The following is a 57671-nucleotide window of genomic DNA, read 5'->3' as shown; positions in this document are numbered from 1 at the left end:
TTGCAGGATATCGCCGAGTTCGGGCGCGAGCGCGGTGAGCAGCGGGCGGGCCACCAGCTGGGTGATGCGGCCACCGCCGTCCACATCACCGGTCGGATCCAGTTCCAGCGGGCGGCGGTAGTAGCCCTTCACCAATTCGACGCCCTCACCCAGCAGCAGCGGTGCGAGCAGTGCGGGCACGAAGCGCGGACTCGGTTCGAGCAGATCCGAATCCACGAAGACGATCAGATCACCGGTGGTCACCGCGAGCGATCGCCACAGCACCTCCCCCTTGCCGGGGCGGGTGGGCAGATCGGGCAGCGCCTCCTCACGCGTGAATACCGCTGTGGCCCCGGCGGATCGGGCGATGCGCACGGTGTCGTCCTCGGAACCGGAGTCGATGACCACGAGTTCGTCCACGAGTGTGCCCACCAGCTGCCGGATCGACGCCAGTACGCCCGCGATGGTCGCCTGCTCGTTCAATGCGGGCAGTACGACCGAGACGGTGCGACCGCCCTTGTGCTCCAATAGCTCCGGTAGCGACCACTCCCGGTGAAACCAGGTGATGTCGGCCAAACCCTTCCAGTGGATCATCATGTTGTCCCTTCGCCCGAATCGAGTGCGGTGGTGTGCCATACCGGCCAGATCTGTTGCCATGGCCGGTTCGGATGGTCGCAGCGCCACAGCACGACATGTCTGGTGATGCCCGGAAATCCGAGCGGGGCATCGAGCCGCGACAGCGGCTGCACCTCCGAAAACGCGTCGCGCAGTGTGGATTCCGCCGAATCCGCGCCGATATAGAGCACGGTGGTCGCGGTCGGCGGTGGCATTCCGAAGTACGCGAACCCTCGATTCGGGCTGTACACCGGCGGCAGCTCCGCGCCGAGCTGATCGAGCGCCGCTGCCTGCCAATAATTCTGGGTGATCAGCACGGTATTCGCACGTTCGCGCGGAGCCAGCCGCCGGACCTGATAGTCCACGGTGGCAACGAGTTCCGACCAGCCGTCGACGCCGTACAGGCGCATGCGGGCGGACAGCGCGCGCTGGGTATCGGTCGGATCGTCCAGCCGGAAGGCCGACAGCGGAAGTATCAGGACCACGGCCAGCGCGATACCGGCCGATACGGCCGCCGTCACGCGGATCGCGCGCCACCATCTCCGGTGTTCGTACCGCTCCCACCACATCGCGCCCGCCGCCAGCAGCACCGGGAACAATCCGGCCAGATAATAGGGCCGCGATACCGTGACCAGCACGAACAGCGCCTGCACCAGTACGGCCACACCGGCGAATCGGTAGGCGCGCAGCGCGGGCATTCGGAACAGCGCCCACGCACCGGCGATGGCCAGCGGCGTGCCAAGTACACCGAGCAATAGCGCCACCTGAATCGGCAATCCGGCGAGTCCGCCCGTCGCCGCGCGCTGCTCATCCGCGATGACGGACCCCATCGCCAATTGCGGCCAGCCGTGGCCCGCCTGCCAGCACAGGCTCGGCACGACGGACAGCGCGACCACCACCAGCGCCGCCCACAGCGCCGCCCGCCGGAACAGCGGTCGCGGCCCGAAAACCACTACGCCAACCGCGATTCCGGCAACGAGCACCGGTAACAGGGGCTTCACCTGAAGAGCCAGCACTGCCACGGCCGCAGCGGCCGGAAACAGCCGATCATCGCGAGTTCGGCACCAGCGCAACACTATCCAGAGCAGCACCGCCGACAGTGTGGCATCGATGGCGAAGGTGGACAGACTCGCGGCGGCGGTGATCAGAAACGGACTCGTGGCCCACCCCAGTGCCGCCAGCCGCTGCGCCCGACGCCCACCCCCGAACTCCCGCGCCACCCCCGCACACACCCAGATCGCCGCCACCCCGCACGCGATAGCGGGCAACCGCAGCACCGTAACCGATCCGGGCGCAACCCAATCCGCCGCCCGCGCCAGCAGCGGCAACACCGGCCCCTGATCCGCATACCCGGCCGCGACCCGCCGCCCCGCCGCCAGAAAATACAGCTCATCACCGAAATACCCGTACCGCCCCGCCCGCAACCACAGCAGCAACGCCGCAACCCCCGAAATCACCACCGCGCCGCGAATATCCCACGGCAACAGCTCATCTCGCCGCCCGCCCCGCTGTTCACCCGGTACGGCAGGCGGCGGCACACGCCCCGCATCGGTCCCCGCCGCCGACGGAATCCTGGCAACCGAAGATGAATGCGGCGGTGAGGACTCGACGGGCCCGAGGGAATCCGCCGATGTCTCGGATTCGGGACGCGTATCCGCGGCCGCATCGCGACCGTGCGGCGAATTCCCCGCCGCCGTATCGGACCGCGCCGCGCTCCTCTTCGCCATTTCCGGCGTGGAACAAGGTTCGGCGTCGGCCGCCCCGGTGCCGGGCGCGGCGATGTTGTCCGCGAGATTCCCTGCGCGGCGGGCGATCACGGGTGCCGCCGAGGCAGTGCGAGTGTGAATACCGCCAATAGCGCGGCCAGTCCCGCCATGATCCAGAGCACCGTGGTGATCGCCGCGAGATAGGTCCCTGCCGCGGCTCGGGTGAAGAACACCGTGCCCAGCACCGCGACCCCCAGTGCGCTGCCGATCTGCTGCACCGTGGGCACGATTCCCGAGGCCGATCCGGTAGCGCGATCGACCACCCGGGCCAGCATTACCGCGGGCAGGGGTGCGGCGAACCAGCCCATACCGGCTCCGGCCGCCAGCACCGGTCCCGCCAGTTCGCGAATATCCAGCGCGGGCCCGGCGGCGTGCACGGTGCTCGCGATCGCCCCCAGCGCGACCGCGAATACCGTCACCCCCACCGTGAGTGCCCGAGTTCCCCACAGCGCCATCAGAATCGGCGAGGACAGCGCACCAGCCACGGCTCCGACCGCGAAGGGCAGCATGACCAGGCCCGCCCGCGAGGCCGACCACCCCAGGCCGGACTGCACCGCGACCGAGACGGTGAACAGCAGCGCCGTGAACACCCCGTAGAACATCGCGGTGAGCACCGACCCCACGGCGAACCCGCGATCGCCGAACAGCTCCAGCCGTACCAGCGGCTCGACGCCTCGTGCGGCACGGCGATACTGTCCCCATCCGAAGAACGCCAGCACGGGTATCGAAAGCCCCAGCAGCACAAGGGTTATCGGCGGCCAGCCCAGTGCCCGGCCGAAGGTGAGCGGATACACCAGCAACCCGAGTCCCACCGCGGAAAGCACCGCACCCCCGATATCAAGCTGCTGAAGCACCAGCACCCAGCGTTCGCCCCGGCGGCGCGCTGACCGGCGCGGACGAGTGTCCGGCGCGTCCGCGACGATATCGAGGTGCCGGTGGGCCAGCGCCATCGCGATTCCGGCCAGCGGGATATTGATGAGGAATACTGTGCGCCAGCTCAATCCGAACGCGTCGGCATCCACCAGCGCACCACCGAGCAGCGGCCCGGCCATACCCGCCAATCCGGCGATCGCACCGTAGATACCGAAGACGGTGGCGTGCAGCCGCTCCGGGAATTCCCCGGTGATGATCGCGATGGTCTGCGCGGAGACCAGCGCCGCCGCGATCCCCGCCGATCCCCGGGCGAGCGCTAATTCCGTTGCACTGGAAGCCGTTCCACACCAGACCGATGCCGCAGCGAACGCCGACAGCGCGGTCGTGAACACCGCGTGCCGCCCCAGCAAATCACCGAGGCGGGCCGCCGTGGGCAGCGTGCACGCGAAAGTCAGCCCGTACACGCTCACGATGAGCAGTTCGGCGGGTCCGTCCGCGCGCAGATCCAGCGCCACCGCGGGCATGGCGGTATGCACGATGGTCAGGTCCAGCATCTGCATGAACACCGCTAGCAGGCACGCGGCCAGGGCGATCCACGCGCCCGGGCGGAGCGCCGATTCCGCGGCGCGGCCGGTGATCCCGGCCGTCATGACAGCGCCGGGACCCGCACCGCGTAATCCCCGTCGGCGACCACCGCGCTGATGATCGCGGTCAGCGTCCGCACATAACGCACCACCGAGGCGTGCGCCTGCACGGTATCGGGGAACAGCAGTGTCAGCGTGGTCACATCGTGAAACCTGTTGACCCACAGGAACACTTCGCCCGCACTGGCCTCGCTGCCGAACAGTCCGCCCTTGATGGCGTCGAACAGATCCGCCCCCGCCATCTTGCGGACGTCGACATAGGACACCATCGGCGCGGTGAAGCCCGGCGTGACCCGGATGCCGAGATCCGGCGTCACCAATTCCAGTACCCGGTGCAGGGATACATCGGTGAGGTCCTTGGCCCGTTCGGTCGCCCGCTGCGCCGTCCCCACGAGGGAGGTGAAACTGTCCTCCGCCCGCACCGGAATCTCCACCGGGATGAGGTTGGTGTACCAGCCCACCGATGCCGACTCACCGGGCAGGGAACGGGTATTGGCCGGGGAGAAGCCGAAATATGTTTCCCGGCCCGCCAATTCGAACTCCGCCAGCGCGGCCGCGGCGAACAGTCCGCCCAGGAACCGCCCGCCGTGCTCGGCGCATACCTGCTCGAATCGCAGCATGTCGGATTCGCGCAGCAGCGGCAGCGTCTGCTGTGCGCCCCGGGCGTATCCGCCGCCACCCAATTCGAGCGGGAAGCGCGGGACGTCACCGCCGTTGTGCCGCAGCAGATCCAGCCACTGCCAGACCTCGGGCGACTCCAGGCTGAGCCGCTCGTTGATGCGCCGCTCCCGCGCGCAATAGTCGATGTGACCGCTCACCGGTGGCAGTTCGGCGGGGTCACCGGACAGTTCGGCGAAATACAGCAACAGCAGATCCACGCACGAAAGCGCCTGCGCCACACCGTCGGTGTGCAGGTGGTCCACCGCCGCGTACAGCGTGAACGACTCGGATCGCTCGATGACGCCGAACGAGAAGCAATCCCATTCGAAAGGTCCCGGCGTTTCGGCCTGCACCCGTTCGCGCAACTCCACGAGATCGGTGAACTCGCCGTGGTCGGTGGCGGCGAGCTCGATCATCTCCGGTTCGCCGACATGCCGCACGATCCGCCCGTCCGGCTCCAGTTCGAACCAGCTGCTGAAGGTGTCGTGCCTGCGCAGGAAGGCGGTCAGCGCGGCGTTCAGCGCTCGCGCGTCCGGCTGTCCGGGGAGATCGAACGAGATCATGCACAATCGCGAAACCCGCAGTCCCACCCGGGAATTGCGATGCGTCGCGCGCAGATAGGTCTGCTGCTGATACGACGGTCCGACCTCGTGCGCGGGCGCCCGCCGCATCGCGGCCCGGGCGGCGGGCGACGCCGTCCAGGTGGTGAGCCGCCCGAGACCGGGCTGCCAGTCGCCGAAGAGTCCGAACGCGACCATGAATGACCTCGATTCCACTTCCCTGATGAATCAGGTTTTCGAGTGAACGCCACCCGCCCACGCCCTGACCAGCACCGCAGCCAAAGTCTGTGACCATTCCCAAGCCGAGTCCGCCACGCCCGGATGGTCTCCCAAAGTTTGCCGATCCGCGTTGTCCGGGAATCGGATTCGACCTAACGTCACCAGCCGTCCGTCCCCATACGCGGCAATCGGAGGTCCAGGGTGCATTCGGCAGGCCCGCTCACCGCGCTCGTTCTGGCCATGGCTATCCCCTGGCTGGGTGCCGGGGTCCCCGCACACGCGGAACCGAGCACACCCGCCGCGGCACTGGAATCCGCGCGGCCCGCACCCGACGGTTCCAGTCTGCTCACGGCGGCCGAGAGTCCGGACGGCCTGCTCGACCTGCGCGTGCACTCCACCGCCATGAACACCGATATCGCACTGAAAGTGCTTCGCGCACCCGATGATTCGACCCCGGCCCCGGTGCTCTATCTACTCAACGGAGCGGGCGGCGGCTCCGATGCCAGCAGTTGGCCCGAACAGACCGATATCGTCGACTTCTTCCGCGGCAAACAGGTCACCGTGGTCACCCCGCTGGGCGGCAACGGCAGCTACTTCACCGACTGGCAGGCCGACGATCCGCTACTGGGCCGCATGCGCTGGAGTACCTTCCTCACCCGGGAATTGCCGCCCATCATCGATTCCGCGCTGCACGGCAGCGGCGCGAACGCCATCGCGGGCATCTCCATGGCCGGAACCTCGGTCTTCCAGCTCGCCTTGGACGCGCCCGGCCTGTACCGGGCCATCGGCGCGTACAGCGGCTGCGCCCGCACCAGCGATCCGATCGGCCGCCTGTTCGTGGACGCGGTGGTGGTGCGCTGGCACGGCAATCCGGTCAATATGTGGGGTCCACCGGACGATCCCGCCTGGCTCGCCAACGACCCGTACCTGCACGCCGAACAGTTGCGCGGCACCGCCATCTACGTCTCGACCGGCACCGGGCTGGCCGGACCCCTGGACACCCTCGACGCACCCGGCATTCGCGGCAACGCGCCGAAACTGCTCGCCCAGCTCACCAGCGGCGGCTTCCTCGAAGCCATTACCGCGCAATGCGCGCAGGCCCTGCGCGACCGCCTGGACAACCTCGGCATCCCGGCCACCTTCAACCTGCGCCCGGTCGGCACGCACTCCTGGGGCTACTGGCAGCAGGATCTGCACGACTCCTGGCCGATGATCGAACGGGCGCTGCGGAATTGATCGCCGCGCCACCCGCCCGGCTCGGCCCGGAAAGCCCGTGCGCGGAGCCGCCGACTCGAGGCAGGCTGGGGGCATGATCTCACTCGACACTGCCATCACCGCGGTCACCGTCTATCCCGATCGGGCGCGGGTGACGCGATCCGGCAAGGTGGAGGTGCCCGCGGGCGAACACCGGATACGGGTCGCGCCGCTACCGCAGGATCTGCTGCGGGATTCGATTCGGGTGGCGGGCCAGGGCGAGGTGGTGGTGCTCGGGGTCGACATCACGACCGAGCGGCAGATCGCGGTGACCGATGAGCAGGTCGCGGCACTGGAGGAACGCATACGCGAACTCGAGGTGGCGATCGGCGCGCTCGGCGACTCCGATCGCGCGGCCGATGCGCGAATCGTCTTCCTGGACAGGCTCGCCCGGCGCTCGGCGGAATCACTCGCCGCGGCGGACAGCGGACGGGTCAGCGCGTTCGTCGACGATCTCGAAGCGCAGTACGAGACCGTCAATACCGCGCGTCGTGAGCGAGATAAGTTGCGGCAGCGGCATATTCGCGAACAGCAGGCGGTACAGCGGCAGCTCGGCGATCTGCGCGGTAAGAATCGCACCGATACCGAGGTCGCGATCATCACCGTCGAAGCGGCACAGGCCGTGACCGTGGATCTGGATATCTCCTACGTCGTGCTCGGCGCGAGCTGGAGCTCGAGCTACGACCTGCGCCTCACCGATGCGGGCCTGACGCTGCGCTGGTTCGGCCTGGTGGAACAGCGCACCGGCGAGGATTGGCCGGAATGCCGTCTGCAACTGTCCACGGCCCGGCCCGCCCAAGCGCTCGACGTGCCCGAACTCGATCCCTGGTTCATCGGCGTGGAGATACCGCGGCCGGTGATGCGGTCCATGGTGGCGGGCGGCGCGTCGATGGACGCGGTGCCGGTCGGCTACGGCGCGCCCGCACCGGCGGCGGCGCCACCGGCCATGGCGCGCAAGGCGGCTCCGATTCGCGAATCCGTGGCCGAGGTCGAACACGGCGTCACCGCCGCGACCTACACGCCACAGCGGGCAGTCGCGGTGGCCTCGGACGGCACCGACCACCGCACGGTCATCACCGCGCTCGACCTCGAGGCCGAGCTGGACCATGTGACGGCCCCGGTGCAGGCCCTGGAAGCGGTGCTGCGCGCCACCGCACGCAATACCTCCGAGCACACCCTGCCGTCCGGCCGGGCCGCGCTGTTCCACGAATCCGAATTCGTCGGGGCCACCCACCTCGACACCTGGGCTCCCGGCGAAGAGCGCGAACTGGCCCTCGGCGTGGACGACCGCATTCGGGTCGAACGAGAACTGGTGCGCCGCAACGCTTCCAAGGCCACCCTCGGCTCGGCGCGGCGGATCGAAACCGAGTACGCGATCACCGTGAGCAACCACACCGGCCGCACCGCGAACGTCACGGTGCTCGATCGCCTCCCGGTGGCCCGCGACGCCGCCATCACCGTCCGCGAGACCACCGCCAAACCGCAACCGGCCGAACGCGGCGATCTCGGCATCCTCACCTGGAAACTCGAGCTCGAACCGCAAGCCCAGTCGACCGTCACCTTCGGCTATCGCGTGGAAGCCGGGAAGGGTGTGGTCATCGACGGCCTGCACGACTGACAGACGGGGCCCGTCACCCGGGTTCGGCTGCGCTCAAATCGGCCGAACCCGGCTGGGTCATATCAGCCGAACTCGGCTGGGTTCATGTCAACCGAACCCGGCCGGGTTCATATCAGCCGAACCCGGCTGGGCCACACCGTAACCGGGCTCGGCGACGCGTCAGCCCAGTTCTGCCAGCAGCGCCGCGACCAGTCGCTCCGGCGTACCGACGCTGGAATAGCCTGCGGCATAACGATGTCCGCCACCGCCGAGCGCGGTCGCGACCTTGGAGACATCCACACCGAGACCGCCATCGGCCGCATCATGCGAACGCAGTGAGACGGTCCAGTGCTCGGATTCGCCCCGGCATTCCTTGAACACCGCCGCGACCTGCGCCTCCGCTGTCGTGCGCACCAGATCGACAATGCTCTCGACCTCTTCCGAGCGCACCCCGACGGTGTCCTCCCGGCGCACGAAGACATAGACCAGCCCCGCGCCCCCGGCCGCCGCACGATCGAGCTGCGCGGAGCCGAGCACCCGGGACAGCATGGGCAGCCACTGGAAGGGGTGGGTATCCATGAGCGTGCGGGTGATGCCCGCACCGTCGATACCCGTCGCCAGCAGCCGCTCGGCCAGCGCATGCGAGCCGGGCCGGGCCCATTTGAAGGACCCGGTATCGGTGACCAGCCCGGCGTAAAGACAGTGCGCCACATCGCGATCGATGGGTTCGCCCCAGGCATCGAGCACCCGGGCGATCAATCCCGCTGTGGATTCGGCATTCTCGTCGATGACATTGACCGCACCGAACCGGGTATTGGACCGATGATGATCCAGCACCAGCGTGATGCGCGCACCGTCCAGCCGATCCTTGAGCGCACCGAGCCGACCCGCGCTACCGCAGTCGACCGCGACCAGCACGTCGACCTCACGCGGAACCTGTTCCGGCGCAACCAATAGGTCGGTACCGGGCAGCGACCGCATGGACACCGGTAGTTCGGCGGGTTCGGCGAAGGACACCCGCACCGGCACACCGCGCCGGCGCAGCACCAGACCCAGGGCGAGTCCGCTGCCGATGGTGTCGGCATCGGGCTGTACATGGCACAGCACCGTCACCGATCGGGCGGTGTCGAGAATCGACACCGCCTCGGACAGGTCGACCGGTTCGGTCACCGGCGTCTCCTCCCGGTCCGGAGACCGCAGGTCAGTCTTCGTCGTCCGTATCGTCGTCGTTCTTGTACGGATCGACATCACCCGCATAGTTGGCGTTCACCGCGACCTGGGCGACCCGAGCGTCGGCGGCGCGGGCGCGGGCCAGCAGCTCCTCCATCTCCTTCGCGGCGGTCGGAACGGTGTCGAGCTGGAACGACAGGATCGGGGTGAACTTCACCCCGGTACCCGCGCCGACCTTGGAACGGAGAATGCCCTTGGCCTTCTCCAGCCCCGCGGCCGCTTCGGTGTAATCGGGTTCGGTGTCGAGGGTTTCCCCCATCACCGTGTAGTAGACGGTGGCTTCTCGCAGATCACCGGTCATCTTGGTATCGGTGATGGTGACGAAACGCAGCCGCGGATCCTTGATCTCGTACTCGATGGCCGTAGCCACGATCGAGGAGATCCGCTTGGCGAGTCGGCGTGCCCTGGCTTGATCCACCATGGCCGTGCCCTCCTCACTGGATAGATTCAGTCTTCGGGTCCGAAGACGCGGCGGCGTACCGCCAGCAACTGTAACTCCGGACGATTGGCGACATGCCGTTCACACTTGTCCAGCACTTCGGTCAGGTGATTCATGCCGTAGCTGGCCATGGCCACACCTACCAGTGTCCGGCGATACCGGTCATGATCTCCGCCCTCGGTGACGCTGACCTCGAACCTGCGCAGGTCGGCGATGATCGGGCGAAGGACGGAGCGCTTCTCCTTCAGTGAATGCACATCACCGAGCAAGATATCGAACTCGAGCGCTCCGAAAAACAGCTTTTCAGTCATATGAACGCGCCCCGGGAAATGCGCGTGTGTTACCCGGATGGGAAAGGGGCACAACCCCGCCGGACCCTAGGGGCCCGGCGGGATCGTGTACTGCTCCTAGTCGCGCGGCTTTTCCCGCAGCTCGTAGGCCTCGACGATGTCACCTTCGCGAATGTCGTTGTAGGTCAACGTCATACCGCATTCGTAGCCTTCACGAACCTCGGTGGCGTCATCCTTCTCACGACGGAGCGACGCGATGGTCACCGTCTCCGCGACCACTACGTTGTCACGCAGCAGACGTGCCTTGGCATTGCGCTTGACCGAACCGCTGGTAACCCAGCAACCGGCGATATTGCCGAACTTGGAGGAGCGGAAGATCTGGCGGATTTCCGCCCGACCCAGCTCGACCTCTTCGTAGATCGGCTTGAGCAGACCCTTGAGGGCCTTCTCGATCTCGTCGATCGCCTGGTAGATGACCGAGTAGTAGCGAATATCCACGCCTTCGCGGTTCGCCAGCTCGGTCGCCTTGCCCTCGGCACGGACGTTGAACCCGATGATGATCGCGTTCGAGGCCGACGCCAGGTTGACGTTGGTCTCGGTGACGCCACCGACACCGCGGTCGATGACGCGCAGACGCACCTCGTCGCCCACATCGATACCGAGCAGCGCCTCTTCGAGGGCCTCGACGGTACCGGAGTTGTCGCCCTTGAGGATCAGGTTCAGCTCCGAAGTCTCCTTCAGAGCGGCATCCAGATCTTCCAGGGAGATCCGCTTGCGACTGCGCGCTGCCAGGGCGTTGCGCTTGCGAGCGTTGCGGCGATCGGCGATCTGACGCGCGATCCGGTCTTCCTCGACCACGAGCAGGTTGTCGCCTGCACCGGGGACCGAGGTGAAACCGATGACCTGGACGGGACGCGACGGCAGTGCCGCCACGACGTCGTCGCCGTGCTCGTCGACCATGCGGCGCACACGACCGTAGGCATCGCCCGCCACGATCGAGTCACCCACGCGCAGCGTGCCGCGCTGGATGAGGACGGTGGCGACCGGGCCGCGACCGCGGTCCAGGTGGGCTTCGATGGCCACACCCTGCGCGTCCATGTCCGGGTTCGCCCGCAGATCCAGGGTGGCATCCGCGGTCAGCACGACGGCCTCGAGCAGGGAGTCGATATTGGTGCCCTGCTTGGCCGAGATGTCGACGAACATGGTCTCGCCGCCGTACTCCTCGGCGACCAGACCGTATTCGGTCAGCTGCTGGCGAATCTTCTGCGGATTCGCGCCTTCCTTATCGATCTTGTTGACCGCCACCACGATCGGCACATCAGCGGCCTGCGCGTGGTTGATGGCCTCCACCGTCTGCGGCATGACGCCGTCATCGGCCGCGACCACGAGGATCGCGATATCGGTGGCCTTGGCACCACGGGCACGCATGGCGGTGAATGCCTCGTGACCCGGGGTATCGATGAAGGTGATGAGCCGGTCGAGGCCGTTGACCTCGGACAGCACCTGGTAGGCGCCGATGTGCTGGGTGATACCGCCGGCTTCGCCCTCACGGACGTTCGCCTTACGGATGGTGTCCAGCAGTCGGGTCTTACCGTGGTCGACGTGACCCATGACGGTCACCACCGGCGGACGGATCTGCAGATCGTCCTCGTCGCCCTCGTCCTCGCCGTAGGTGAGGTCGAAGTTGGCGAGCAGCTCGCGGTCCTCGTCCTCCGGGGAGACCACGTGAACCACGTAGTTCATCTCCGAACCCAGCAGCTCGAGGGTCTCCTCGTTCACCGACTGGGTAGCGGTGACCATCTCACCGAGGTTGAACAGCGCCTGTACCAGCGAGGCCGGGTTGGCGCCGATCTTCTCGGCGAAATCGGACAGCGACGCGCCACGGGCGAGACGGATGATCTCGCCGTTGCCGCGGGGCAGACGCACGCCACCGACGGCGGGAGCCTGCATGCTCTCGTACTCGGCGCGCTTCGCCCGCTTCGACTTACGACCCTTGCGGGGCGCGCCACCCGGACGACCGAAGGCACCCGCGGCACCGCCGCGACCACCACCGGAACCGGGACGGCCACCGCCGCCACCGCCGGGACGACCGCGGAAACCACCCGCGGCAGCGCCACCGGCACCCGGAGCACCACCGGTACCCGGGGCACCGCCCTGGCCACCGCGGTACGGACCACCGGCACCGGCCGGACGACCTGCGCCGCCACCGGGACGCGGACCACCCTGACCCGGACCACCGGGACGACCGCCACCGGGAGCCGGACGCGCGGCACGCGACGGCATCGCACCCGGGTTCGGGCGAGGCGGCATCGAGCCGGGGCTCGGACGCGGGCCACCGGGACGGGGACCGCCCTGACCGGCGGCCGGACGCGGACCACCCTGACCGGGAGCCGGACGACCGGCGCCACCGGGGCGCGGACCACCCTGACCCGGACCGCTCTGACCCTGACCCGGGCGCGGGCCCTGGCCGGGACCCGGACGCGGGCCACCCTGGCCCGGAGCCGGGCGGGGACCGCCCTGACCGGGAGCCGGACGCGGTGCGGGACGCTCGGGAGCGGAGGAGAAGGGGTTGTTACCGACGCGCGGGGCCTTGGGACCCGGCTTCGGACCCGCGGGACGCGGAGCGCCCGGAGTCGGAGCCTGGCCACCGGCCTGCTGCGCCGGACGCGGCGCGGGCTGCGCCGGACGGGGAGCACCCGGGGTGGGGCGCTGACCCTGTTGCTGCGGGGCGGGAGCCGGGGCCGGAGCCGCGGAAGCCGCTGGGGCAGCGGGGGTTTCGGGCACCGGCGGCTTGGGGGCCGGACCGGGCTTGATGGACGGACCCGGGCGCACGGCCGGAGCCGGAGCGGCGGCCGCGGGGGCGGCCTGCTCGGGCTGGGCGACGGGCTTCGGGGCGGCCGGAGCCGGGGTCTGGGCCTGAACCGGCGCGGGCGCCGGAGCCGGAGCGGACGGACGGGGTGCGCCGGGACGCGGTCCCGAGCTCGCACCCGGGTTCGGCTTGGCAGCCGGACGCGGCGACTGACCGCCGGGGGTGCCGGATGCCGGCTTCGCGGTGCCATTCGCCGGGGTGCTCTTGGGCGTCATGGACTCACGCAGGCGACGTGCGACGGGGGCCTCCACCGTCGACGACGCCGATTTCACGAACTCGCCCTGCTCCTTGAGCCTTGCGAGTAGTTCCTTGCTAGTGACACCGAGTTCTTTCGCCAACTCGTGCACGCGGGCCTTGCCTGCCACTGCTCTCCTCACTGAGAGGTCGAGCGCGGCAACCCTTTTGGGGATGGCCCGCACGACCTCAGATTATTTCCGATGGCCGATCATCGTTGGTGCTTCACGGTGTGCTCATGAGTGCTCGTGCCTGTTCTCTACGTAATGCTCCAGGGCTGAGATATCCAGATGTCCGGACACTCGTAGTGCTCTGCCGAATGCTCGGCGCCGAACCGCATTGCTCAGACAAGACGAAACGGGGTGCAACCAGGCACCCCTTCCGGGCAGTCTGTGCCGCGGATCGGGAATCACCGCGGTTTCCCGGGCGACGATCCGCAACAGTTCGACGGTCAGCTCTCGCCTGCGGCATCCGATGCAGGTCCGCATGGGTTCTGATCTTGATTTCACCCGTGCAGCGCGCAAAGAAGCCGAAGACTCGCGCTGAGCCTGCGTCCACTCTACCGCTGTCATGTCCCGATCTCCGCATCCGTACCCCCTGGAAGTTACCAAGCTGTCATCCAGGGGGTCTGTTTACCAAATCTCGGGACCGACCGGGCCGGAGCACTCCGGCAAGATCAACCCCTACTCAGCTCCGGTGCGCCTCGGTGCGCACCGAACCGGCCACATCGGGGGCCGCATCACTGCGAATGTCGATTCGCCAGCCCGTGAGACGGGCGGCGAGACGAGCATTCTGACCTTCCTTGCCGATCGCCAGCGAGAGCTGGAAGTCCGGCACCACGACCCGCGCCGCACGGGCGTCGGGGTCGACGATCGTGACGGATACAACTTTCGACGGGGACAGCGCATTCCCGACGAAGGCGGCCGGATCCTCGGCGTAATCGATGATGTCGATCTTCTCGCCGGCGAGCTCGCTCATCACATTGCGCACGCGCTGACCCATCGGGCCGATGCACGCGCCCTTGGCGTTCACACCCTGCACGGTGGAGCGGACCGCGATCTTGGAGCGGTGCCCGGCCTCGCGGGCCACGGCCACGATCTCGACCGAACCGTCCGCGATCTCCGGGACCTCGAGTGCGAACAGGCGGCGCACCAGGTTGGGGTGCGTGCGCGAGAGGGTGATCTGCGGGCCGCGCGGACCGCGCGAGACGCCGACCACGTAGCACTTGATGCGATCGCCGTGCTCATAGGTTTCGCCCGGCACCTGCTCGGCGGGCGGGATGACGCCTTCGGCGCCGTGCGCCTCGCTGCCGATGCGGACCACGATGGTGCCGCGGGCGTTCATGCGGGCGTCGCGCTGGACGACGCCGCCGACGATATCGCCCTCATGAGTGGCGAAGTCGCCGAACGATTTCTCGTTCTCCGCGTCGCGCAGTCGCTGGAGCACGACCTGGCGGGCGGTGGTTGCCGCAATGCGGCCGAAACCCTCTGGGGTGTCGTCCCATTCGGAGATCATGTTGCCGTCGGCATCGACCTCGCGGGCCATCACGCGCACCACACCGGTCTTCTGGTTGATGTCGATGCGAGCGTTGGGCTGATGGCCCTCGGTGTGCCGGTAGGCGGTGAGCAACGCGGACTCGATCGCGGAGATCACGGTCTCCATCGAGATCCCCTTGTCGGCGACTATCGCGCGCAGGGCTTCGATTTCGATGTTCATTCCACGATCCCTTCGGTCGGTGAATCGGATACTGCTTCTTCTGTTGCTTCGTCGTCATCGTCTTCATCGGGTGGCGCACCCGTGTCGACGGCCTCCGCACCGGGCTGGGGACGGCCCGGCGCGACTCCCCCAGCCAGTTCCAGTTCGGCGGCTCCGGGTGGTGAGAACTCCACCTGGACCACGGCGAACTCGATATCGGCCAGCGGCACCGTCACCCGGTGCGGATTCCGCTTGCCGCCGAGGACCAGCGCCACCTGCTCTGCGGTGGCGGCGCCGACGCGTGCCTCGAAACGCGGTTTGCCCTTCTCCTCCGGGGACTGCACGCCCGTGCGGAGCGTGACCTTCACCTTGCGGCCCTGTGCGCGCCGCCAGTGGCGTAGCTCGGTCAGGGGTCGATCGATGCCGGGGGTGGTGACCTCCAGCAGATACGGGGTCTCGCCGAAGTCGCCTGCCTCGTCGAGGATTTCCGAGATTTCCGAACTCAGTTTCGCGACGGCGTCCAGTGGGGCCGCCTCATCGCTGTCGACCGTCACCTTCACCTTGGCATGCGCTGTACCGGCAGCCGAAATCGAAACGCCTTCGAGATCGAATCCCCGGCGTTCGACGAGCTCAGCAACTAGCTGGCTCACCCTTTCCTCGGTCGGCATCGGCATGTGGGGCGGCTCCTGGTTCAGTTGTGACGGATTGAGTTGTCGGTTGTGGCGGTGCGAGTTTCCGGTGAATTTGCGCACCGGGAGGTCTAGCGTAACGCGCGGAAAGAGTGTAAAGGACCAGCCGAGGTTCACGACTTCGGCATGGTCGGCGCTACCGGGCGACGGCGTGTTGGCTGCCGACTCGCCCATCGCGGCACCGTATCGATCGAGATCACAGCCTATCCGACGGCCCTGACGACGGGGGTGCGCCGCGATGGCTGGCACCATGTACGGGTGCCCAGCAGTCTGAGCGGCCCTATGGCCGGTGTCACGCAATTGCCCGAGCCCCCCGGATCCGCTATGGACCGCCGTGCCGTGCTGCGCCTCGCCGGTGGTGGCGCGCTCGCCGTCGCCGCCGTCGGCGCGTTGACGGCGTGCACCACCGAAGCGGCTCCGGAACTGCCGGATCCGCTTCTGGCACAGGAGGAGTCGGCGCGCTCGGATGCCGCGTCCGCGCAGGCGGCCATCGCCACCAACCCGGACAAGGCCGTCGCATTGCAGACCATCGCGACGCAGCGCGGTGCGCACGCCGATGCGTTGCGGGCCGAAATCGACCGCGCCATAGGCGTTTACGGTGACGGCACCACACCCTCCAAGCGCGTCGCACCGCCCACCCCCGTGGTGCCCGTGCCGCCGCCCGCGGTCAGTCAGCTCAAAGCCGGTCTGAGCCAGGCGCAGCGCTCGGCCGCCGATCTCTCGATCCAGCTCTCCGGTTACCGAGCGGGCCTGCTCGGTTCGATCAGCGCCGCGTGCGCCACCCAGGCGGGAGTCCTGCTCGCATGACCCTCCCCGATCAGCAGGCACTCACCGATGCGCTGAGTGCCGAGTACGCCGCCGTCTACGCCTACGGCGTCATCGCCGCCTACGCCAATAACGACCGCGACAAGTACGTCTCCGAATGCACCGCGGCCCATCGCGCCCGGCGCGACGCGACCATCGACACCTTGAAGGCGCTCGGCGCGACCGTCCCCGCTCCGGCCGCCGCCTACACGGTCCCCTTCACCGTCGACGATCCCATCCCGGCGGCCAAGCTCGCCGTCACCGTCGAAGCCGATACCGCCGCCGCGTGGCACTCCGCCCTGGAACGCGCGGACACCCCGGAAATCCGCCGCACCGCACTGGACGCGCTCACCGAATCCGCTCTCCGCGAAGCCACTTGGAACACCATTCTCGGGAACAATCCCGCCACCAACGCTTTTCCGGGGCAGTCCTGAGGCTGGGAATACCGGTAGGGTTGTCCGGACGCGGTTGGGCGTAATCTTTTTGCCGCGCAATTCAATTCCGGTGTGAGTCGAGGAGTGGCTGTGGCGGTTGATGCTGCCCGGGAAGAAAAAGCACTGCGTGAGGTTACGAATCGCCTGGTAGAGCGGTATGGCGAGGAGTATTCGGCGGAGCGGGTCGAGGCTGCGGTCGGTGCGGTCCGGCAGCGGTTCGACGGTCATAAGGTGCGCGATTTCGTTCCCATTCTGATCGAGCGGATTGTGCGGCGCGAGCTCACAGCGGTCGAAGTGGAAAATAGTGCCGAACAATCGAATTCGAGTAATTCGGAAGCAATTCCATTGGGGGACAATTCGAATTCGGCCAGTAGTCATCTGTTCGACACCTTGGACCGGTTGGGGGTGAAGCGGCGGACCGTGCTGGTGGGTGCGGCGGCGGCCGTGGTCGCGGTGGTCGGGGTGGTGACCGTGATCGCCGTGCAGGGGCCGGATTCGGAGCCTGTCGCCGCGGCACCGGCCGGGCTCACCACGGTGCGCGGGGTGGTCGGGTCGGAGAAGATGGCGTTCTTCTCCGATCAGCGGGTGGTGGACGCGCTGGCCAAGCAGGGGGTCAAGGTCGAGGTGGACCCGGCCGGATCGCGGCAGATCGCGACGTCGGTGGACCTGGGCAGATACGATTTCGCGTTCCCGTCCAGTTCGGCAGCGGCGGAACGGATTCAGCGGCTGAAGAACGTGAGCGGCAAGTACACGCCGTTCTCCTCGCCGATGGCGATCGCCACCTTCAAGCCGATCGTGGATCTGCTGACTGCCGCCGGGGTCGTACAGCCCGGTCCGACACCGGCTTTCGATGTCGAGAAGTACCTCGCGCTCGCCGAGAAGGGGGTGCAGTGGGATCAACTGGAGGGCAATACGACCTATCCGGTGCGCAAGAACGTACTGGTGGGGACCACCGATCCGCGCACGTCCAACTCCGCTGCCATGTACCTCGCCGTGACCGCCTATGTCGCCAATGACAACACCATCGTGCGCGGCGGCAAGGCGGAAGACTATGCGGTATCCCGTATTTCGCGCCTGTTCACGCGTCAGGGCTACACCGAGAACAGCACCGACGGGCCGTTCAAGGAGTATCTCGCCAATGGCATGGGTCCGACGCCCATGGTCTGGATCTACGAGGCCCAGTACGTGGACGCGGCCGTGCACAATCAGCTGAAGCCGGACATGGTGCTCATGTACCCGTCCCCCACGGTCATGTCCCAGCACACCGTGGTGCCCCTGAATGACAAGGGCGACACCATCGGCAAGCTGCTCTCCACCGATCCCGAGCTACAGCGCCTGGCCGCCGAGCACGGCTTCCGGCCCGCCGATGCATCGCTGTTCACCAAGGTCACCACCGAGCACCAGGTTCCGGTGGTGCCCAACCTCATCGATGTGGTGGATCCGCCCAACTACGACACCCTCGAGCATCTGCTGGACGGTGTCGCGAAGGCGTTCAACTAGCGACCGAGCCAGAAATCGCCGAGCCGCGCACCCGAAGGTGCGCGGCTCGATTCGCGTTGTGTGCCGGGGTGATTCGCCGATCAGCCGCGCACGCGGGCGATGATGCTCGCCACGGCAGTCTCGGCCGGGAACTCTTCGCTCTCGCCGGTGAAGCGGTCGCGCAGTTCCAGCTTGCCCTCGGACCAGCCGCGGCCGATGACCACGACCAGGGGCATGCCCAGGAGTTCGGCATCCTTGAACTTGACGCCCGGGGACGCCTTGCGGTCGTCGAAGAGCACGTCCAGACCGGCCGAGTTGAGTTCGGCGACAACCTGTTCCGCACCTTCGCGGGCGGCGTCGTCCTTGTTCGCGATGACGACGTGCACGTCGTACGGGGCCACGGACCGGGGCCAGCGCAGGCCCTTGTCATCGTGCATCTGCTCGGCGATGACGGCGACCATGCGGGAGACGCCGACGCCGTAGGAGCCCATGGTGAGGCGGACCGGCTTACCGTTCTCGCCGAGCACATCGACCTCGAAGGAGTCGGTGTACTTCTGGCCGAGCTGGAAGATGTGGCCGATCTCGATACCGCGCGCGGACTCCAGGACGCCGCGGCCGTCGGGCGAGGGATCGCCGTCGCGGACTTCGGCGGCCTCGATGGTGCCGTCGGGGGTGAAGTCGCGGCCCGCGACCAGACCGACGTAATGCTTGCCCGACTCGTCCGCGCCGGTGATCCAGGCGGTGCCGGAGACCACGCGCGGATCGACCAGGTAGCGAACACCGTTGGCCAGCAGTGCCTTCGGGCCGATGTAGCCCTTCACCAGGAAGGGGTTGGCCTTGAAGTCGGCATCGTCGAGGAGTTCGACCTCGGCGGGCTCGACGGACGCGCCGAGGCGCTTCTCGTCGATCTCGCGGTCGCCGGGGACGCCGACGCCGACGATCTCGGTCTTGCCGTCCGGGTAGCGCAGCTTCACAAGCACGTTCTTTAGCGTGTCCGCGGCGGTGACGGGGCGGCCGAACTGTTCGGCGATGCCCGCGCCATTGGCCCAGTCGACCAGGGTGGCGATGGTGGGGGTGCCGGGGGTCTCGTGCGCGACGGCCTCGGCCAGACCCTCGAGAGCGATCTCCGGCGGTGCGGCGGTGATCACGGCTTCCACGTTTGCGGCATAACCGGATTCGCGGCAGATCACGTAGGTGTCCTCGCCGACGGGGCTGTCGGCCAGGAATTCCTCGGACGCGGAACCGCCCATGGCGCCGGAGGTGGCGGCCACGATCACGTACGACACGCCCAAGCGCTCGAAGATTTTCTGGTACGCCTCGCGGTGCGCGTTGTAGCTGTTCTTGAGCCCGTCCTCGTCGAGGTCGAACGAGTACGAATCCTTCATGATGAATTCGCGGCCGCGCAGGATGCCCGCGCGCGGACGGCCTTCATCGCGGTACTTGTTCTGGATCTGGTACAGCGTGACCGGCAGATCCTTGTACGAGTTGTATTCACCCTTCACGGTGAGCGCGAACAGCTCTTCGTGGGTGGGTCCGAGCAGGTAGTCCTGCCCCTTGCGGTCCTTGAGCCGGAACAGCGCGTCGCCGTATTCGGTCCACCGGTTGGTGGCTTCGTACGGTTCGCGCGGCAGCAGCGCCGGCAGTGAGATCTCCTGGGCGCCGATGGCGTCCATCTCCTCGCGAACGACATTCTCGATCTTGCGCAGCGTGCGCAGCCCGAGCGGCAGCCACGAGTACACACCCGGGGCAATGCGCCGCACATATCCGGCACGGACCAGCAGCTTATGGCTGGGCACCTCGGCGTCGGCGGGATCGTCGCGCAGGGTGCGCAGGAAGAGGTGGGAGAGGCGGGTGATCACGGCTCCACAGACTAGCCGCTGCGTACGAGATGCTCACAAGGCATTACCGTGTTGGCTCGTGCTGGTGCTGCTGCCTCCCTCAGAAACCAAGTCCGACGGTGGTTCGGGCGGTCCCCTGGACCTGGATGCCCTTGCGATGCCGCAGCTCACGGCGGTGCGCGATAAGTTGGTGACCGAGCTGAGTCAGTTGGCCGGGGATCCGGATGCCTCGCGCAGTGCGCTCGGGCTGGGTAAGGGGGCTGACGCGGAAATCGCGCGCAATGCCGCCCTGCGCAGCTCCCCCACCCGTGCGGCGCTGGATCGGTACACGGGCGTGCTCTATGACGCCCTGGACGCGCCGGGGTTCACCAAGGCACAGCGGGCCAAGGCGGATGCTCGGCTGGCGATCGGGTCGGCGTTGTTCGGGGTGATTCGGGCGGGGGATCCGATTCCGGCGTATCGGCTTTCGGGTGGGTCGAAGTTGCCGGGGTTGCCTACGCTGCAATCGCTGTGGAAGCAGGTGCTGCCGGAGGCTTTGCGCGAGGAGGCGGGTGGGCAGTTGACGGTGGATCTGCGCTCGGGGACATATCAGAACCTGGGGCGCGTCCACGGTGCGGTCACCGCGACGGTCCTCACCGAGCGGCCCGATGGCAGTCGAACCGTGGTGAGCCACTTCAACAAACATCACAAGGGGCTGCTCGCGCGGGCGCTGGTGCTCTCGCGCGCCGAGCCGACCGATATCAACGGGCTGGCGCGCGTGGCAGAGAAGTTCGGCCTGCGATGCGAAATCGCCTCACCCACCGAACTTCTCGTGCTGACCTAGCCCGCGGTCGATCAGCCGCGCGGACCGAGGAACAGGGTTTGCGTACCGCGACCGACCGGACCCTTTTCGTCGAACATGCGCGACTCGGCGAGGCCGACGCCGGTGCGCTCGGGATAGGTGACCGCGTCCAGGCAGACCCATTCGCCGACCGGTTCCCGATGCAGCGTCACCGTCAGATCGGTGTTGATGAAAAGGTAACGGTCCCAGTCCAATACGGCACTGACACCATTGCCGGAATCGGCGGCGGCAAGGGCGCGCTCGAGTGGGCTGGGCACGGTGCCCGCAACGATGGGGTGGCGCAGTCGAATCCAGCAAACGGCAGGCCCGGGTTCGGTGAAACTGCCTGATACGAAACGATATTCAATGGCGCGATGAAATCCGACCGGCTGATCCGACGGGAATCGCACACTCCGCCCGGCAGTCTCGGGTCCGGGCCTGGTTCCAGTCGGCAGCACCTCAGCCGGGAAACCCAACTCCGGCTCCGCCGCCCGCAGCCGCCACGCATTGGCCCGCAACACCGGCCCCTGCTCCGAACTCAGTGTGGCCTCGATCAATTCGACACTCCGCCCGGCCCGCACCACCCGCGCCCGCGCGATCAGCGGCACAATCGGCACCGGCCCGAGAATCTCCACAGCAACCCGCCCAACCCGAAACCCCTGCCGCGGCTCGCACCGCTCGATCACATGCCCGAGCAATGCCGACGGCGGCCCGGCATGCTGCGCCTCCGGCGACCACGGCCCACGCGTGTGATCGGTGGAGTGAAAGACGTCAGGCTGCTCCGCATCGGGAAGATAGAAGGCGTCCATAGTGATCCGAGCGTACGACGAGCCCGGCCCACACAAGGCAGCGGCCGGACACTACTCGAAGTTGCCCGCAGCTCATGACACACCAGCCCCCGTCATCCCGGCATGTTTTTGGCCGGGATCCACACTTGTCAGTACTGCCCGTCACGCTGACATACATGCGTAGTCGGCAACCGTGTGTCTACATACTCGCCAGCGGGCGATTCGGCACGCTGTATACCGGAGTTACAAGCGATCTAGCCGGACGCGTGTGGCAGCACCGGAACGACGAGACCGACGGCTTCTGCCACGAGTACAGCGTGCACGACCTCGTCTGGTTCGAGACGCATGAATGCATGAGGTCTGCGATTGTTCGCGAGAAGCGAGTGAAGCGATGGCGGCGGGCTTGGAAGATTCGGCTGATCGAGGAGATGAATCCGGGGTGGGTGGATCTGTATCAGTCGGTGTTGTAGCGGGTGTGGATCCCGGCCAAAAGCATGCCGGGATGACGAAAGGGCCTGCCGGGATGACGAGTAGCGGCTGGCTGCACAATGCTTCGGCGATGTGCGTATGACCGAGGGCAGACGATGATCGGCGGGAGCCCGGAGGATCAGCGGCCGTGGATCGACAAGTGGTGCAACGGCGATCGCGGCCGGATTCGGCTTGCCGCGGACTGTTTGATCGAGCGGGAGTCGGTGGCCGAGGCCATCGGAGAGCTCGAACAGTCGGTGATATTGATTCGCGGGGAGCACGACCAGGCCGAGAGTCATGACGATATGGCAAGGCTGGCAGGGCAATTCGGGCGTGCGGCGAAGTTCCATACGATCGCGGGTGCTACGCACGGGGTGAATATCACGCATGCCGCGGAGGTGAACGCGCTGCTGCGGGGCTATCTCTCCGGTCTCGGGTGAACCGGAAGGTGTTGTCCGCCAACCTCGGACAACACCCGGCGGTGATTACTTTCCGGCGGCGTGGCTCGGGAGGACGCAGACGGCGTCCAGGCCGAGGACGTGGTTCAGGCGGCCGAAGGCTAGCCAGGAACCGAGGCACATGGAGAGTTCTACTACTTCGGCTTGGGAGTAATGGGCGAACATGCGCTGCCAGAATTCGTCGTCGAGGCTGTGGTGGTCCTCGGCGTAGCGTTCGGCGTATTCGGCGGCCAGGCGGGTGCGGTCGTCGAAGTTTTCCGTTGTGCGCCAGTTGGTTACGTCTTCTTCGAAGGACTCTTCGACCTTTTCGCCATTGCGGTCGGTGCGCCAGTCCAGGCAGAAGAGGCAGCCGTTGATCTGCGCGATGCGCAGGCGGGCGGCTTCGAATTCACGCAGGCCGAGCGTGGTGTGCTCGTAGACCGCGAGGGAGAAGGCCGCGGCGGCGACGCCGATGCCGGGGACCATTTCGCCCCATACGTAGCCGATGGGGTCTTTGCCTTCGGGAATGTCGATGATCATGGTTGGTTCCTTCCGAGGGTGCCGGGGCGGAGGGGGATGTCGAGGGCGTCGTAGAGCCCGGGTTCGGCGGTGACGAGCCAGTCGATGGCGTGCACCAATCTGCCTACGGCGGTGGCGTTTCCGCCCGCCGAGTGATTGCCGCCCTCATCGGTGGCCTGAATGGTGACCTCGATATTCGGGCGGCCTTCGATGATGACGCGGTGTGCGCCGGCTCCGCTGTGCGGCGCGGGCCAGTCGGTGGCGCAGGAGGCGTGGATGCGGGTGACGTGTTCGATGACGATGCGGGGCTCGCCGTCGACGATGCCCTGCACCTCGAAGCGGATCGCGCCCTGGGTACCCGCCTCGAAATCACCCATCAGTTCGGTGCTGACGGTGCTCTCGAGTGCGCGGCGGTGCACCACCTCGCGGATTTCCTCGATCTCGACGCCGAGTCCGCGCGCGATGAGCCGAATCTGCCCGCCCCACACCATGGAAGGCACGGTGGCCATCAGCATGGGCGGGTCGTAGTCCATGGGCTGGCCCATGCCGACCAGGTAGCGAACCGAATCGGGTTGGTCGTAGGTGGTGTAGTCGAAGATCTCCTGGCAGCGCACCACGTCGACGGTGTGGCCGAGGCCGCTGATCAGCAGGGGCAGCACATCGTTGCCCCAGCCCGGGTCGACACCGGAGACGAACAGCGAACCGCCGCCTTCCGCAATGGCTTTCAGTACGGGTTCGCGCATTTCAGCAGGCGCGTTCTGCTGGTCGTAGAGGGCATACAGCGCGGGGGTGACCACGACGGCTCCGGCGCGAATGGCCTGCACGATATCGGCGAGTGCGTCATCGGGCCGGATTTCGCCGGAGGCGGCGTACACGACCGCGCCGGGGCCGGTGGCGAGTGCGGCGGCGATGTCGTCGGTGGCCGCCACCCCCAGCTCGGTGTCGAGTCCCGCTAGTTCGCCCGCGTCCCGGCCTACTTTGTCCGGGTTGTGCACCAGCACTCCGGTGAGTTTCAGCGCGGGATGCGCGGCGACAGCGCGTATCGCGGCCCGGCCGACATTGCCGGTGCCCCAGACCAGGGTGGAAATCATGCGGCGAGCCTAGCAACCGCTTGGTAGGTAGGGAGGCGGTTTGAAGCAAGCAGTTTCCCGATCACCGGGACAGGTGTTTGTTCCAGCGCATCGACCGATGCGAGATCGGTTGCGCTGTGTTCAAATTCATCATGGATTCGATTGCAATGGAGCAGATCCGGGCGCTCAAGCACCGCTACCTTCGGACGCTGGATCTCAAGCTCTGGGATGATTTCGCCGACACCCTGAGCAAGGACATCGTGGCCTCGTACGGCTCACCCTCGGGCGGTCAGCCGCTCGAATTCACCGGTCGAGACGCGGTTGTCGACTACATGCGGGGCGCGCTGAGCGGCAATATCATCACCGTGCACGTGGCCACCCACCCGGAGATCACGGTGGACGGCGAGACCGCCTCCGGCAGTTGGCTTCTGGAGGATACGGTGATAGCGCCGGAGTATAACTTCCTGATTCGCGGCGCCGCGTACTACACCGACACCTACCGCCTCGAAGACGGCGTATGGCGCATCTCGGGCACCGGATACAAGCGCATCTTCGAGGCCAAGATGGCACCCGAGGCGCTGCCCGGATTCGAGATCACGGCCAATGCCTGGGCCCCCACCACCGCCTGACGGCGACATTCACCGCTCGGCGGCGTCGACCGCCTTGCGGACCGTCTCGGCATCGGCCGGGGCGGCCTCGCTCTCCCAGAACGGCTCGGATGCCGAGTAGGGAGCGCCGTACACCGGGGTATCGGGCTGGGTGCGCCAGCTGTCGCTCGCACCGCCGATATCGAGGGTGTCGAACCCGAGCGCGCTGATCAGTTGCGTCGCAGCGGCTTTCGCCTCGGAGTCGTCACCCGCGATGGGCAGCGTGGTGCGATCGGGGGCATCGGCCGGGCGGCCGAGTACGGCCAGGTGCTTGAAGTAGATGTTGTTGAACGCCTTGACCACTCGCGAGCGCGGCAGATGCCGTTGCAGCAGTTCACTGCTGGTGGCGACGCCCGCCGCCAGGTCCGGGAATTCGCCGTCGCGGTCCGGGTAATAGTTATTGGTGTCGATGACGACCTTGCCCACCAGCGGATCGGACGGCACCTCGCGATACGCCTTGAGCGGTACCGTCACCACGACGATATCCCCGGCCGCCGCGGCCTCCTCGGGCGTTCCGGCCTTGGCCCGCTCGCCCAGTTCGGCGACCAGGTCGGCCAAGGTCTCGGGCCCCCGGGAATTGCTCAGCACCACGTCTATTCCGGCGGCCACGGCCAGTCGGGCCAGTGTGCCGCCGATATTGCCGCTCCCGATAAGTCCCAGCGTCGTCATGTCTGTGGCCAACCCCCACGGCTGGGAAGATGTTCCCGCCCCGGGCGGTGGAGGATTCGCCCCCACGGCCGCCGCCGGACGACGGCCGTGGGAACTCGCCGGAAAGTCTCAGCCGAGGGAGATGGCGTCGAGTCGGGTGCGCAGGAATTCCGCGGACACCACCGGTTCGAGTCCGCCGATGCGGCCGATCGGGGGTGCCAGGGGCGTGACGCGCGCATCGTGGTCGAGCTCGTAGAAGTAGATGAGCGAGACCAGATCCTCATCGGGCGCGGTGGCCTGCGGGGGCAGGACGCGATGCCGACCGGCGGGCCAGCGCTGACCGCTCCAATGTGCCAGCAGGTCACCGATATTCACGGTGAGGGCGTCCGGATCGAAAGGCGCGTCGGCCCAGCCACCTTCATCGGTGTAGACCTGAAGTCCGCCCGCACCGGGTTCACGGTCGAGCACGGTGACGGTGCCGAAATCGGTGTGCGGGCCGATGCGGAACTGCCCGGGTTCGGGAGCGCCGACGTGGGTCAGCGGCGGATACCAGTTGATATTGCAGGTCCAGGTGGGCAGGCTCGCCAAGCCTTGAAAAGGGTTGTGCGGCAGGTCGAGTGCGGCGGCGAAGAGCGCGAGCAGCTCATCCGAGAGCACGCGCATGGCATCGGTGTAGGTGGTGAACAGCTCGCGCAGTTCGGTGATCTCGGCGGGCCAGACATTGTCGAGGAACCAGACCGAATCGACCGCCGCGTCGCCGGTGCGGGTGTCCGCGCCGATGGCGAAGGTCTCCTTGAGATCGGGCGGGGTCTCGGTGCCCTCGGCATAGCCGTTGGCCTCCATACCGGGGCCGATCCAGCCGCGCCCGCCGACGGCAGTGGCGTAGCCCTGCTTCACCTCGGCCGGGAGTGCGAAGAAGCGGCGCGCGGCGGCCCGAAGTTCACCCGGAAGTCCTTGCCGCACACCGTGTCCGCGCACCAGCAGGAATCCGGCGCGCTGCATGCCCTCGTCGACCTCGCGCAGCACTTGGGCGGCATCCGCGCCACCGCGTCGCCAGCGATCCAGGTCGACTGTGGCGATGGCGTTCACTCGGCCACTCCGATGTCCTCGTTCCACAGTTCGGGCCGGTCCCTGATGAACTTCTCCATCATGTCCACGCAGTCCGGATCATCGAGCACGGTGATCGAAACACCGTGCTCCGCAAGCCATTCGTGGCCGCCGTTGAAGGTGCGGGCTTCCCCGACGATAACCGCACCGATATTGAACTGGCGCACCAGACCGCTGCAATACCAGCACGGCGACAGCGTGGTGACCATGATGGTGTCGCGGTAGTCGCGACGGCGACCGGCATTGCGGAAGGCGTCGGTTTCGGCGTGCAGGCTGGGGTCACCGGCTTGCACGCGCCGGTTATGGCCCCGGCCGAGCAGATTGCCGTCGGAGTCGAACAGTGCCGCGCCGATCGGAATACCGCCCTCGGCCAGCCCAAGTCGCGCCTCGTCGACAGCCGCGATCAGCAGCTCCTTTGCGTTGATCATGCCGATCATGCTGCCACCGGAGTCTGAGAAATCCTGGAGCGCCCGAACAGCAGATAGGCGCCGCCGGAGATCAGGAATCCGATGAAGAAGGTGATATCCCCCAGCTCGGGCACCTGCCGCACCACATAGCCGACGAATTTGGCCTGATTGGAGAACAGCAGCACCGAGACGACCAGACCGGCCAGGAAGGCGGCCACACCGGGCCAATTCGTATAGGCGCGGTCGTAGAGCAGATGGTCGATGCGCTGACCGCGGCGCAAATATTCATCAGCGAAGACGATGCCCAGCCACGGGCCGATCCAGTACGCGACGATCAGCAGGAACGCCTCATAGTTGGCGGCCGCGTCGGGCAGCGCCCACCAGGCGACCAGGAAGCCGACGAGTCCGAATACGGCTGAGACCAATGCCCGCTGGGTGCGCACCGGGAGTTTGAAGCCCATGGTCACGAATGCCATGGCACCCGAATAGACATTCAACGCATTGGCAGCCACCGCACCGACCGCGATGGCGAGCAGCGTCAATTTCGCCAGGAACGACGGCAGATTCGCGGTGAAGACATCGGTGGGGCTGCCCTGCACGGTGGTGGCCACGGTCGCCGACGCCGCACCGACCATGGTCAACCAGAGGCAGGAGATGAACAGTCCAGCGGAGGCGTAGAGCCCGGTCGCGGTCTTGGATACCGAGGACGGCAGATACCGGGAGTAGTCAGCCGCGTAGGGATTCCAGCCCGCGGCGTAGCCGAACGCGGTGCCGACGGTGAGCAGGAAGCCGCCGATGCCGCCCACTCCCCCGGCCGGGGCGGCCGCGCCCAGATCGGCCTTGCTGAAGATCACCACGGTGACAATGACGAATACGATCGCCAAGAGCGGGAAGGCGATTCGCTCGAACGCCTGCACCAGGTTGTGCCCGAAGAACGCGAAAGCCGTTTGCGCCAGCACGATCACGATCAATGAGGGCAGTTTCGGCAGCCCGGTCAGCGAGTTCAAGGCGAAGGCCCCGCTCACGCTATTGGTGGCGAACCAGCCCACGCCGCACATGATTGCCATGAATCCGGCGGGCAGCACATTGCCGCGATAACCGAATCCCAAGCGGCCCAGCACCATTTGCGGTACGCCGTAAAGCGGTCCGCGCGCCGACAGCAGATAGTGCGCGATCGCGCCGAGACCGACGCCTACCGCGAGACCGAGGCTCGCCTGCCAGAAGTTCATGCCGTAGAAGGTCACCGCGAGTACCCCGACGAAGATCGTCGCGAACTCCATATTCGGAGACATCCAGGTCCAGAACAATTTTCGGGGAGTGCCGTGCCGGGCGCTGTCGGGGATGTAATCGTCGCCGCCGGGTTCGACGGCTATGACACGGTCGCCGTAGGCGGTTTGATCCTCATCGGTCACTGCCACTCGTTTTCGCCTCCAGCTAGCACCACGTTCGCTGTCGGGCTCGCCCGACCTGTGAGAATTGTGGGGTCGGGCGTGTTGCCTGAATATGAATCCGGGTTACCGGCGATTATCAATAATGTGCCCTGCGTCACAGTTCTTACGATCGGCAAGAATTCAACGCCGAAGACTTACGGAGTGTCAAGGATGGATATGGACAGCAGCTTCGCGCGGACCATGTGGCGGACACTCGAACCGCTGCACGCGATCACCTACTTCAGCCCGGAGTGCGTAGCCGCCAATAAAGCCGTTGGGCTGCGCGGATTTTGGATGGGCTACTTCGCGACCCGATCGGCCCCGTTCGGCGCGGCGGGACCGAATCTGGTGGAGGCCACGTTCTACAACTTCCATCCGGCGATGATCCGACGCGCCATTCCGGATGCCTGGACCTTCGCGACTCCCGAGGCCGTGCTGAAGACTCGCCGCACCGCCGCCGCCTCGGTATTGCGTTCGATCACGCCGGATATCGAAACCGTAGCCGCCACAACCCTTCCCACACTGCATGCCGCGATCGAATCAGCTGCCGCACCGGGACGTGCGCTCTTCGCCGCCAACCGCGATCTACCCGCTCCCGCCGATCCCGTCGAGGCACTCTGGCAAGCGGCCACGACACTGCGTGAGCATCGTGGCGACGGCCACGTCGCCTGCCTGCTCGCCGAGGGCATCGACGGATGCGAGGCGCACGTGCTGTTCGCCACCCACAGCGGCACCCCGGCGGACTGGTGGCAGGCCAATCGCGGTTGGACCGAATCCGATTGGGCCTCAGCTCAATCCCGCCTGCGATCGCGCGATCTGATCTCCGATACCGGCCTGACTGACGCCGGGCGAGAGCTGCGCGCACATATCGAATCTCGTACCGATGCTCTCGCCATGACCGCATATGAGTCCGTGCCTGCCATTGCTGACGCATTGGCTGTACTGACACCGGCTGCGAAGGCGGTTGCGCGCAGTGGTGCGGTTCCCTATCCGAACCCGATGGGGGCGGATCCCGCCTGAGGGGTGCCCTGGATTCGTACGGGCGGACAGAGGCCGACCCATGTGTTTGGTCGGGATGGGGAAGGGTTGCTTTGGAGCGGCTGGCAGAGCCAGAACCGGCCGTGGGGCTGGGTTGGGGGGCGTACCCGATTTTCTTTACCAGTTGGGAGCGAATACGCCCTTCCAGCCTGGTTGGGTGGCTGTGGTTGCGTTACGCGACAGACGGATACGGGGCTATCTCACCTTCCAGCGCACCCAATACTTGAAGAGGTTTTGAGCTTTGGGTTTTAGACCGGACCAGAACCTTTCAGCCAGGCTGGGACGGGAGATTGCGGCTCCCAATGGGGGAGCTAAAGCCGGGTACGGCAGGCGGCGTGCCCAGCACGGTTGTTTCACCGGAAGGTGACGTTGCCGGTCCGGGGTGGAGTGCCGTTGGTTCGGCCACGGTACGGAAATGCCTACTCGGCAGCAGCTGGGAGCCCGGTAGGGGCCGGGGCGTGAGAGTGCATGCGCTGCCAGCGTTTCCGGCGCTCTTCGGCTTCGCGTTCATTGCGGACGGTGATGCGCGCGACGGTCTGGGCGAGCAACTCGCCTGCGTGGTGCCGGTGGTTCACCTTCGGGGTGCCGGTGTGGTCGAGGTGGCGAGGGGCGATCCACGCCGTGCGGCCCGCGTAGGGCGATTCCTTGCCGAGGACTCGTGTTTGCCAGCCGCCGGGCCCATCGTGGACCAAGGCATGGCAGCGATCGCATGCGAGCGTTTCATTGGCCAAGTCGGTGGGACCGCCCTTGACCCATTCGGAGACATGGTGCACCGCCGAAATCGACGCGGGCGCATCGCATCCCGGGCGTGAACAGCCTCGAATGGAGGCTATCAACGCCATACGTTGTGCCGGTGTCGCCAGCCGTTTCTCGCGGCCCAAGTGCAGTGGCAGCCCGGCGTGATCGAACACCGCGAGATACGGCTTGGATCGTTCGGCGAGCTTGAGTGCCGTCGAGATCGGGACGGTGCCCCCGGTAGCAGTGGTCACCACCCCGGCGGCTGCTTCGACCTGATCGATCGTCATGGTCAGAATCGTGGTCACCGGCAACCCACGGTGCGACCCCAACCCATCGGGGGTCACACCGGGTTGCAGCAGCGCCAGGAAGGCGTCATGGTTGCGCTGAGCGCTGGTGCGTGAATCACGCCCGGCAGCGGCCCGCAGCACCTCTGTATCGACATATGTTGCGGCGGTGGGGCTTTCCGCGTCATCCGGATTGCACATACCGGGCCGGGCAAGCTTGGCGAGTACCGGGTCCAGCAGCGCCGACAGCTCGGGGGTGATCTCACCTTTGATGGTGCGCATCCCATCCGCCCGCTGACGCCCGAGCACAATCCCGCGCATCCGCGCACGGTCCTTATCCCCGGAAAGTGTGCCGTCGGGATCCAGGTATCCCAGAATGCGATCCCCGACCGCGGGAATGTCCTCGGGCCAGCCGGTGCGCGCGTAGGTGACGAGCTGATCCTGTGCGGCTTCACGATCGGCCGGAGTGCAGCTATCGGGAATCCGCTTCATCACCGCTTCGATGGCCCGCACGTGATCCGGCGAAATATCCCCCGCGACTTGAGCTTCGGCCACCATCCCCAGCGGAATCCGGACCGGATTCCCCAGCAGATCGTGCCAGGTCCCCAGCATCATCGTGGCCCGCGCACGGGCTCCGGCATCCGGCCCGGAGAGCCGCAGCGTATCGCTGAGGAACTTCTTGATGGTTCCCAGCCCCAAAGCCTCAGGCAGCTTGCGCTCGACCGCCTCCACGGTCAACCGCCGCGACACGCAAACCAACTGCCGCGCACAGCTTTCCACCCGCTGCATGGCCTCGACGACCCCGTCGTTACTCAAATCCCCCAGGGGCACTTCGAGCAGGGCGGCTACCACGTCGGCCAATTGACCGATCGCCACCTCACTCGCATCCACCCCCATCGAACCCATGTTCTAATTCTACCAACCAAGACCACCCGAGAACACCCGAAAACCCTTCTGAACTGCAAGTTTTCACTTACGCGTGCAGCTCTCTAATCAGCAGTGCCGCGTGCAGCGAGGTCCGGGTCTCACCGTCGTCCAGGTCCACATCGAGGATGCGTTCGATACGGGCGAGCCGGTCGTACAGCGTGGGCCGACTTATGTTGAGGCGCTTGGCCAATTCGGTCTTATTGCCTGCGAGGTCGAGGAATTGGCGCAGGGTGCGGGTGAGGTCGGTGGCCTGGCGGATGTCGTAGCGCAGCAGTGCGCCCAGTTCGGTTTCGGCAAAGCGTTGCACGCCGGGCTCGTCGCGGATCAGGGAGAGCAGGCCGCGCAGGCGGACATCGCCGCTGCGGTAGTAGGGACGTGTGGATGAAGAGCCAAGGGCGAGAGCGACTTCCGCGACGTGGGAGGCTTGGGAGAGTTCGCGGGCGGTGTCCAGGAGGGAATCCGATTCGACGCCGACGCCGATCACCGCCCGTTCCACCCCGGAGACGCGGCGGATCTCGCCGAGCATGCCGGTGCACACCACGGTGAGGGTGGCGTCGAGGTCGACGGTGCGCGAGATCGCGAGGATCATGCTGACTCGATTGCCGTGGTCGGGGGCGGCGAGGGCGGTGACGCGGGCCAGGCCGACGCCGTGCATGGCCGCGTCCAGGATGGCGGCCGTACGGCGTTGCTGGGCAACGGGATCGGTTTCGATCGGTGCGGCGACGTCGATGGAGAGCGGAATGTAGCGGGAGCGGCGGGCCAGGCCGAGGGAAGCGGCCACCGCTAGGGCGTCGCTCTCATCGGTGAGGCGGCCGGTGACCATATCGTCGATGAATCCGGTCTGCGCCTGCCGATGCAGGCCGAATCGATCGCGTTCGACCATGCGGTGCAGGGTCAGGGTCTGGGCCGCGCGTTCGAGCACCATGCGCGCGCGGGCATTGGGAACCCGGCTGGAGCGCAGGATGAGTCGGCCCCAGCGCTGGGTGTGCGGGCCGACCGGAACCACGTTCGCGTCATGGTCGGGCAGCATGCGGGAGGTGTTCTCCCAGTGCTCGAGCAGGGTCGAAGTGGCGGTATGCCGTGCTGTGGACGCGAGTACGCGATGGGTGAGGTCTTCCAATACGACCGAGGCGTCCAGCATGCCCGCGGCGGTTTTCACGATTTCGGCGAGTGCGGCGCGGCGCACGCTCAGCGCGGTGAAGGTTTCGTGCACGGTGCGCGCGAATTCGAGTTCGGCGTACTGGTCCGCGACGATGACGCGGTGCACCGCCTCGGTGACTTCGACGAAGCGCACCACCTGCGCGAGGGCGACGACCGGCAGTAGCAGCCGGTCGGCGGTTTCGGCGACGACGGGCGGCAGTTCCTTCACATAGGTGCCGAGTTCGATCACCAGTCCGGAGACGCCCGCGGCGGCGAGGGATTCCAGGTAGGCGACGGTGGCCTCGTCGCCCAGGGATAGCGCCTGGCCGGTGGTGAGGATCAATTCCCGACCGACCAGCACTTTCGCGATATCGGACAATTCGCTGACGTGCACCCAGCGCACCGGACGATCGAGCGATCCACCGCCGATGACCTCGGGCTCTCCCGCACGCACAACCGGAATCGCCAGAACGTCAGCAACAGAAAGGAGCACCGACGAATCGTAATACCCAACCCTCGAATTCGTACAGAATGTCGGCCCGCGGGATAGCTCCGATGGTGCAGAGTTGGACTCGGGCCACCGCAGTCCCGCCCGCCTCCCGCGGCCCGTTCCCGTCATGCCGGTGACGGGGACGGGTCCATCTCCATATACGGAACATTCAGGAATCGAGGAGATATGCAGACGATCGCGCACTGGCTCGACGGCAAGCCCTTTGCCGGCACCAGCGAGGCCACCGCGCCCGTGACCAATCCGGCGACCGGGGTGGTGACCGGACAGGTCGCCCTGGCCAATATCGCCGATGTGCGCACGGTCGTCGACGCCGCCGCGGCCGCGTTCCCGGAGTGGCGGGACGCCTCGCTGGCCAAGCGCACCCAGGTGCTGTTCCGGTTCCGCGAGCTACTCAACGAACGCAAGACCGAACTGGCCGCGATCATCACCGCCGAACACGGCAAGGTGCTCGCCGATGCGCTGGGCGAGGTGACGCGCGGGCTGGAGGTCGTCGAATTCGCCTGTGGCATACCGCATCTGCTCAAGGGCGGATACACCGAGAACGCGTCGACCAAGGTGGATATCTTCTCCATCCGGCAGCCGCTCGGGCCGATCGCGATCATCTCGCCGTTCAATTTCCCGGCCATGGTGCCGATGTGGTTCTTCCCGGTCGCCATCGCCGCCGGAAACACCGTGGTGCTCAAGCCTTCCGAGAAGGATCCGTCGGCGGCGCTGTGGACCGCGGCGCTCTGGGAGGAAGCCGGACTGCCCGCGGGTGTGTTCAATGTCGTGCAGGGTGACAAGGTCGCCGTGGACGAACTGCTGGAAAACCCTGCCATCAAGGCTGTTTCATTCGTCGGATCCACCCCGATCGCCAAGTACGTGTACGAGCGCGGCACCGCGCACGGTAAGCGCGTGCAGGCCCTCGGCGGGGCGAAGAACCATATGGTGGTGCTGCCGGACGCGGATCTGGATCTGGCTGCCGACGCCGCCGTGAACGCGGGCTTCGGTTCCGCCGGTGAGCGGTGCATGGCGATCAGCGCACTGGTCGCCGTGGGTCCGATCGCGGATGATCTGGTGGCCCGGATCGCGCAGCGCGCCAAGACCATTCGCACCGGCGACGGCACCCGGGGCACCGATATGGGCCCGCTGGTCACCGAGGCGCATCGCGATAAGGTCGCCGGTTACGTCGCGGCGGGCGAAACCGCCGGAGCCACGGTGGTACTCGACGGTCGCGGCGTGCAGGTCGATGGCGAGGACGCCGGATTCTGGCTCGGCCCCACCATTCTCGACCATGTCACCACCGATATGAGCGTCTACACCGATGAGATCTTCGGCCCGGTGCTCTCGGTCGTGCGCGTCGAAACCTATGACGAGGCATTGGCTCTCATCAATGCCAACCAGTACGGCAACGGCACCGCCATCTTCACCAATGACGGCGGCGCGGCCCGGCGCTTCCACAATGAGGTCGAGGTCGGCATGGTCGGCATCAACGTCCCGATCCCGGTGCCCATGGCCTACTACAGTTTCGGAGGCTGGAAGAACTCCCTCTTCGGCGATTCGCATGCGCACGGCATCGACGGCGTGCACTTCTTCACCCGCACCAAGGCCGTCACCTCACGCTGGCTCGACCCGAGCCACGGCGGCCTGAATCTCGGTTTCCCGCAGAACAGCTGACAGGACGTTGCGATGACACTTCCCAATGGCCTCTCCGAGGCGGACGCACGTGAACAGGCCGCGCGCGCTTATGAACTCGATCGCAAACATGTATTCCATTCGTGGTCGGCGCAGGCGCAGCTGAAGCCGATGGTCGTCACGGCCACCCAGGGTTCGTATGTGTGGGACGGCGACGGCAACCGGCTGCTGGATTTCTCCTCGCAGCTGGTGAACACCAATATCGGGCATCAGCATCCGAAAGTCGTTGCGGCCATTCAGGAACAGGCCGCCAAGCTGTGCACGATCGCACCGCAACATGTGAACGACGCGCGCTCGGAGGCCGCCCGGCTGATCGCCGAGCGCACCCCGGGCGAGCTGAACCGCATCTTCTTCACCAATGGCGGCGCGGACGCCGTGGAGCACGCGGTGCGGATGGCGCGGCTGCACACCGGGCGGTACAAGGTGCTGTCCCGGTATCGCTCGTACCACGGCGGCACCGAGACCGCGATCAACCTCACCGGTGATCCGCGGCGCTGGCCGAATGACCACGGCAACAGTGGGATCGGGCATTTCTTCGGGCCGTTCCTGTATCGGTCGCAGTTCCACGCCGACTCCGAAGAGCAGGAGTCGCAGCGGGCGCTGGAGCATCTCGAGCAGACCATCGCGTTCGAGGGGCCGAACACCATCGCGGCGATCGTGCTGGAGTCGGTGCCGGGTACGGCCGGAATCATGGTGCCGCCACCGGGATATATGGCGGGCGTGCGGGAGATCTGCGATCGGTACGGCATCGTATTCATCGCCGATGAGGTGATGGCGGGGTTCGGGCGCACCGGAAAGTGGTTCGCCATAGACAATTTCGGTGTCGTCCCGGATCTGATCACCTTCGCCAAGGGCGTCAACTCGGGTTATGTCCCGCTCGGCGGCGTCGCCATCGCACCGCATATCGCGGCCACCTTCGATGATCGCCCGTACCCGGGTGGGCTCACCTACTCCGGACATCCGCTCGCCACGGCGGCGGCGGTGGCGACCATCACCGCCATGCGCGATGAGGGCATTGTCGAGAATGCCGCGCATATGGGTGAGAACGTGCTCGGTCCCGCGCTGCGGGAACTGGCCGAGCGGCATCCGAGCATCGGTGAGGTGCGCGGGCTCGGGGTGTTCTGGGCGCTGGAATTGGTGAGCGATCGTGCGACGCGGGAACCGCTCGCGCCGTACGGCGGCACCAGTGCGGCCATGACCGAGACGATCGCCGCCGCCAAGGCCGCCGGACTGTTGCTGTTCATGAATTTCAATCGCATCCACGTGGTTCCGCCGTGCACCGTTTCCGAGGCCGAGGCCAAGGAGGGGCTGGCGATCCTGGATCAGGCTCTGACAGTGGCGGATTCGCACCTGTAGTAGTCGTTCGCTATGGCGGCCTGTGCGGAATACCGCACAGGCCGCTGGCAAACCACCGGTAACAAAGCGAACATACGGTGTCGCTACGGTGCACCGACACAAGCTAGGAGAGCAGTGAGTACGCAGGAACTGCAATTCATCGGCGGACTCCGCCGACCCGGGTCGGGTGAGCCGCTGTCCGTCATCGCCCCGGCCACCGGCGAGATCATCGCGTCCGGCGCGAGCGCGAGCATCGCCGATGTGGAAGCCGCCGTCGCGGCCGCACGGGCGGCATTCCCGCACTGGTCGGGCATGACCCCCGGTGAGCGGTCGGACATCATGCACAACTGGGCGCGACTGCTGCGCGAGCGGGCCGATGAGCTCGCCGCCGTCGAAAGTCGTAATGCCGGTAAGCCGATTCGGCTCGCCACCGAATTCGATGTACCCGGCACCATCGACAACACCGCGTTCTTCGCGGGGGCGGCCCGCAATCTGGAGGGGAAGGCGGCGGCCGAATACTCCGCCGATCACACCTCCTCGATTCGCCGCGAGGCGATCGGGGTGGTCGGCTCCATATCGCCGTGGAATTACCCGTTGCAGATGGCGGCGTGGAAGATTCTGCCCGCCGTCGCGGCCGGGAACACCATTGTGCTCAAGCCTTCCGAATTGACGCCGCTGACCTCACTGCTGTTCGCGGAGATCGCGACCGAGGCGGGTGTTCCGGCGGGGGTGATCAATGTGCTCACCGGCGTCGGGCCGATCGCGGGTCAGGCGCTGGTGGAGCATCCCGCGGTGGCCATGGTGTCGTTCACCGGGTCCACCGTGGTGGGCCGTCAGGTGGCCGCCACCGCGGCCGGATCGGTGAAGCGGGTGCATCTCGAACTCGGCGGTAAAGCGCCGTTCGTGGTGTTCGACGACGCCGATCTGGAAGGTGCCGCGCGCGGCGCGGTCGCGGGCTCGCTGATCAATGTCGGCCAGGATTGCACCGCCGCCACCCGCGCCTATGTACAGCGGCCGCTGTTCGACGAATTCGTCTCGCGGGTAGCCGAAATCATGGATCAGGTGACCGTCGGACCGGTGGAGGATCCCGAAACCGATCTGGGACCGCTGATTTCGATGCAGCATCGGGACAAGGTGATCGGCATGGTCGATCGCGCCCGCGAATACGGAGCGAAAGTGGTGCGCGGCGGGCGAATTCCCGAACACACCGCGGCGGGCGGCTCCTATTACGAGCCCACCCTGATCACCGGGGTGGCACAGGATTCGGAGATCGTGCAGAACGAGGTCTTCGGACCGGTGCTGGTGGTGCTGCCGTTCGATACCGATGACGAGGCCATCGCCCTCGCCAATGACACCGCCTACGGCCTGGCCGCATCGGCCTGGTCCACGAATGTGTATCGCACGCAACGCGCGAGCCGGGAGATCCAGGCCGGATGCGTGTGGATCAACGATCACATTCCGATCATCAGCGAAATGCCGCACGGCGGATACAAGGCGTCCGGATTCGGAAAAGACATGTCCGCGTACGCATTCGACGAGTACACCAACATCAAACACGTCATGTCGGATATCACCGCCGCCGCGCACAAGCCGTGGCACGACGTGATCTTCACGGCCGAATAGCACACTTCCCCAATCGAATAGCGCCCACCGAGGGCGGCCGCCGATGTACCCCATCGGCGTCCGTCCTCACAGTCGTGCCTTGTGCAGCTATTTCCATGCCTCACAACTAAATCAGTTGCGTAACGTGGAATTTTCAATGGAATCGCTTGATTTGCAACGGGACTATGGAACTATCAGTTCCACACCGCAGCCCCGCTGCGAGCTTCGATATTCCGTCCCGGTGAAGGTGCGACCCCCATGAACAAGTCCCCGGATTCCCTGCCTCCCGAGCTACGTAGCCTGCTCTCCGCCCGGCCTTCACGCCGCGGCCTGCTGCGCACCGGTGGCCTCATCGCCGCCGCGGGCACCCTCGCCGCCTGCGGCACCAAGGGGTCGTCCTCGAATAGCGGCTCCCCCGCGTGCACACCGCCCGCCGACAATTCGGCTTCGGAGAAGACGATCAACTTCTCCAATTGGCCCGGATATCTCGACGAGGCGCCCGGCAATGCCGAAGTGCATCCGACCATGGCCGAATTCACCGCCAAGTCCGGGGTCAAGGTCTCCTATGTCGCGGATGTCAATGACAACAACGAGTTCTGGGGCAAGGTCAGCGCGCAGCTGACCAATTGTCAGAGCATCTCGCGCGACATCATGGTGCTCTCGGATTCCACCGCGGTGCGCGTGGTCCGGCAGGGCTACACCCAGCCGCTCGATGTGTCGAAGATGCCGAACTTCGCCAAGAATCTGCATCCCATGCTGCGCGGCAGCGATGTCGATCCGCAGAACAATCGCATGGCGCCGTGGCAGTCCGGTCTGGTCGGCATCGGGGTGAATACCAATGTCACCGGTGAGGTGCACACCATCGATGAATTGCTCACCCGGCCCGATCTCAAGGGCAAGGTCGTCTGTCTCACCGAAATGCCGGACACCATGGGGTTGATGCTGCACTCCATCGGCAAGAGCGCGGCCAAGTTCACCGATGACGACTACGACAACGCGATCGCCAAGTTGCAGAAGGCCGTTCAGTCCGGGCACGTGCGCAAGTTCACCGGAAATGATTACGTCCAGGATCTGGCCAAGGGCGATATCGCGGCCTGTATGGCGTGGTCCGGCGACGTCATTCAACTCAATGCCACCGATCCGAAGATAAAGTTCATCAGCCCGGACGAGGGCGCGGTGCTCTACTCCGATGAGGCGCTGATCCCGGTCACCTCCGCGCACGCCGCGAATGCCATGGCACTGCTGGACTTCTACTATGACCCGGCCATCGCGGCGCGACTGTCGGCATTCGTGAACTACGTGTGCCCGGTCGCCGGGGCGCAGGAGGAGATGGCCAAGTTCAATCCCGAACTGGCACAGAACGAATTGATCTTCCCGTCCGTGGAGACGCAGAAGAAGTTGCAGATCTTCATGTCGCTGACCGAGGCCAAGGAGAAGGACTATCAGTCCAAGTTCCAGGCCCTGACGGGGGCGTGATAATCGACATGTCCGCACAAGACCTACGTATCGAGGGCGTCACCAAGAGTTTCGGCGATTTCCATGCCGTCGACGATCTGAACCTCACCATTCCGGACGGCTCCTTCTTCGCCATTATCGGCGCATCGGGCTGCGGTAAGACCACCACGCTGCGCATGATCGCCGGGCTGGAGGAGCCCACCGCCGGACGAATCATGCTGGGCGATAAGGACATCACCGCCCTGCGCCCGTATCGAAGACCGATCAACACCGTGTTCCAGAGCTATGCGCTGTTCCCGCATATGACCGTCGAGGACAATGTCTCGTACGGCCTGCGGCGCAAGGGGATCGGTAAGACCGCCGCCCGCGAACAGGCGCATCAGATGCTGAAACTGGTGCAGTTGGAAGGATTCTCGGGGCGCAAGCCCGCACAGCTGTCCGGCGGGCAGCAGCAGCGCGTGGCGCTGGCCCGCGCGCTGGTCAATCATCCCGAGGTGCTGCTGCTCGACGAGCCTTTGGGCGCACTGGATCTCAAGCTGCGGCGGCAGATGCAGCTCGAGCTCAAGCGGTTGCAGACCGAGGTCGGCATCACCTTCGTGCACATCACCCACGATCAGGAGGAGGCCATGAGCATGGCTGATACCGTGGCGGTGATGAACGGCGGCAAGCTGGAGCAATCCGGTGCGCCGCAGGAGATCTACGATTTTCCGGCCAGTGCCTTCGTGGCCAATTTCCTCGGGCAGACGAACCTCATCGAGGCGACCGTCACCGGGAGCGGGGATGCGGTGAGCATCGACGCGCAGGGGCATCGGCTGGCGGTGCCGTCGACGCGCTGCCGGGCCACCTCGGGTGCGGCCTCGCTCGGCATTCGGCCCGAAAAGGTCGCCCTCGCAAGCGATTCCGACTCCGTGCCGGAGGGCCGGGCGCAGGTCAGCGGCGTCGTCACCGATGCCATATTCCTGGGTGTGTCCACGCAGTATCTGGTGCGTGCGCCCTGGGGGCAGGAGCTCACCGCGCAGGTGCCGAACGCCGGACCCGGCAATGTGATCGCGCCCGGTTCGCAGGTGGCGGTGCACTGGCAGCCCGAACACGCATTCCTGCTCGGGCGGTCCTGATGCCCGCCGTACTGCCCGCGTCCGCGGCCGCCGCACCACCCGCGGCCCCCGTCGACGCACCGCGCGGAAAGCGCGGTCTCACACCGTATCTGCTGCTCGCGCCCGGATTGATCTTCCTGCTGGTGTTCTTCGCGGTGCCGACCGTGCAGCTGCTGGCGGCCAGCATGTACGACCGCACCGGATCCATCGAAACCGGTTACGCGCAGACGTTCTCGCTGGACAACTTCGGCTACGCGTGGAATCTGTATCAGCCGCAGATCTTCCGATCGCTGGCGTACGCGCTCATCTGCACGGTGCTCTGCATTGTGATCGGCTATCCGCTGGCATACGCCATCGCGCTCAAGGGCGGGCGGTGGAAGAACCTCATGCTGATCGCGGTGATCGCGCCCTTCTTCACCAGCTTCCTGGTGCGCACCTTCGCGTGGAAAGCCATTCTCGCCGATACCGGTCCGCTGGTTTCGGTCCTGCGGGCGGTGCATCTGCTCGGACCGGACGGGCGGTTGCTGGCCACGCCGATCGCGGTGATCGCGGGGCTGGTCTACAACTTCCTGCCGTTCACGGTGCTGCCGCTGTACACCTCCCTGGACAAGCTGGATCCGCGGTTGCTGGAGGCTTCGGCCGATCTCGCGCACGGACCCGTGCGGACTTTCCTGCGCGTCACATTGCCGCTCACCATGCCCGGCATCGTGGCGGGAACACTGCTCACCTTCGTCCCGGCCACCGGCGACTATGTGAATTCGCAGCTGCTCGGCAATACCAATACCACCATGATCGGCAATGTCATTCAGTCCCGATTGCTGGTGGTCAAGGATCTACCCGTGGGTTCCGCGCTGTCGGTGGTGCTGATGGTGGCGATTCTGGTGCTGGTCATGCTGTATCTGCGCAAGACCGATACCGATGAGGTGGTCTAGATGGCACATCGACTGTGGTCCTGGATTCGCAAGAACGCGGTGCTCATTCTCGGCCTCGTGATTCTGGCGTACATGCTCGCGCCCATCGCCGTGGTGATTCTGCTGTCGTTCAATCAACCCGGCAGCCGCAACACCACCTATGTGCTCAACCTCGATGAATTCCATTTCACCTGGCACAACTGGACGAATATGTTCGATCCGGCCGGGCTGCGGGACGCGCTGCTGTTGAGCCTGCTCATCGGTGCGCTGGCCGCGATCATCGCGACCGCGCTCGGCACCGGAATCGCGTTCGCGCTGGCGCGCTATCGCTTCACCGGACGCTCCGCGGTGCAGGCGCTGATCTTCCTGCCGATGGCGACGCCGGAAATCGTAATGGGTTCGTCACTGCTGACACTGTTCATCGGATTCGGTATCCCGCTCGGTTTTTGGGCTATTCTCATCGCACACGTCATGTTCTGCCTGTCGTTCGTGGTTGTCACCGTAAAAGCGCGACTGGCGGGATTGGACCCCAGGCTCCAGGAGGCGGCCATGGACCTCTACGCGACGCCCGTACAGGCGTTCCGGTCCGTTGTGCTCCCCCTCGTATGGCCCGGCATCATGGCCGCGGCGCTTTTGGCGTTCTCGCTGTCCTTCGATGATTTCGTGGTCACCAATTTCACGGCGGGCACCGCCGAAACCTTCCCCATGTATGTCTGGGGTATCAACCTGCGCGGTATTCCGCCGCAGGTGAACGCGGTCGCCAGCCTCACTTTCCTGCTATCGCTGGTCTTCGTCATCGCCGGGCAGCTGCGTAATCGCCGCCGCTCGGACGATCGCGCCGCCACCAGCTGATTCCCCCGCGAGCCGCCGGGCCAGGTCGTAGCGACCGCCGGCGGCTTTCGCGTACCCACACAGACCAACACAACAGTGAGTTGGGCCGCGCGGCCGGACCGTGCGGCAAGAGAGAAGGAGTTGATCGGCCATGCAGGCCAAAGGAAGCAAACTGTTGGCGTCGGCACTCTCCGAGGCAGCGCCGACGCCGTTCTGGACCGACCGGCCGGAGCGCCCGCACCCCAATGATCCGCTCACCAATGCCACGACCGCCGATCTGGCAGTCATCGGCGGCGGCTACAGCGGGCTGTGGACGGCGTTGCTGGCCAAGGAGAGGTACCCCGAAATAGATGTCGTACTGGTCGAATCCGCCATATGCGGGCATGCCGCGTCCGGCCGCAACGGCGGCTTCTGCGCGGCCAGCCTGACGCACGGGCTCTCCAACGGTGTGGACCGCTTCCCCGATGAGATCGACGTCCTCGAACGGATGGGCAGGGAGAACCTGGACGCCATCGAGGCCACCATCCGCCGCTACGATATCGACTGCGATTTCGAGCGCACCGGCGAACTCGAAGTCGCCACCGCGCCGCACGAGCTGGAATGGCTGCAGGAAAGCCATGACGCCGCGCTCGAACTCGGTTATCGCAGTGAGCTACTCAGCGCGGAGGAGGTGCAGAACCTCGTCCACTCCCCCACCTACCTCGGCGGCTGGTGGGACCGCGACGGTGTGGCCATGCTGGATCCGGCTCGCCTGGCTTGGGGGCTGCGGCGCGCCTGCCTGGAGAAAGGTGTGCGCATCTACGAAGGCACACCGGTGCAGCGCATTTCGAAGACCGGTGGCGGCACGCTGACCCTGCACACCCCGCACGGTGAGGTGCGCGCACCCCGGGTCGCGCTGTGCACCAGCGCATTCCAGGGACCGCTGGCCAAGGTGTCCCGGCATGTGGTGCCCGTCTACGATTACGCGCTCATGACCGAACCGCTGACCGAGGAGCAATTGGACTCCATCGGCTGGGGCAAACACCGTATGGGTCTGGGCGATGCCTCGTACCGGTTCCACTACTACCGCCTGACCAGCGATAATCGCATTCTGTTCGGCGGCTACGACGCGATCTACCACTACAACGGAAAGATCTCTCCCGCACAGGATTACAACGAGGAAACCTTCGAGCGGCTTTCCCAGCACTTCTTCCAGATCTTCCCGCAGCTGGACGGTGTGCGCTTCACGCACCGCTGGGGCGGCATCATCGACACCTGCGGGCGGTTCTGCGCGTTCTTCGGCAGGGCGTACAAGGGCAAGTTGGCGTACGCCGTCGGATATACCGGATTGGGTGTCGGCGCAACACGATTCGGTGCGGAGGTAATGCTGGACCGGCTCTGGAACCTCGACACCGAACGCACCCGGCTGCGCATGGTGAAATCCCGCCCGCTACCCATGCCGCCGGAGCCGTTCCGCTCCATCGGCATTCAGCTCACCCGCTGGTCACTGGCCCGCGCCGACCAGCACGGCGGTAAACGAAACCTGTGGCTGCGCATCATGGACGCCACCGGATTGGGGTTCGACAGCTGAGGCTCGACCGAAGCATTCCCGGCCGCGGCGGATTCACCGCTCGCGGCCGGTGAACGGTGCGCCTTCGACGTGGACTCGGACCTCGTCGAAGGCGCGACCGAGCAGGAGTGCTACTTCGGGCTGCGGAGGATGAGGACGGTGATTTCGCTGGGGGCGAAGACTCGGAGTTGGGGGCCCCAGAAGCCGGTGCCTCGGCTGGTGTAGAGCTGAGTGTCGCCGTGCTGGCTCAGGCCCGCCACCACTGGCTGGTCCAGGCGGACCAGGTAGCGGAAGGGCCAGATTTGGCCGCCGTGGGTGTGGCCGGAGATTTGCAGGGCGACACCGGCTTTCACGGCGTCGGTGATCTGTTTGGGCTGGTGGGCGAGCAGGATGACCGGGAGGCCGGGGTCCGCGCCGGAGAGGGCGGCGGGGAGGTTGGGGCCGTGGCCGGGGAGCGAGACGCCGGTGGGGTCGTCGATGCCCGCCATGATGAGGCGGTCGCCGTCGCGGGTGAGGACCTCGTGCTGATTGTGCATGGGCTGCCAGCCCAGGCCCGCCATATGGTCGATCCAGCCTGCGGCGTCACCGAAGTATTCGTGATTGCCGGTGATGTAGAAGCGGCCGAGTTCGGCCTGCACCTTAGCGAGCGGATCGACTTGGGCGCGGCGCTTGACCACCGAACCGTCGGCCAGATCGCCTGCGTGGCAGGCGATATCGGGGCGCTGCTCGTTCACGATCTCGACCACGCGCTCGGACCAGCGCAGGCGGTCGGTGGCGGCGTAATGGGTATCGGTGATGACGACCATGCGCAGGCCGTCCAGACCGGGAGCCAGCTTGGGGATGGTCACCTCGACGGTCTTCACGCGCGGAATGCGGCGGGCCTCATAGATGCCCCACACCGTGAGCGCGGCCGAAATCGCAAGCACGCCAAGGGCGACGATGCGGGAGCGGGCAGGATCATCCACGCCCGCGATGATCAGTCCGGTGCGCACCACCGTGCCGATCACCGACCAGCTGAACAGCACCCACATCACACCGAGCGCGGTATCTCCGATGAGTGCGGCGGTATCGGACTGCTTCGGGCCGTGACCGGTGAACATGGCCAGCGGCAGGCCGATATAGCCGAGCACGAACAACGCCGACAACGCCCAGAACACCGCACCGGAAGTGGTGGTGAAGACCAGCAGCCACCACGGGACCAGGAAGAGCAGCGCCGGAATCACCAGCATGAACACCTGGCGGGGAATTCGGTTCAACAGAGTCAATCCTCATGAATACATTGGCGTGGACCGGTGTCCGACGCCGTCGATTCCCCCGCCACGACGATACCCGTACCGGGCACTGGTGGCCGGGGGAGAAAAGTCTCACCCGGTGACGCGACAGATCTGACCGGGGGTCTGCGGGGCCACCGACTGAGGCGGGTTCCGGGAAGCGGTGGTGACGGGCGCGGCTCCGAGAGTCGGCGCCGCGGGCGCGGTGCTCGGGGATGTACTGCTCGGGGCCGATGCGCCCGGGGCGGCGGGCGGCTGCTCGCACGCCGGCAACAGCTCACTCTTGACCAGTGCCCGCAGCTGGTTGGCAGCGGTGTCGATCGGACCGCGCGGCAATCCCGTCTGCACGCTGTTCCGGCCGGATGCGGTGAGGTCGGTGATCCGCAAAGACCGGCAGCCCGCGGGAAAACCCGAGGCCGTGGCGGACAGGGTCAGCTCTCCGGCAGCGGTGACACACCCGATCAATTCCGGACTGTGCCATGACATCCCCAGCACCGAACCCGGTCGGCCACGCTCGATCACCACGGCCCCGTTGTCCTCGGCGACGTAGTAGTCACGGCGAGCCGCCGTGTAGAGCACGACAATCCCCAGTGTCAGGATCAGCACGACCGCAAGCGAGATAATCGCCAGCCGATAGGGCGGGCCGATGCGCAACCGGCGGTGGCCACTCCCCTGCCCCGCAGCGGCCGCGGAATCGATCGGTGTTCGGGTTGGGGGCGCACTCGATGCGGCATGCGACCGGTCACGCCGCGCGGCCTCGGCGGGCGGGGGTGGTGCGATCCGCCCCTGTTCGAGGGTGGTTCGCGGTGGCTGCGGCGGGGTCGCACCTACCGGTGGCGGTGTCCGGCCGGGCAGCGAATTCGGTGCGGGCGATGTCCGTGCGGGCGGCTGGCTCGGTGCGGTGGGTTGCTGGCCGACGATCGTTGCCTGGGGAGGTGTCGGGCGGGGCGGCTGAGCTGGTGAACGGAAGGGCTGCGGGCGTGATAGCGCCTCGGCTACCGAGGCCGCCAATTCTCTTGCGGTGCTGAATCTTTCGGCGGGGTTCTTGGCCAGTGCGCGGGCGATGATGTCGTCGAGTTCGCGGGGTAGCGCGGCGTTGTGCATGGTGAGTTTGGGCGGGGGTTGCATGAGGTGGGCGTGCAGGACGGCAGCCGGAGTGGTGCGGGGGTATGGGACTGTGCCGGTGAGCATTTCGTAGAGGGTTGCGCCGAGGGCGTAGAGGTCGGTGCGGTGATCTACCGGATCGCCGGTGAAGATTTCCGGGGCGGCGTAGGCGAGGGTGGCGACGAAGGTGCCGGTTTCGGTGAGGGCGGTGGATTGGTCGACTCGGCGGGCTATGCCGAAGTCGGACACCACGACTCGTTCCGGATCGCCCGGATCACCGGGCGAGAGCAGGATATTGGCGGGTTTGATGTCGCGGTGCAGTAAGCCGTTCGAATGCGCGTGGTCGATACCGCGCGCCGCCTCGGTGAGAATGTGCACGGCGCGTGCGGGATTCAGGCCGTCGCCCTGCTGTCTGACCGCGTGCGCGACATCGGTGCCCGGTATGTATTCCATGCAGATCCAGGGCCGCTCCGCCTCGACCCCGCGATCGTGGATGGTCACGATATTGCGGTGGTTGAGCTGCGCCGCCAGATCGGCCTCGCGATCGAAGCGGGCTCGGAAGGACGGATCGGCGGCGGTGGCGTCGGAGAGCACCTTCAACGCGACCATGCGCGGCAATCGCGGATGTCGCGCCCGGTACACCTCGCCCATACCGCCCGCGCCCAACAGGATGTCGATGGTGAATCCGGCGAACACCGATCCCGCTGCCAACGCCATGGCCTCGCGCCCTCCCGCTCGCCTTCGGCCGCGATCAGCGGTTGCCGAACTGCGGCCGCCACCGCACCGTAATGCACTGCCGCGAGGTGTGCGAGCCATATGCGCGGGGACGACTCGCCCCGAGCACGATTGGTGGGATACCACCGTGTCCGGAAGGATGATCGGGGTGAGCGACCTGACTTCCAGCCGGAGCACTCCGGCGCTCGATGACATCTCCAAGCGGATCATCGCCCAGCTACAGGAAGACGGGCGGCGCGCCTACGCGACCATCGGCAAGGCCGTCGGCCTGTCCGAGGCCGCGGTGCGGCAGCGGGTGCAGAAACTCGCCGACGCGGGTGTGATCCAGATCGTCGCGGTGACCGATCCGCTACAGGTCGGACTGTTCCGGCAGGCCATGATCGCCATCACGGTGGACGGCCCGGTGCAGGTGGTGGCCGATGCGCTGTCCGCCATCGACGAGATCAACTACGTGGTGGTGTGCGCGGGCCGCTACGACGTGCTGTGCGAGGCCGTGTGCCCGGATGACGAAGCGCTGCTCGACCTGGTGTCGAACCATATTCGCGCGCTCGCCGGGGTGCGGCATGCGGAGATCATGATGTACCTCAAGCTGAACAAACAGACGTACAAGTGGGGCACCCGCTAATGTCACAACGAAATCCGAAGCTGACAATCTTGTAACAACGAAATCGGTTGCCGAGGCGGCTTGAATATGGGATAACCGAAGTACATCAAGACTTCGAGGAGTCCCACCATGACCGCCACCGCCGAACCCGTCCATACCGTCGACGCGTCCCGCGTCGTCCGTGACCACCTCTGGATGCACTTCGCCACCCACAATGGGCAGGACGAGGCCGACACCCCGGTGATTGTGCGAGGCGAGGGCGCATATCTCTTCGATGACAAGGGCAAGCGCTACCTGGACGGGCTGGCGGGACTCTTCGCCGTCCAGGTCGGGCACGGGCGCGAGGAACTCGCCGAGGCCGCGGCCCGGCAGATGCGGACGCTGCCGTACTTCCCGCTCTGGGGTTACGCCCATCCCCCGGCCATCGAATTGGCCGACCGGCTGGCGGCCGCGGCCCCCGGTGACCTGAATCGGGTGTTCTTCACCGTCAGCGGCGGCGAATCCGTCGAGACCGCATGGAAACTCGCGCGGCAGTACTTCAAGGTGATCGGCAAGCCGACCAAGCACAAGGCGATCAGCCGGTCCATGGCGTATCACGGGACATCGCTGGGCGCGCTCTCGATCACCGGAATCCCCGGTGCCAAAGCACCTTTCGAACCGCTGGTGCCGAGCACGATTCGGGTGCCGAACACCAATTTCTATCGGGCGACCGAACATGCCGACGACTACGAAGCGTATGGACTGTGGGCGGCGGACCGGATCGAGGAGGCCATTCTCTTCGAGGGCGCGGATACCGTGGCCGCGGTGTTCCTGGAGCCGGTGCAGAACACCGGCGGCTGTTTCGTACCACCGCCGGGCTACTTCCAGCGGGTGCGCGAAATCTGCGATCGGCACGATGTGCTGCTCATCTCCGATGAGGTGATCTGCGCGTTCGGGCGGCTCGGAACCGCTTTCGGCGCAGACCGTTTCGGCTATCAGCCGGATATGATCACCACCGCCAAGGGGCTCACCTCCGGGTACGCGCCGCTGGGCGCGGTCATGATCAGTGACCGCATCATGGAACCGTTCCAGCGCTCGAACGATATGTTCATGCACGGCTCCACCTACGGCGGGCATCCGGTGTCCTGCGCGGTGGCGCTGGCCAACCTCGATATTCTCGAGGGCGAGGGGCTGTATCAGCATGTGCGCGATAACGAAGACGCTTTCCGCACAACGCTTTCCAAGCTCGAAGACCTACCGATTGTCGGCGAGGTGCGCGGTGCCGGGTTCTTCTGGGCGGTGGAATTGGTCAAGGACAAGAACACCCGGGAACGCTTCACCGATGAGGAATCCACTCGCGTTCTGCGCAACCACGTCTCGCGGGAGCTCTTCGCGAACGGCCTGTACTGCCGCGCGGACGACCGTGCCGAACCGGTGATCCAATTCTCGCCGCCGCTGATCTGCGGACCGGAACAGTTCCAGGAGATCGAGCAGATTGTTCGCGGAGCGCTGACCAGCGCGTGGAAGCTGCTCTGAGCGAATAGATTTCGCCGCCCCGACCGGGCGGCACAATCCAGCCCGCCGCCTCATCCGCGATCCGGACGAGGCGGCGGGCTGTCAGGCGAGGGTGGCGAGTTCGGCGGAGAGGTTGGCTCGGGCGGCTTCGTCGTAGCGGGCGCGGCCTATGGGGGTGCGGAAGAGGTGGGGCTGGTCTACCAGGCCGCGTAGGACGGCGGCTCGGCCCGCGCGGAAGAGATCGTCCGGGACGTGGGCGTATTCGGCTCGGACGGCGGCCGTGTAGGCGGTGTAGGCGGGTTGATCGGCGGCGAGGATGGCGAGGTCGGCGTCGCAGAGAACCTCGCCGTTGCGGTCGCCGGGGGCGGGGTGGTGGCCCGCGGTGAGGCGGACCAGGCGGGCTACCTCGGCGACCGTCTCCGGGCTCAAACCCAGTGCCGGGAGGGCGGATTCGGCCAGTACCGCGCTGGCTTCCTCATTGTCGCCGCCGTCGACCGAGTAGACGGCGTCGTGGAAGAAGGCGGCATATCGGACTGCGGCCAGGTCGGTGGCGTCGGCGGCGAGGTCGTCGATGACCGCGAGCATGGCGGATAGATGTTCGACGGTGTGGTAGCGGCGGTGTGGTTCTCGATAGCGGCGGACCAGGTCTTCGCCGAGTTCACGCGCATCGGGTCCGGCCAGATCGGTCCAGCGGTCCAGTAGTTCCGCGTCCAGGTTTCTCCCCATCCAGGCAGTCTGCCGAATTCCCGCGGGCGGCAACAGCCCTGGGCGGCGGTGGTTTTCACCACTGAGCCGGGACGCCACCGTTGCGCGTCGGCCCTCCGATACGCGAGGTCAGCTCAGTTTGGCTACCGCGACGTCATCGGAGGTGAGCAGGCGACCGTCGTGGGCGTGCACCTCGAGCGGGGCCAGTGGCTGGCCGTCGCGGCGGTCCAGGAGTTCGGAGTGGGGTTCGGAGTCCGCGAAGGAGAAGGCTTCACCCCATTGGCGCAGGGCGACGATGACAGGGAAGAGAGCGCGGCCTTTTTCGGTGAGCGTGTATTCCTGGTAGGGACTGCCTTCCGAGATCGGGGTGGTTTCCAGGATCTCGTTGGCGACCAGATCGCGCAGGCGGGCGGCGAGGATGTTCTTGGCCACGCCGAGGCTGCGCTGGAATTCATTGAAGCGTCGACTGCCGTCGAAGGCGTCGCGCACGATGAGCAGCGACCACCAGTCACCGATGGCATCGACCGAGCGGGCGACTGGGCAGTCGGCATCGTCGAATCGGGTGCGTTTGACCAAGGCCCGGCCTCCGGAATTGTCGGTTGCATCTTGCTACCGCCCTACTTTAGCTTAGGTAGCAAGATGCAACCACTGGAGGGTGTATGACGCTCGAACACAATCGGCCCACGACCGAACCACCCACGATGGGAGCCCGGCCCGATCACCGCGCGGACGAATCATCCGGGGCCGGAGCACAACCAAGCCGCCCGGCGCTCGCGGTGTTCGCGCTGGCGAGCGGGACCGCCGTGGCGAACGTGTACCTGGCGCAACCGTTGCTGGCCACGCTCGGCGCGGAGTTCGGCATCGGTGAGCAGGCGGTCGGCGGCATTGTCACCGCTACGCAAATCGGTTACGGACTGGGGCTTTTCCTGCTCGTCCCGCTGGCGGATCTACTGCCCAAGCGGGCATTGGTCTCGGCACAGTCGCTGCTACTGGCGGGGGCGCTGCTGGTATTCGCCACGGCCGCAAATACTCCCGTGCTGCTCGGCGCTGCGGCGACCGTCGGATTCCTCGCCGTGGTGGCGCAATCGCTGGTCGCCTATGCCGCGGCGCTCACCGGGCCGGGCGATCGGGGACGGATCGTCGGGCGGGTCACCAGCGGGATCGTCATCGGAATTCTGCTGGCGCGCACGATATCCGGGACCATCGCCGATGTGGCGGGCTGGCGCGCGGTGTATTTCACCTCGGCGGCGGTCACGCTGCTACTGGTGTTCGCCATGCGACGCACGCTGCCCTATGTGCCCGCGCCCACCGGGCCGATGCCTCGACGCGATGCGGACGACGACCTCGGGGTTGGCGGCGAGCACCCGGACTCGGCACCGCGATATCCGGCGCTATTGCGTTCCACCATCACACTTTTCGCCACCGATCCCCTGCTACGCACCCGCGGGCTGCTGGCCCTGCTCATCTTCGCCGCGTTCAGCACGCTCTGGAGCACACTCGCGCTACTACTCAGCACCGCGCCGTTCACGCTGTCGCACACCGCGATCGGCGCGTTCGGCCTGGCGGGTGTCGCGGGCGCGGCGGCGGCGACCCCGGCGGGGCGGCTCTTCGATCGGGGACACGGCCGACGCGTGACGGGGCTCGCACTACTACTCCTGGTCGCGTCGTGGCCATTGCTCGCGTTGACGCCGAAATCGCTGGTGGCCCTGGTGATCGGCATCGTCGCCCTGGATGCGGCCATTCAAGCCGTGCACGTCACGAACCAGAGCATGATCTACTCGCATCGCCCCGATGCGGGCAGCCGGGTCATCGGTGGCTACATGATCTTCTATTCGATCGGCAGCGCGGCCGGAGCCGTGGCCGCCACCGCCGTCTACGCGGCCTTCGGATGGACGGCGGTCTGCCTGCTGGGCGCGGTTTTCAGCCTCACCGCCCTCGGAGTGTGGTGGCGCGCGGATACAGTGAGCCATGCCGATGCAGCCCCGCCGATGGACGCCCCCGCCTGCCCCGCCGCGTGCCCGTGACACCCGCAGCACCCCGGAGATGCCCGCCCTGCGGTTACTCGAATTGCCGGGCAAGGGACCGGAAGACGTGGTCATCGCGGCCGACGGGCGCTTGCTCACCGGTATCGACAATGGCGCGATCCTGGCCGTCGATCCGGCGACCGGTGCGGTGGAGCAGATCGCGCACACCGGCGGGCGGCCGCTCGGACTGCACGCGGAATCCGATGGCTCCCTGCTGATCTGCGACGCACAGCGCGGATTGCTGCGGCTGGACAAGCCGGGCGGGCAGATCGAGGTGCTGGTCGCCGAGGTCAATGGCGAACCGCTGAATTTCACCAGCAATGTGGTCGCGGCCGCCGACGGCACGATCTACTTCTCGGAATCCTCGCGCCGCTGGCCGCTCACCGAGTGGATGGGCGACATCATGGAGCATTCCGGAACCGGGCGGCTGCTGCGCCGGAACACCGACGGGAGCATCGAAATCCTTTTGGACGGACTGGATTTCGCCAATGGCGTGGTGCTCGCGCCGGACGGTTCGTGCGTGGTGGTCGCCGAGACCGGGGCATACCGGGTGACCCGCTACTGGCTGTCGGGCCCGCGCGCCGGGACCAGCGATCCGCTGGTGCAGAACCTGCCCGGATTCCCGGACAATATGTTGCTCGGCAGCGATGGCCTGGTGTGGGTTTCGCTGGCATCCCCGCGAAACCCATTGCTGGACACCCTGCTTCCGCTGCCCGGCATTCTGCGCAAGATCTCGTGGGCGATTCCCGAACGGCTGCAACCGAAACCGGCGCGCACCGTCTGGGCGATGGCCTTCGATTTCGACGGCAAGCAGGTACACGATCTACAGCGCGAAGGCGTCGACTACGCGCTGGTGACCGCCGTCGCCGAACACGACGGCAATCTCTACCTCGGGAGCCTGTCCGAACCGGCCATCGCGGTGACGCGAGTGCCGTAGGGACTCAGGACTTCTGGGCCTCATCCTGTGCGTGCTGCGCCTGCTGCAATTGCGCGGGCGTATAGCGCAGGGTCAGCGCCAGCACGCCCAGCACCGCGGTGCCGATGGCGCAGACCAGCAGCACCAGGGTGTAACCGCTGCCCAGCGCCTCGATCTGGGTCGGGTTCATCTCGGTGACCTTGCCGGTGGAACCGCCCAGGGACAGCGTGCGGGACAGCGCGACCGGGCTCAGCACGCCCACCGCGAACGGGGTGCCCATATTCATGAACATCTGCCCGACCGCGGACAGCGGGCCGATATGCGCCATATCCACCCCGACCAGCACGCACAGCGGCAGGATCACGATCGCGGTGCCGACGCAGAAACCCACCACGCACAGCAGGATCAGCAGCGTCGGGAAGTACTCCACCGAACCGTCGATGGTGGAACCGAAGTACAGTCCGGCCGCGAGCACCAGCGCGGCGGAGAACAGCAGCCAGCGCGGGGCCACATACTGCGCGGCCTTGGAGGCGACCGCGGTGCCCACACCCGCGCCGAGGGTGAACGGGATACTCGCCAGACCGGCCGAGAGCGGGCTGTAGCCGAGCACGTTCTGCAGGAACTGGGCGACGAAGAAGGTCGTCGCGCCCAGTACGCCGGAGGTCAGGAAGATGGCGATGAAGGTGGCGACGCGATCGCGGCTGTCGAACAGCGACCACGGCAGCAGCGGGTTCTCGACATTGCGTTCGGCGAGGATGAACACCACCAGCAGCACCAGGCCGCCGATCACCGAGCCCAGGATAATCGGGCTGCCCCAACCCATTTCGGGGCCTTCGGTCGCACCGAACACAATGGCCACGCAGGCGAGCGTGCCCAGTACCGCCCCTCGAATATCGAGTGAGATGCGCTGGTGCGCGGTATCGCGCAGCTCGTTGATCGCACCGATGACGATGAGAATGCCGATCGGCACATTGATCCAGAAGATCCAGCGCCAATCCAGCTGGGTCAGCGCACCGCCGATGACCAGACCGCCGACCGAACCGATGCCGACCATGGAACCGAAGATGGCGATGGCCTGATTACGGGCCGGACCGGGGGCGTAGGTGCTGGCGACCAGCGCGAACGCGGTCGGCGCGGCGATGGCGGCACCGGTGCCCTGCAGCGCGCGGGCGGCGATCAGCCAGGCTTCGTTCTGCGCGCTGCCGCACAGCGCGGACGCGACGGTGAACAGTGCGACACCGAGAATCAGCATGCGCTTGCGACCGAAGGAGTCGCCGAGGCGACCACCCAGCAGCATGAGCCCGGCGAACGGCAGACCGTACGCCGTCACCGTCCAGGCACTGCCCGCACTGGACAGACCCAACTGCTCCTGTAGTCGGGGCAGCGCCAGAATCATGACGGTGCCGTCGAGCACCACCATCAGCTGCAACCCGCTCAGGACGAGAATCGCGAGGCCGAACGCCCGCTTGGTCACCGGATACTGCATCGTCGCAGCGGGATTATCGAGCACTCCGACACTGTAATGGATACCCGGCGCGGCCAACCGATCTCGTGCTGGCTCGTACCGGGCATGAGGTCAGTGCGCTCCCGCGTCCAGGGATTCGGCATCCGGCGCTCCGGCGGTGAAACCGGCGGTGGGGCCGATGACGATGATGGCCGGGGGGCGAATGGCTTCGGCGCGGACGCGGTCGGCGACCGTGGACAGGTCGGCGCGGACGATGCGCTGAGTGCGCAGGCTGCCTTCCTGGACGATGGTGACCGGGGTGTCCGCGGCGCGACCGCCTTCCAGGAGGGCGGCGGCGAATTTATCGATGCGCTCGACGGCCATGAGCAGCACGATGGTGCCGCGCAGTCGGGCCAGGGCGGGCCAGTCGACCAGGGAGTCCGGATGGTCGGGGGCGACATGGCCGGAGACCACGACGAATTCATGGGTGACGCCGCGATGGGTGACCGGGATTCCCGCGAGGGCGGGGACCGAGATGGCGCTGGTCACGCCGGGGACGACCGTCACCGGGACACCGGCGTCGACGCAGGCTTCGAGTTCCTCGTAACCGCGGCCGAAGACATAGGGGTCGCCGCCCTTGAGGCGGACCACGAATTTGCCCGCCTTCGCACCCTCGATGAGCGCGGTATTGATGGCCTCCTGCGCCATGGCGCGGCCGTACGGAATCTTGGCGGCGTCCACGACCTCGACATCCGGACCCAATTCGGCGAGCAGCTCCGGGGGCGCGAGACGGTCCGCGACAACGAGATTCGCGCGGGCCAGCAGTCGGCGGCCGCGCACGGTGATGAGGTCCGGATCGCCGGGACCGCCGCCGACCAGGGCGACGCCTGGGGTCACCGGGCCCGAATCATCGGTCACCACACCGGATTGCAGTGCCTCCAGCAAGCCGTTTCGGATCGCGGCCGAACGGCGATGCTGACCGCCAGCGAGGACGCCGAGGCTCATACCGTCATAGCGCGCGGTCGCCGGGGTGACGGCGGTGCCGAGCCGGGCATTGTCGGCGCGGACGCAGAAAATGCGCCTGCGGGTGGCCTCTTCGACCACCGCGGCATTGGTTTCGGGTTCATCGGTGCAGGTCATGGCGTACCACGCGCCATCGAGATCACCGTCGGCGTAGGGCCGCAGTTCCAGGGTGATCTGGCCGGAGGTGGCCATACCCTCCACGGCCGGGGTGGCCTCGCGGCTGATCACATGCACGTCCGCACCGGAGGCGATGAGCAGTCCGAGCCGCCGCTGGGCGACCGTTCCACCGCCGACGACGACTACGCGCCGGCCGTTCAGATCGAGCCCGACCAGGTAGTTCGGGTCGCCAACGGGCTGTTCATCGGATGCGTCTGACGTGTACTGCACGAGGATTGAGCCTACGGCCTGGCCGCGAACCGCCCACAATCGACCGGCGTCCGCACAGCAACCGTTATAGAGCCCACCTCGATGGCGGCGGCGGATCTCGGCTGGATGGCGATCCGTGCGCCTGGCCTCGGAAACCCGTTCGGCTTCCTATGCTTGATAGCTATGATTCACCGCGGGGCAGTGGTCCGGATGTTCGCAGTTCTGGTTTCCCTCTCGCTCGCGGGCGTCGCGCCCGCCGCGGCCGATACAGCGGCCGGGACGCTGGTGTCGCCAAGTGTCGAGGCGACCTATTCGCAGCCCGGTCCGTGGGCGGTGACCACGCAAAAGGGTTTCGGCTGTTGTGATTCCACCGGGGCGGCCTATGACATCTGGTACCCGGCGAATCTCGGGGCGGGCGGATTCCGGCATCCGATCATCACCTTCGGCGACGGCACCAATGCGGTGCCGAGCCAATACGAGTATCTGCTCACGCATTTGGCGTCGTGGGGGTTCGTCGTCATCGCCACCGAGAACAAGCAGACCGGGTCCGGGACGGATATCGCGGGGGCGGTGGACTTCCTGCTGCGTCGGGCCGCCGATCCGGCGAGCGTCTTCCACGATCGACTGGACGCGAATGCGATTGGCGCGGTGGGGCATTCGCAGGGCGCGACCGGGGCGTTGAACGCCATGGCGAATTCGGACGGGCGGATCAGGACGGTGGTGCCGATCGAGCTGCCGATTCAGATTCTCTGTGCGACCGGATCGTGGTGCCCGGATACCGGGAGGCTGGTCAGCGGTTCGGTGTTCCTGGTGAACGGGTCCGCGGATTTCCTGATCTCGCCGTCGGAGCAGGCGCTGCCCCGCCAGGTGATCGGACTGCAATCGATTCGGGCGTACTACGAGGCGATTCCGAATTCGATTCCGAAGGCGTGGGGCACGCTCGTCGGGCCGAATCACAATGATGTGCAGGGGCAACCGGATTGCGTGGGAGCGGCGTTCCCGTGCGCGGTCGGGGTGTACGGATATCTCGGGTATCCGACCGCGTGGCTGGCGGCCCGGCTACTCGGCCGGGAAGACGCGCGCAGCGCCTTCGCGGCCGGTGGGGAGTTCTTCGCGCCGAATCCCGGCTGGGTCAATCAGCTCGGGAACTAGTTCACGCCATTGGGGTTGTCCTGCACCAGGTTCAGGCCGCCCTTGCGCACCGGCATGGCGCTGTCGTCGACGCGGGTGAGAGACAGGGTCACCGGATGGCCGTCCAGTTCACCGGTGAGCAGCAGGCGATCCGGGGCGGTGCGGTCGTAGGTGAAGCTCGCCAGCGGCTGCTGCGCCTCGGGTGAGTGCAGGGTGAGATGGTGTGCGCCGCTGTCGTATTCGGTGGCGACCGAGACCAGGCTGTCGTCCATGCGCTGATAGGTGGCGTACTCCCTGTAGTCGAAAACCAAGCGCCGCCAGCGGGTTTCATCGGTGAGCAGGGGCGGCACCGGCTGGCCGTCGCGGGTGAATTCGGTGACGTTCCAGATACCGTAGAGCTCGGGTTTGCCCCGCCCCGGACCGTAATCGTGCCAGCCCTGCCAGCTGCCGACCGCCTGCGCCAGCACGAACCAGGCCGCCAGTACCACCAGGCCGATATCGGCGATCCGGCGCGAACGTGGCGTCGTGAACGGGGTGGGTGCGGTCGACGGACCGGCGGACTGTCCCAGCAGCACCGCCGTGAGCCTGCGGGCATCGGGGTCCAACAGCACCAGCGAGAGCAACAGCAGATGGAACGAGAGCAGTTTGACCGGCACATCGAAGGTCATATTGAGCACCCACACCTGCGCCATGCTGACCAGACTGAGCAGCACGCCCGCGAGCCGCGTGCGCGGCATGAGCAGCAGCAGCCCGCCGAGCACCTCGGCCATACCGAGCAGGCTCTCGTACACCGGTGACGTGCCGACCTGATTCCACAGCACCGCCATATGGCTGAATTCGCCGTACGGCTGGATGAGGGTGGCCAGACCGGGCACCTGCATCTGCAGCGGAATCGCCTTGGCGAAGCCGTATCCCAGCATCTGCCCGGCCAGGATGAGCTGGATGAAGAGCAGGAACCAGCCCGCGAGGCGGCGGTATTCGGTGCGCTTGCGGTCCAGGACGGTCCACACCGCGGTCACGATGAGCGCGAGTATCAGGATGCAGAACACCAGGACCCACAGGTACGCCTGATCGCCGCTGCCGGATTCCAGGTGCAGGCGCGCGTCGATGCCGAAGACATTGCGCCCCACCCATTCCACGATGGTGTGCGGCAGTTGCGCGTAGTCCATGACCATGCGATCCGGTGTCCAGAGCGCGATGATGCCGATGAAGGCGAACAGCGGCTGCGGATAGATGACGCAGAATAGGGTCAGGTA

General features: G+C 66.5%; 51 protein-coding genes (2 of these 51 cut by a window edge). 23 read left to right on the top strand and 28 right to left on the bottom strand.

Annotated features, from left to right (window positions below; genetic code table 11):
• From ACFC4D_RS30130 to ACFC4D_RS30115, 4 genes are all read right to left on the bottom strand, one after another.
• Positions 1-573: the 5' portion of a glucosyl-3-phosphoglycerate synthase gene (locus ACFC4D_RS30130; protein WP_376068357.1), read on the bottom strand. Its footprint begins 399 nt before the window's first position; the window shows 573 of its 972 coding nt (coding positions 1-573); its start codon is at positions 571-573; its stop codon lies off the left edge, out of view.
• Positions 573-2321: a glycosyltransferase family 39 protein gene (locus ACFC4D_RS30125; protein ID WP_376068355.1), complete on the bottom strand. Its 1749-nt coding sequence runs from the start codon at positions 2319-2321 to the stop codon at positions 573-575. The genes ACFC4D_RS30130 and ACFC4D_RS30125 overlap by 1 nt, the downstream gene beginning before the upstream one ends.
• An 86-nt stretch (positions 2322-2407) precedes the next feature.
• A complete protein-coding gene (locus tag ACFC4D_RS30120; RefSeq protein ID WP_376068353.1) occupies positions 2408-3883 on the bottom strand; it encodes an MFS transporter in 1476 nt (491 codons plus the stop codon).
• Positions 3880-5295 carry a condensation domain-containing protein gene (locus ACFC4D_RS30115; protein WP_376068351.1) on the bottom strand — a complete coding sequence of 472 codons (1416 nt, stop codon included), beginning with the start codon at positions 5293-5295 and terminating at the stop codon, positions 3880-3882. The genes ACFC4D_RS30120 and ACFC4D_RS30115 overlap by 4 nt, the downstream gene beginning before the upstream one ends.
• A gap of 261 nt (positions 5296-5556) precedes the next feature.
• Between ACFC4D_RS30115 and ACFC4D_RS30110 the strand changes: the two genes are divergently transcribed.
• Both ACFC4D_RS30110 and ACFC4D_RS30105 read left to right on the top strand, forming a co-directional pair.
• The gene (locus tag ACFC4D_RS30110; RefSeq protein WP_376068684.1) at positions 5557-6552 is read left to right on the top strand and encodes an alpha/beta hydrolase; all 996 of its coding nucleotides are present in this window, start codon (positions 5557-5559) and stop codon (positions 6550-6552) included.
• 73 nt (positions 6553-6625) lie between these two features.
• Positions 6626-8188 carry a mucoidy inhibitor MuiA family protein gene (locus tag ACFC4D_RS30105; protein ID WP_376068349.1) on the top strand — a complete coding sequence of 521 codons (1563 nt, stop codon included), beginning with the start codon at positions 6626-6628 and terminating at the stop codon, positions 8186-8188.
• 159 nt (positions 8189-8347) lie between these two features.
• Here ACFC4D_RS30105 and ACFC4D_RS30100 read toward each other — a convergent pair whose 3' ends face one another.
• From ACFC4D_RS30100 to rimP, 7 genes are all read right to left on the bottom strand, one after another.
• Positions 8348-9415, bottom strand: coding sequence for a bifunctional oligoribonuclease/PAP phosphatase NrnA (locus ACFC4D_RS30100; RefSeq protein WP_376068348.1), 1068 nt, complete (start codon positions 9413-9415; stop codon positions 8348-8350).
• Positions 9369-9818 (bottom strand): 30S ribosome-binding factor RbfA, encoded by a 450-nt coding sequence (gene rbfA / locus ACFC4D_RS30095; protein WP_375954487.1) that lies wholly within the window; start codon positions 9816-9818, stop codon positions 9369-9371. The genes ACFC4D_RS30100 and rbfA overlap by 47 nt, the downstream gene beginning before the upstream one ends.
• 26 nt (positions 9819-9844) lie before the next feature.
• On the bottom strand, positions 9845-10135 hold the full coding sequence (locus ACFC4D_RS30090; RefSeq protein ID WP_364632768.1) for a DUF503 domain-containing protein: 291 nt from the start codon (positions 10133-10135) through the stop codon (positions 9845-9847).
• Positions 10136-10243: 108 nt separating this feature from the next.
• The gene (gene infB, locus ACFC4D_RS30085) at positions 10244-13360 is read right to left on the bottom strand and encodes a translation initiation factor IF-2 (RefSeq protein ID WP_375954489.1); all 3117 of its coding nucleotides are present in this window, start codon (positions 13358-13360) and stop codon (positions 10244-10246) included.
• A 105-nt stretch (positions 13361-13465) separates the two neighbouring features.
• Positions 13466-13717, bottom strand: a complete 252-nt coding sequence (locus ACFC4D_RS30080) for a YlxR family protein (RefSeq protein WP_364630924.1) — start codon at positions 13715-13717, stop codon at positions 13466-13468.
• Between the two features lie 199 nt (positions 13718-13916).
• The gene (gene nusA, locus ACFC4D_RS30075) at positions 13917-14945 is read right to left on the bottom strand and encodes a transcription termination factor NusA (RefSeq protein WP_364630921.1); all 1029 of its coding nucleotides are present in this window, start codon (positions 14943-14945) and stop codon (positions 13917-13919) included.
• Entirely contained in the window at positions 14942-15598 is a 657-nt protein-coding gene (gene rimP / locus ACFC4D_RS30070; protein WP_376068682.1) for a ribosome maturation factor RimP, read from the bottom strand. The genes nusA and rimP overlap by 4 nt, the downstream gene beginning before the upstream one ends.
• Before the next feature lie 339 nt (positions 15599-15937).
• On the opposite strand from rimP, the gene ACFC4D_RS30065 reads away from it, so the two are divergent.
• The 3 genes from ACFC4D_RS30065 (at position 15938) to ACFC4D_RS30055 (ending at position 18351) form a co-directional block, all read left to right on the top strand.
• Positions 15938-16420 (top strand): hypothetical protein, encoded by a 483-nt coding sequence (locus tag ACFC4D_RS30065; RefSeq protein WP_364630915.1) that lies wholly within the window; start codon positions 15938-15940, stop codon positions 16418-16420.
• Complete coding sequence (locus tag ACFC4D_RS30060; RefSeq protein ID WP_364630912.1) at positions 16417-16851, top strand: ferritin-like domain-containing protein; 435 nt, start codon at positions 16417-16419, stop codon at positions 16849-16851. Before ACFC4D_RS30065 ends, ACFC4D_RS30060 begins: the two co-directional genes overlap by 4 nt.
• Positions 16852-16941: 90 nt before the next feature.
• Positions 16942-18351: a three-helix bundle dimerization domain-containing protein gene (locus ACFC4D_RS30055; RefSeq protein WP_376068346.1), complete on the top strand. Its 1410-nt coding sequence runs from the start codon at positions 16942-16944 to the stop codon at positions 18349-18351.
• Between the two features lie 80 nt (positions 18352-18431).
• Here ACFC4D_RS30055 and ACFC4D_RS30050 read toward each other — a convergent pair whose 3' ends face one another.
• Entirely contained in the window at positions 18432-20189 is a 1758-nt protein-coding gene (locus tag ACFC4D_RS30050; RefSeq protein WP_376068344.1) for a proline--tRNA ligase, read from the bottom strand.
• Positions 20190-20247: 58 nt separating this feature from the next.
• Here ACFC4D_RS30050 and yaaA point away from each other — a divergent pair, with 58 nt between their 5' ends.
• Positions 20248-20991 carry a peroxide stress protein YaaA gene (gene yaaA / locus ACFC4D_RS30045; RefSeq protein ID WP_375954496.1) on the top strand — a complete coding sequence of 248 codons (744 nt, stop codon included), beginning with the start codon at positions 20248-20250 and terminating at the stop codon, positions 20989-20991.
• Positions 20992-21002: 11 nt separating this feature from the next.
• Here the strand turns inward: yaaA and ACFC4D_RS30040 are convergent, their stop codons facing one another.
• Positions 21003-21797, bottom strand: coding sequence for a thioesterase family protein (locus ACFC4D_RS30040; RefSeq protein ID WP_376068343.1), 795 nt, complete (start codon positions 21795-21797; stop codon positions 21003-21005).
• Between the two features lie 74 nt (positions 21798-21871).
• Here ACFC4D_RS30040 and ACFC4D_RS30035 point away from each other — a divergent pair, with 74 nt between their 5' ends.
• Together ACFC4D_RS30035 and ACFC4D_RS30030 are read left to right on the top strand one after the other, a co-directional pair.
• Positions 21872-22246 (top strand): GIY-YIG nuclease family protein, encoded by a 375-nt coding sequence (locus tag ACFC4D_RS30035; protein ID WP_376068341.1) that lies wholly within the window; start codon positions 21872-21874, stop codon positions 22244-22246.
• A 114-nt stretch (positions 22247-22360) separates the two neighbouring features.
• The gene (locus ACFC4D_RS30030; RefSeq protein ID WP_376068340.1) at positions 22361-22684 is read left to right on the top strand and encodes an alpha/beta fold hydrolase; all 324 of its coding nucleotides are present in this window, start codon (positions 22361-22363) and stop codon (positions 22682-22684) included.
• Between the two features lie 45 nt (positions 22685-22729).
• On the opposite strand, the gene ACFC4D_RS30025 is transcribed toward ACFC4D_RS30030, so the two are convergent.
• Both ACFC4D_RS30025 and ACFC4D_RS30020 read right to left on the bottom strand, forming a co-directional pair.
• A complete protein-coding gene (locus ACFC4D_RS30025) occupies positions 22730-23221 on the bottom strand; it encodes a carboxymuconolactone decarboxylase family protein (protein WP_376068338.1) in 492 nt (163 codons plus the stop codon).
• Positions 23218-24291, bottom strand: coding sequence for a dihydrodipicolinate reductase (locus ACFC4D_RS30020; protein WP_376068336.1), 1074 nt, complete (start codon positions 24289-24291; stop codon positions 23218-23220). The genes ACFC4D_RS30025 and ACFC4D_RS30020 overlap by 4 nt, the downstream gene beginning before the upstream one ends.
• A gap of 131 nt (positions 24292-24422) precedes the next feature.
• Between ACFC4D_RS30020 and ACFC4D_RS30015 the strand changes: the two genes are divergently transcribed.
• Positions 24423-24899 carry a nuclear transport factor 2 family protein gene (locus ACFC4D_RS30015; RefSeq protein ID WP_375954502.1) on the top strand — a complete coding sequence of 159 codons (477 nt, stop codon included), beginning with the start codon at positions 24423-24425 and terminating at the stop codon, positions 24897-24899.
• 9 nt (positions 24900-24908) lie between these two features.
• Here the strand turns inward: ACFC4D_RS30015 and ACFC4D_RS30010 are convergent, their stop codons facing one another.
• The 4 genes from ACFC4D_RS30010 to ACFC4D_RS29995 all read right to left on the bottom strand — a co-directional run bounded on the left by ACFC4D_RS30010 (position 24909) and on the right by ACFC4D_RS29995 (position 28497).
• Positions 24909-25586 (bottom strand): NADPH-dependent F420 reductase, encoded by a 678-nt coding sequence (locus ACFC4D_RS30010; protein ID WP_376068334.1) that lies wholly within the window; start codon positions 25584-25586, stop codon positions 24909-24911.
• 108 nt (positions 25587-25694) lie between these two features.
• Complete coding sequence (locus ACFC4D_RS30005) at positions 25695-26654, bottom strand: isopenicillin N synthase family dioxygenase (protein ID WP_376068333.1); 960 nt, start codon at positions 26652-26654, stop codon at positions 25695-25697.
• Positions 26651-27100 carry a nucleoside deaminase gene (locus tag ACFC4D_RS30000; RefSeq protein WP_375954505.1) on the bottom strand — a complete coding sequence of 150 codons (450 nt, stop codon included), beginning with the start codon at positions 27098-27100 and terminating at the stop codon, positions 26651-26653. Before ACFC4D_RS30000 ends, ACFC4D_RS30005 begins: the two co-directional genes overlap by 4 nt.
• Positions 27101-27105: 5 nt before the next feature.
• Positions 27106-28497, bottom strand: a complete 1392-nt coding sequence (locus tag ACFC4D_RS29995) for a purine-cytosine permease family protein (RefSeq protein WP_376068331.1) — start codon at positions 28495-28497, stop codon at positions 27106-27108.
• A 189-nt stretch (positions 28498-28686) separates the two neighbouring features.
• Between ACFC4D_RS29995 and ACFC4D_RS29990 the strand changes: the two genes are divergently transcribed.
• Positions 28687-29529, top strand: a complete 843-nt coding sequence (locus ACFC4D_RS29990; protein ID WP_376068330.1) for a hypothetical protein — start codon at positions 28687-28689, stop codon at positions 29527-29529.
• A 437-nt stretch (positions 29530-29966) separates the two neighbouring features.
• Here ACFC4D_RS29990 and ACFC4D_RS29985 read toward each other — a convergent pair whose 3' ends face one another.
• Both ACFC4D_RS29985 and ACFC4D_RS29980 read right to left on the bottom strand, forming a co-directional pair.
• Entirely contained in the window at positions 29967-31475 is a 1509-nt protein-coding gene (locus ACFC4D_RS29985) for a DUF222 domain-containing protein (RefSeq protein WP_376068329.1), read from the bottom strand.
• A gap of 67 nt (positions 31476-31542) precedes the next feature.
• Positions 31543-33129, bottom strand: coding sequence for a PucR family transcriptional regulator (locus ACFC4D_RS29980; RefSeq protein ID WP_376068327.1), 1587 nt, complete (start codon positions 33127-33129; stop codon positions 31543-31545).
• Between the two features lie 183 nt (positions 33130-33312).
• On the opposite strand from ACFC4D_RS29980, the gene ACFC4D_RS29975 reads away from it, so the two are divergent.
• From ACFC4D_RS29975 to ACFC4D_RS29940, 8 genes are all read left to right on the top strand, one after another.
• Positions 33313-34803 carry a CoA-acylating methylmalonate-semialdehyde dehydrogenase gene (locus tag ACFC4D_RS29975; protein WP_376068325.1) on the top strand — a complete coding sequence of 497 codons (1491 nt, stop codon included), beginning with the start codon at positions 33313-33315 and terminating at the stop codon, positions 34801-34803.
• A 12-nt stretch (positions 34804-34815) separates the two neighbouring features.
• Positions 34816-36177, top strand: a complete 1362-nt coding sequence (locus ACFC4D_RS29970; protein WP_376068323.1) for an aspartate aminotransferase family protein — start codon at positions 34816-34818, stop codon at positions 36175-36177.
• A 114-nt stretch (positions 36178-36291) separates the two neighbouring features.
• Positions 36292-37779 (top strand): gamma-aminobutyraldehyde dehydrogenase, encoded by a 1488-nt coding sequence (locus ACFC4D_RS29965; RefSeq protein ID WP_376068321.1) that lies wholly within the window; start codon positions 36292-36294, stop codon positions 37777-37779.
• A 237-nt stretch (positions 37780-38016) separates the two neighbouring features.
• Positions 38017-39234: a PotD/PotF family extracellular solute-binding protein gene (locus ACFC4D_RS29960; RefSeq protein WP_375954521.1), complete on the top strand. Its 1218-nt coding sequence runs from the start codon at positions 38017-38019 to the stop codon at positions 39232-39234.
• A gap of 8 nt (positions 39235-39242) precedes the next feature.
• Positions 39243-40328, top strand: coding sequence for an ABC transporter ATP-binding protein (locus ACFC4D_RS29955; RefSeq protein ID WP_376068319.1), 1086 nt, complete (start codon positions 39243-39245; stop codon positions 40326-40328).
• Positions 40328-41239, top strand: a complete 912-nt coding sequence (locus ACFC4D_RS29950; protein WP_376068317.1) for an ABC transporter permease — start codon at positions 40328-40330, stop codon at positions 41237-41239. The genes ACFC4D_RS29955 and ACFC4D_RS29950 overlap by 1 nt, the downstream gene beginning before the upstream one ends.
• Positions 41240-42070, top strand: a complete 831-nt coding sequence (locus tag ACFC4D_RS29945) for an ABC transporter permease (RefSeq protein WP_376068315.1) — start codon at positions 41240-41242, stop codon at positions 42068-42070.
• 130 nt (positions 42071-42200) lie between these two features.
• A complete protein-coding gene (locus ACFC4D_RS29940) occupies positions 42201-43619 on the top strand; it encodes an NAD(P)/FAD-dependent oxidoreductase (protein ID WP_375954529.1) in 1419 nt (472 codons plus the stop codon).
• Positions 43620-43729: 110 nt separating this feature from the next.
• Here ACFC4D_RS29940 and ACFC4D_RS29935 read toward each other — a convergent pair whose 3' ends face one another.
• Positions 43730-44854, bottom strand: coding sequence for a metallophosphoesterase (locus tag ACFC4D_RS29935; RefSeq protein WP_376068313.1), 1125 nt, complete (start codon positions 44852-44854; stop codon positions 43730-43732).
• A 108-nt stretch (positions 44855-44962) separates the two neighbouring features.
• The gene (locus tag ACFC4D_RS29930; protein ID WP_376068311.1) at positions 44963-46690 is read right to left on the bottom strand and encodes a protein kinase; all 1728 of its coding nucleotides are present in this window, start codon (positions 46688-46690) and stop codon (positions 44963-44965) included.
• Positions 46691-46847: 157 nt separating this feature from the next.
• Here ACFC4D_RS29930 and ACFC4D_RS29925 point away from each other — a divergent pair, with 157 nt between their 5' ends.
• Entirely contained in the window at positions 46848-47333 is a 486-nt protein-coding gene (locus ACFC4D_RS29925) for an Lrp/AsnC family transcriptional regulator (protein ID WP_375956015.1), read from the top strand.
• A gap of 108 nt (positions 47334-47441) precedes the next feature.
• Positions 47442-48827 carry an aspartate aminotransferase family protein gene (locus tag ACFC4D_RS29920; RefSeq protein WP_376068309.1) on the top strand — a complete coding sequence of 462 codons (1386 nt, stop codon included), beginning with the start codon at positions 47442-47444 and terminating at the stop codon, positions 48825-48827.
• An 81-nt stretch (positions 48828-48908) separates the two neighbouring features.
• On the opposite strand, the gene ACFC4D_RS29915 is transcribed toward ACFC4D_RS29920, so the two are convergent.
• On the bottom strand, positions 48909-49532 hold the full coding sequence (locus tag ACFC4D_RS29915) for a metal-dependent phosphohydrolase (protein WP_376068307.1): 624 nt from the start codon (positions 49530-49532) through the stop codon (positions 48909-48911).
• A gap of 108 nt (positions 49533-49640) precedes the next feature.
• On the bottom strand, positions 49641-50087 hold the full coding sequence (locus tag ACFC4D_RS29910; RefSeq protein ID WP_376068305.1) for a winged helix-turn-helix transcriptional regulator: 447 nt from the start codon (positions 50085-50087) through the stop codon (positions 49641-49643).
• A gap of 83 nt (positions 50088-50170) precedes the next feature.
• On the opposite strand from ACFC4D_RS29910, the gene ACFC4D_RS29905 reads away from it, so the two are divergent.
• Both ACFC4D_RS29905 and ACFC4D_RS29900 read left to right on the top strand, forming a co-directional pair.
• Positions 50171-51535 carry an MFS transporter gene (locus ACFC4D_RS29905; protein WP_376068304.1) on the top strand — a complete coding sequence of 455 codons (1365 nt, stop codon included), beginning with the start codon at positions 50171-50173 and terminating at the stop codon, positions 51533-51535.
• Complete coding sequence (locus tag ACFC4D_RS29900) at positions 51480-52472, top strand: SMP-30/gluconolactonase/LRE family protein (RefSeq protein ID WP_376068302.1); 993 nt, start codon at positions 51480-51482, stop codon at positions 52470-52472. The genes ACFC4D_RS29905 and ACFC4D_RS29900 overlap by 56 nt, the downstream gene beginning before the upstream one ends.
• A 4-nt stretch (positions 52473-52476) precedes the next feature.
• On the opposite strand, the gene ACFC4D_RS29895 is transcribed toward ACFC4D_RS29900, so the two are convergent.
• Positions 52477-53937 (bottom strand): MFS transporter, encoded by a 1461-nt coding sequence (locus ACFC4D_RS29895; RefSeq protein WP_375956018.1) that lies wholly within the window; start codon positions 53935-53937, stop codon positions 52477-52479.
• 90 nt (positions 53938-54027) lie between these two features.
• Positions 54028-55305 carry a uroporphyrinogen-III C-methyltransferase gene (gene cobA, locus ACFC4D_RS29890; RefSeq protein WP_376068300.1) on the bottom strand — a complete coding sequence of 426 codons (1278 nt, stop codon included), beginning with the start codon at positions 55303-55305 and terminating at the stop codon, positions 54028-54030.
• Positions 55306-55494: 189 nt separating this feature from the next.
• On the opposite strand from cobA, the gene ACFC4D_RS29885 reads away from it, so the two are divergent.
• Positions 55495-56436 carry a hypothetical protein gene (locus ACFC4D_RS29885; protein ID WP_376068299.1) on the top strand — a complete coding sequence of 314 codons (942 nt, stop codon included), beginning with the start codon at positions 55495-55497 and terminating at the stop codon, positions 56434-56436.
• On the opposite strand, the gene ACFC4D_RS29880 is transcribed toward ACFC4D_RS29885, so the two are convergent.
• Positions 56433-57671, bottom strand: the 3' portion of a protein-coding gene (locus ACFC4D_RS29880; protein ID WP_376068297.1) for a DoxX family protein. 108 nt of this gene lie beyond the right edge of the window; 1239 of the gene's 1347 nt are visible here — the last part of the coding sequence; its start codon lies beyond the right edge, outside the window; it ends in the stop codon at positions 56433-56435. The two genes, ACFC4D_RS29885 and ACFC4D_RS29880, sit on opposite strands and share 4 nt — an antisense overlap.

Source organism: Nocardia sp. NPDC056000, assembly GCF_042269265.1.
In the GTDB taxonomy this organism is placed as follows: Bacteria; Actinomycetota; Actinomycetes; order Mycobacteriales; family Mycobacteriaceae; genus Nocardia.
Note: the sequence above shows the minus strand (reverse complement) of the source record. Positions and strands in the feature narration are given on the sequence as shown.

Excerpts from the sequence above, each read along its gene's own strand:
- ACFC4D_RS30100 (WP_376068348.1), bottom strand. The coding sequence starts at position 9,415 with ATGTCGATCCGTACAAGAACGACGACGATACGGACGACGAAGACTGAC.
- ACFC4D_RS29950 (WP_376068317.1), top strand. The coding sequence starts at position 40,328 with ATGCCCGCCGTACTGCCCGCGTCCGCGGCCGCCGCACCACCCGCGGCC.
- ACFC4D_RS30030 (WP_376068340.1), top strand. The coding sequence starts at position 22,361 with ATGATCGGCGGGAGCCCGGAGGATCAGCGGCCGTGGATCGACAAGTGG.
- ACFC4D_RS29960 (WP_375954521.1), top strand. The coding sequence starts at position 38,017 with ATGAACAAGTCCCCGGATTCCCTGCCTCCCGAGCTACGTAGCCTGCTC.
- ACFC4D_RS30025 (WP_376068338.1), bottom strand. The coding sequence starts at position 23,221 with ATGATCATCGACATTCCCGAAGGCAAAGACCCCATCGGCTACGTATGG.
- ACFC4D_RS30120 (WP_376068353.1), bottom strand. The coding sequence starts at position 3,883 with ATGACGGCCGGGATCACCGGCCGCGCCGCGGAATCGGCGCTCCGCCCG.
- ACFC4D_RS29915 (WP_376068307.1), bottom strand. The coding sequence starts at position 49,532 with ATGGGGAGAAACCTGGACGCGGAACTACTGGACCGCTGGACCGATCTG.
- ACFC4D_RS30115 (WP_376068351.1), bottom strand. The coding sequence starts at position 5,295 with ATGGTCGCGTTCGGACTCTTCGGCGACTGGCAGCCCGGTCTCGGGCGG.
- ACFC4D_RS29945 (WP_376068315.1), top strand. The coding sequence starts at position 41,240 with ATGGCACATCGACTGTGGTCCTGGATTCGCAAGAACGCGGTGCTCATT.
- ACFC4D_RS29895 (WP_375956018.1), bottom strand. The coding sequence starts at position 53,937 with ATGCAGTATCCGGTGACCAAGCGGGCGTTCGGCCTCGCGATTCTCGTC.
- ACFC4D_RS30020 (WP_376068336.1), bottom strand. The coding sequence starts at position 24,291 with ATGATTTCCACCCTGGTCTGGGGCACCGGCAATGTCGGCCGGGCCGCG.
- ACFC4D_RS30040 (WP_376068343.1), bottom strand. The coding sequence starts at position 21,797 with ATGGACGCCTTCTATCTTCCCGATGCGGAGCAGCCTGACGTCTTTCAC.
- ACFC4D_RS30060 (WP_364630912.1), top strand. The coding sequence starts at position 16,417 with ATGACCCTCCCCGATCAGCAGGCACTCACCGATGCGCTGAGTGCCGAG.
- ACFC4D_RS29885 (WP_376068299.1), top strand. The coding sequence starts at position 55,495 with ATGTTCGCAGTTCTGGTTTCCCTCTCGCTCGCGGGCGTCGCGCCCGCC.
- ACFC4D_RS29920 (WP_376068309.1), top strand. The coding sequence starts at position 47,442 with ATGACCGCCACCGCCGAACCCGTCCATACCGTCGACGCGTCCCGCGTC.
- rimP (WP_376068682.1), bottom strand. The coding sequence starts at position 15,598 with ATGCCGATGCCGACCGAGGAAAGGGTGAGCCAGCTAGTTGCTGAGCTC.
- ACFC4D_RS30065 (WP_364630915.1), top strand. The coding sequence starts at position 15,938 with ATGGACCGCCGTGCCGTGCTGCGCCTCGCCGGTGGTGGCGCGCTCGCC.
- ACFC4D_RS29905 (WP_376068304.1), top strand. The coding sequence starts at position 50,171 with ATGACGCTCGAACACAATCGGCCCACGACCGAACCACCCACGATGGGA.
- ACFC4D_RS30015 (WP_375954502.1), top strand. The coding sequence starts at position 24,423 with ATGGATTCGATTGCAATGGAGCAGATCCGGGCGCTCAAGCACCGCTAC.
- ACFC4D_RS30000 (WP_375954505.1), bottom strand. The coding sequence starts at position 27,100 with ATGATCAACGCAAAGGAGCTGCTGATCGCGGCTGTCGACGAGGCGCGA.
- ACFC4D_RS30110 (WP_376068684.1), top strand. The coding sequence starts at position 5,557 with ATGGCTATCCCCTGGCTGGGTGCCGGGGTCCCCGCACACGCGGAACCG.
- ACFC4D_RS29985 (WP_376068329.1), bottom strand. The coding sequence starts at position 31,475 with ATGGGTTCGATGGGGGTGGATGCGAGTGAGGTGGCGATCGGTCAATTG.
- nusA (WP_364630921.1), bottom strand. The coding sequence starts at position 14,945 with ATGAACATCGAAATCGAAGCCCTGCGCGCGATAGTCGCCGACAAGGGG.
- ACFC4D_RS29940 (WP_375954529.1), top strand. The coding sequence starts at position 42,201 with ATGCAGGCCAAAGGAAGCAAACTGTTGGCGTCGGCACTCTCCGAGGCA.
- ACFC4D_RS30035 (WP_376068341.1), top strand. The coding sequence starts at position 21,872 with ATGACACACCAGCCCCCGTCATCCCGGCATGTTTTTGGCCGGGATCCA.
- rbfA (WP_375954487.1), bottom strand. The coding sequence starts at position 9,818 with ATGGTGGATCAAGCCAGGGCACGCCGACTCGCCAAGCGGATCTCCTCG.
- ACFC4D_RS30010 (WP_376068334.1), bottom strand. The coding sequence starts at position 25,586 with ATGACGACGCTGGGACTTATCGGGAGCGGCAATATCGGCGGCACACTG.
- ACFC4D_RS30105 (WP_376068349.1), top strand. The coding sequence starts at position 6,626 with ATGATCTCACTCGACACTGCCATCACCGCGGTCACCGTCTATCCCGAT.
- ACFC4D_RS29900 (WP_376068302.1), top strand. The coding sequence starts at position 51,480 with ATGCCGATGCAGCCCCGCCGATGGACGCCCCCGCCTGCCCCGCCGCGT.
- ACFC4D_RS29990 (WP_376068330.1), top strand. The coding sequence starts at position 28,687 with ATGGACAGCAGCTTCGCGCGGACCATGTGGCGGACACTCGAACCGCTG.
- ACFC4D_RS29925 (WP_375956015.1), top strand. The coding sequence starts at position 46,848 with ATGATCGGGGTGAGCGACCTGACTTCCAGCCGGAGCACTCCGGCGCTC.
- ACFC4D_RS30080 (WP_364630924.1), bottom strand. The coding sequence starts at position 13,717 with ATGCGGACCTGCATCGGATGCCGCAGGCGAGAGCTGACCGTCGAACTG.
- ACFC4D_RS29970 (WP_376068323.1), top strand. The coding sequence starts at position 34,816 with ATGACACTTCCCAATGGCCTCTCCGAGGCGGACGCACGTGAACAGGCC.
- ACFC4D_RS30125 (WP_376068355.1), bottom strand. The coding sequence starts at position 2,321 with ATGGCGAAGAGGAGCGCGGCGCGGTCCGATACGGCGGCGGGGAATTCG.
- ACFC4D_RS29930 (WP_376068311.1), bottom strand. The coding sequence starts at position 46,690 with ATGGCGTTGGCAGCGGGATCGGTGTTCGCCGGATTCACCATCGACATC.
- ACFC4D_RS29975 (WP_376068325.1), top strand. The coding sequence starts at position 33,313 with ATGCAGACGATCGCGCACTGGCTCGACGGCAAGCCCTTTGCCGGCACC.
- ACFC4D_RS29955 (WP_376068319.1), top strand. The coding sequence starts at position 39,243 with ATGTCCGCACAAGACCTACGTATCGAGGGCGTCACCAAGAGTTTCGGC.